The following is a 57,057-nucleotide window of genomic DNA, read 5'->3' as shown; positions in this document are numbered from 1 at the left end:
CTCCATCGAATAGTTCTCCATCGCGTAGAACGGCGAGCCCGCCACCACGTTCGCGTATTCGAAAACGCTTTGGGTCGCGAGCGCCATCACCTGGAATCCGTCGCTCAGCAGGTAGCCGATGCGGTGCATGTCCTACTCCCGTCGTTGCATGTCCTAAAACACGACCATATACGTCATTTGCGCCACGGTCAATCGCGGCCAGAATGCATTCACAGCAGCGCCAACTCGTACGTTACCTAACCACTCGCGCCGCTACACAAAGGAGTGCAATCATGACCCAGCCATCTCATCGCGGCACCGCGCTCGTCACCGGCGCCTCTTCCGGTATTGGCGCCGTGTACGCCGCAGAACTCGCCCGCCAGGGCTACGACCTCGTGCTCGTCGCGCGCAATCGCGACCGGCTCGCCGCGCTCGCCGAGCGCATCACGAGCGAAACCCAGCGCGACGTGGAAGTGCTCGCCGCCGATCTCAACGACCGCAACGACCTCGCCGCCGTGGAAGCGCGCCTGCGCGACGACGCGAGCCTCACGCTGCTCGTGAACAACGCGGGCATCGGCACGCACACGCCGCTCGTGGAGAGCGATGTCGATCACATGACGCGCATGATCGAGTTGAACGTCACCGCGCTCACGCGGCTCACGTATGCGGCCGTGCCGGGATTCGTCGCGCGCGGCACTGGCGCGATCATCAACATCGCCTCGATCGTGGGCATCGCGCCCGAGATCCTCAACGGCGTGTATGGCGGCACCAAGGCCTTCGTGCTCGCGTTCAGCCAGTCGCTGCATCACGAACTGGCGGCCAAGGGCGTTCGCGTGCAGGCGGTGCTGCCCGGCGCCACGGCTACGGAGTTCTGGGAGACGGGTGGACTGCCGCTCGAACATCTCGACAGTGCGATCGTGATGTCGGCGCAAGACATGGTGAGCGCCGCGCTCATCGGCTTCGAGCGCGGCGAAACCGTGACGATTCCTGCGTTGCACGACGTGGAGCAATGGAACACGTTCGAGACGGCTCGCCGCGCGATGTCCGCGCATCTGTCGAGCAACACGCCCGCGGCACGCTATCGCGTTGCGCAGTGACGTTCGCGTTCGAGTCAGGCGGGGGCTTGCCCCCGCAACTCACGCTTCCCGCTTGGTCCGCCCGTATAGCAGCAGCATCGCCGCAATCACCACGCCGTAGATGATCTGGCGTCCGGCCTCCGGCATCTGCGCGACCGAGAGGATCGATTGCAGCAGCGTGATGAGGATCGCACCGGCCACGGTGCCGAGGTACGAGCCCCGGCCACCCAGGATGGACGTGCCGCCCAGCACCACCGCCGCGATTGCGGGCAGCAGGTAAGCGTCGCCCATCGACTGCGCCGCCTTCGACGCATAACCCGCGAGCAGCACGCCGCCGAACGCCGCGAACGCACTGCACACGGCGAACGCAGCCACGGTCACGAGCCGCGTATCGATGCCGGAGAGGTAGGCGGCGCGCTCGGTGTTGCCGATCGCGTAGAGCGTGCGGCCGAAGGTCGTGCGCGAGAGCAGGAACATCGTCGCGGCCCCAATCACCACCCACAGCGCGACGGCATTCGGCACGCCGGGCACGAGCCAGCCCGCGGCGAGCCATCGCATGACTTGCGGCGCAGAATCCTGCGGCGACGATCCCCCCGTGTAGACGATCATGATGCCCTGCGCGACCGCATTGGTCGCGAGTGTCGCGATCATCGATGGAATGCGCAGGAGTGCGACGAGAATGCCGTTGACGATGCCGATCAGCACGCCACAACCAATGCCAACGGGAATCGCGAGAATTTGCCCGAGTTCGCCGTGCCCTGACACCGCGCACGCCATCATGGCGCCGACCGTGATCGTCCACGGCAGGGACAGGTCAATGTGGCCAAGCAGAATCACCATCATCAGCCCGGTCGCGATAATGCCGAGAAACGCGCCGACCTTCAGTTGCAACAGGATGTACTCCGGCGACGTGAAGTTGCGCGAAAACATCCCGCCCACGAGCAGCAGCGCAATGATGCAGCCGAACGCAATCACGATCGGCTTGTCGATCTTGCTCGTGAGCCTCGACACGAACGTGGTCCGCGTGCTTGCCGAAACGCCGCTCATTGGAACCACTCCAGACGGTTGCGCACGCTGAACAGCCCACACGCGCCAATCGCGACAGCCAGCAGAAGAATCACGCCCTGGAATAGCGGCTGCCACAGCGCGTCGACGTTGAACACGAACAGCAGGTCGCCGATCGAGCGAAACGCGAACGCACCGAAGATCGCGCCAATCGCACTGCCCTTGCCGCCGAGCAGCGACACGCCGCCGATCACCACGGCGGCAATCGAAAAGAGCGTGTATGAGTTGGCGCTGCCGAGGCTCGCTTCGCCGGTGTCGGTGAAGAAGGTCAGAAAAAGGCCGCCTATCGCGGCGAGCAGGCCGGCCAGCGTGTAGCTTGCGAACTTCGCGCGGCGGATCGGCATGCCGGAGAGGAAGGCCGCGGGTTCGGACGAACCGGTCGCATAGGCTGCCCGCCCCACTGCCGAGCGTTTGAAAGGAATCCAGACGATTGCCACCGCCGCAATGAGAATCAGCAGGCTCGTCGGCACAACGCCTGCAACCTTGCCGGTCAGAACGTCGGCGAGGTCCTCGTTGATCGTGCCGCCCGGCACGGGGCGCAGCAGCAGCGCGATGCCGTAGTAGACGGCGCCCGTCGCGATCGTCGTCACGATCGGCTGCAAGCGCCCGAAAATGATGATCACGCCATTGAGCGCGCCGCACAGCGCGCCTGCCGCGAGCACGCCCACAATGCCGAGCGCGCTGTGCAGCGCGTCGCCGGTGACGATCCACGAGCCAATGCAATTCGTCAGCACGAGCATCATGCCGATAGAGAGATCGATGCCGGCCGTGAGCACGACGAGCGCCTGGCCCATCGACACCAGTGCGAGCAGCACCGCCTTGTTCGCAGCGGTCTGAAACACGTTCGCCGACAAACTCGACGGATAGTTGAACAGATAAATCGCGAACATCAGCACGAACAGGCCGAACGCGAACGCCGTCCCGCGATTTTCCGCATACCAGTAACGCAGCCCGCTCATGGCGCGACTCCTGTGGAGGGCGTTGCTTGCGCGATTTGTCCAACCGGCAGGTCCAGCGCGCTGGCGATCAGGTTCTGCTCGGTGATCGCCGCCCCGACCAGTTCCTGCTTGATCCGGCCTTCGTACAGCACGAGCACGCGGTCGCAGCAGCCGATCAGTTCGTCATAGTCGGTCGAGTAAAAGAGAATCGCGGCGCCTTCGTCGGCAAGCCGCCTGAGCAACTGATAAAGCTCCTGCTTGGTGCCCACGTCGATGCCGCGCGTCGGGTCGCTGAGGAGCAGGATTCTGGGCTTGCGGATCAGCCACTTCGCGATGACCACCTTCTGCTGGTTGCCGCCCGAGAGCGACCCCACCGGCGCGTCGACGCCATGCGACTTGATCGCGAGGAGTTCCATCATTCGGTCTACGAACGACTGCTGACGCTCGCGATCGATGACACCCGCGGTGGACATGCGATCGAGTGCCGCAAACGAGAGATTTTCGCGCACCGACATCGGCAGCATCAGGCCTTCGGTCTTGCGGTCCTCCGGGATCAGCGCCATGCCGATTCCCCTGGCGCGCGCGGCAACCGGGCTGCCGATCGACACGGCCTTGCCGTCGATCTCGATCTTGCCCGCGCAACCGCGCAGCACGCCGAACAGCGCGAGCAGCAGTTCGCGCTGCCCCTGGCCGTCGAGGCCGCCCAGCCCGAGAATTTCGCCGCGCTTCAGCGAAAAGCTGATGCCTCGCAGCGTGTCGCTCCATGCAAGATCGTGACAGGCGAGAACCGGGGCGGCGGCGCTCGACGGCTCAGGCTTTTCGGCAGGCTTGTCCGGAAAAGCATGCTGGTACGTCCGGCCGATCATCATTTCGACGACCTCATTATCCGAACGCGTGCCCGCCTCGAAGCTCATCACATGACGGCCATTGCGGTAGACCGTGCATTCGTCCGCGAGCGCCTTCACCTCGTGCATGCGATGCGAAATGAAGAGAAGCGCGAGCCCCTCTTGCCGCAGGCGCTTGAGCACCTCGATCACGCGCGCGACGTCGGCCGCGGTGAGCGCGGACGTGGCCTCGTCGAGGATCAGAATGCGCGGCGCGTGAGCCAGCCCCTTGGCCAGCTCGACCATCTGCTGGCGCGACAGCGGCAGGTCGCGGACTTTCGCGAGCGGATTGATGTCGGCCGCGCCCGCTCGTGCGAGCGCTTCCTCGGCCTGGCGGCGCTGGGCCCGGCGGTCGATCATGCCAAAGCGGCGTGGCGGGTTCGAAGCGAAGATGTTGTCGGCCACGCTCAGGTCGGGAATCAGCGACAGCTCCTGATACACGCAGACAATGCCGGCCGCGTTCGCCTCGGCGGGCGACGCGAACGAGACCTCGCGGCCGTCGAGGTGCATCACGCCTTCGTCCGGCTGCACGACGCCGGACATCACCTTCAGCAGCGTGGACTTGCCCGCGCCGTTTTCGCCGAGGATCGCGTGAATGCGGCCCTTCCGCACCGCGAGGTCTGCGTGATCGAGCGCCACGGCGCCGCCATAGCTTTTCGACACGCCGGACATCTGAAAGAACGGCTGCCCTGCATCCTGCTGCATGCTTCGTCTCCCGTCACGTCGCCAGCCTTCACGCGTTCACTGGTTGCCCTGGCTCTGCTTCATGATCTCCTGCGCGGAGAAGTTGATGCCGCAAGTGGGAAACGAATTGCCGACGAAGAAGTTGTCCGACTCATTCGGGAAATAGTTGGCGCCCGCCTTCAGCTTCGAGTCGTCGGTCACGTCGAGCGGCAGCTTGATCGCCACAGGAATCGTCTGGCCATCGAGCGCCGCGAGCGCCGTCTTGATCGCCACGGCCACCTGCGCGGGACCGCTGCCCGCCGACGTGCACTTCAGCCCCTGGGCGCCGTACTGCGCGCAGAACTTGCGAAAGCCGTTTTCCGTCTCGCCGCCGAACGGCACGAACGGATGTTTCGCATCGATCATCGCGCGCACGACACCGGTGTCGCCGCCTTGCGCCGAGATGCCGTCGAAATGGCCTTGCACGGCAATCGCGTCGGCGGTGGCCTTCTGCGCGACGGCGTCGTCCCACTTGCCGTAGACCTGCACGACGTTCCACTTCTTGCCGCTCTCGTCCAGGGTCTTCGTGAAGCCATTGTGGCGGTCGGTGTCGACCGACGTGCCCGCCACGCCGCGCACTTCGAGCACCTTGCCGCCGCTCGGCAGATGGCCCGCGAGCCACTTGGCCCACAACACGCCCAGCCCGTACTGGTCGACGTCCACGTTGATCGCGTCTTCGCTGTCGAGCGTATTGTCGAACGCGACCAGCACGACGCCGGCTTTCTTCGCGCGGCGGATCGCGGGTCCGAACGAAGCGGGATTCTGCGCGTCGACGATGATCGCGTCGTAGCCGGCGTCGATGAAGTTGTTGACAGCCGAGATCTGCGCCGGAACGTCCTCGCCGGTCGAGACGACCTTGAACTCCTTGAGCTTGGCGGCGACGTCCGGTTGCGCCGTATAGGCCTTGGCCGTCTTGATCATCTGGATACGCCAGGTGTTCGCGATATAGCCGTTCACGAGCGCGACACGGTACGGGCCGCTCTTCTTCGGATACTTGATGAACTTCGTGTCGGTCTTCCAGGGGACCATGCATGTGGGGTCGCTGGACGGGCCGGAAACGATCGATGCCTGCGCGAATGCCGCGCTTGCGCACAGCGCCATTGCCGCGGTCGCCGCCGCTCGAAGCACGTGGATTCCTGAAAGCATGTTGTCTCCTTTTTGTCGGATAGAACTGACTGCTTATGGATAACCGGCGCACCTGGCTTGCCGAAAATGGCCGACACCGTGTGCGTAACGCGGGGAATCTTTCTGGATGTGCTGCAGCGGGACTGGACCGGACACGCCGAACCAGCGGAATGACATCTTCAAAGGCGTCCCCTCGAAGCAAAACGACGGGCATGCGTGAACGCCACCCCGTCTGACAGTACTGGCATACCAATCTGCGCGCGATAGTGGTTTACCACTGGATGCGGCGCGCGGGCCAACTGGCGGGAATCGGGCGAAAACCCGCACCACGCCTATGCGTGGCGGTGCGGCAACTGGTGTACCATTTTGCCGAACTTCAGCCGCCGCCCGGCGGCTTCGACGCTTTCGAGAATCTGGATGGCCGATCTTTCGCATACGCCAACCGGTCGCGCCGCCGATGCGGACGCGGCCGACCGCTCCTACGTCGGCCTCGCGAAACAGATCTACGAGCTGATCGCGGCGGGCGAACACGGGCGCGCGCCGGTAGGCCCGCGCGAGCGCCTGCCTTCCGAGCGCACGCTCGCCGAACGTTTCGGCGTGAGCCGTACGCAGGTGAGAGAGGCGATCATCGCGCTGGAAGTGCAAGGCGTGGTCGAGGTGCGCGTGGGCTCGGGCATCTATGTGGCCGAAGCGCCGGAGGCGCGCTCCATCGCGTTCGACCTGCCGCGCGGGCCGGGCCCGATCGAGACGCTGCGCGCGCGCGAAGTGATCGAAAGCGGCATCGCGGCGCTCGCCGCAACCGAACGCAAGGACTCGGACCTCGACCGCCTCTTCGCCGCGTTGCGCGCGATGCGCGAAAACATGGACGACAAGGCCGCGAACGAGGCCGCCGACCGCGAGTTCCATCTGGCGATTGCGGGCGCAACGGGGAACGACATGCTGCGCCAGGTGGTGAGCGCGATGTGGGACAACTCACGCGCCGACCCGCTGTGGCAGAAGATCGAGGAGCACTTCCATACGCCCGCGTTGCGCGCCGCGTCACAGAAAGACCACCAGCGCATTTTCTCGGCCATCATGGCGCGCGATGCCGATGCCGCGCGTGCGGCGATGCAGGCGCATCTCGCACGCGTGATCGGCGAATTCACCCAGGCGTGGCGTTAGCGCCTTATGCGGCCGCAGGCAGCGCGTGCGCGAGCAGCGCGCTTTCCTCGTGCGCAACAGCCAACGGTGCGTTGAACGGCGCCTCTTGCGGCATGTCCACCGTCTCGCTCACACGGAAGGTCGCCACGGCCTCGGCCATCTGGCTTGCCTGCTGTTCGAGCGATTCGGCGGCAGCCGCTGCCTCTTCCACGAGCGCCGCGTTCTGCTGCGTGACCTGATCCATCTGGCTGACCGCCGTCTCGACCTGCTCGATGCCGGCGCTCTGCTCCACGGTGGCCGAGGCGATCTCCTTCATGAGGCCCGACACCTTGTCCACCGACGCGACGATCTCGGCCATCGTCGCGCCCGCTTCGCCCACGAGCGAGCGGCCATTGCGCACGTCATGCACCGAGGCGTCGATCAGCGACTTGATCTCGCGCGCCGCAGCGGCGCTGCGCTGCGCGAGCATGCGCACTTCGCCCGCGACCACCGCAAAGCCGCGCCCCTGCTCGCCCGCGCGCGCGGCCTCGACCGAAGCGTTGAGCGCGAGAATATTGGTCTGAAATGCAATGCCGTCGATGATGCCCGTGATGTCCGCAATCTTGCCCGAGCTGCGGCTGATCTCCTCCATCGTTTCGATCACCTGTTCGACCACGCGTCCGCCGCGCTGTGCGACATCCGCCGCGCCTGTGGCGAGCGCGCTCGCGGCGTTCGCGTGCTGCGCATTCTGACGCACGCTCGACGTGAGTTGCTCCATGCTCGATGCCGTCTGCTCCAGCGACGCCGACTGCTGCTCCGTGCGGCTCGACAGATCGAGGTTGCCCGCCGCGATTTCGCGTGCGCCCGTATTGATGGCGTCGCAACTCGAGCGCACGCTGTGCACCGTGTGGCTCAGGCCGCCTTGCATGCGCCGCATGGCGCCGAGCAACTGGCCGATTTCGTTGCGCCCGGCACTTTCTATGTGGACCGAGAGATCGTTCGCGGCGATCTGGTTCAGCACTTCCACCGCCCCTTTGAGCGGCGCCGTCACGAGGCGGCGCAGCGCCATATGGGTTGCGACGACGAGCGCCAGCGCGCCTGTCAAGCCCACCGCCACCATCGCCATCACCCAGTCGTGCTCGCGCTCGCCCTGGTCGAGCGTCGCGCGCGTGGCGGCGTCCGCGTTCGCGCGCAACGCGCCCACGCTCGCCGAAAACTGCGTATTTGCGTTGGCGACGTCTCCGGCGGCGAGCGTGGCATATGTGGCCGTGTCGCCAGCATCGAGCGCCGTGGCCGCGCGCCGCAGCGTGTCCGCGAGCGCGCTCCACGTGGAGAGCAAGGCGTCGCGCTGCTGGGCCGCCGCGGCATTGAACGGTGTGCTCGTGCGCAGTGCGGCGCTATGCTTTGCGGCCTGATCGAAGAGATCGCTCGCGTCCTGCTGCGCCCGCTTTTGCGCTTGCTCGCGCGTTGCTGCGTCGCTCGTTTCCTTCGCCGCCTGGTACGCGCGCGCGAGTGCCGTTTGCGCAAGCGCCGCGTCCTCGCGCAAGGCGAGCGCGAGTGCGTCCTGGCGCGCGACTTCGTGAATGAAACGCGCCGAGTTGTCGGCGCGGCCGATCATCAGGACACCTACCGCAGCGCCCACCACCAGCATCGCCGCGAACGTGCAGAGCACGACCAGCAGCCCGGTTCGAATCGTCAGATTACGCATGGCTCTTTTCCCGGTTCAGGGCTTCGACGTGGTTGGGACAGCGTCGCTGCCCATGCGCGCCAGCAGCATGTTCGCCTGCTCGATCAGCGTGGCGCGGTATTCGCCGGGCAGCAGCACGTCGTCGGCCACGGCCATCGCTTCGCCGAGTTGCGCGCGAAACGCGAGGATCGTGCGCTCGATCTGCGCAGTCGACAATTGCGGCAACACCGCCTCCACGAACTTCGTCATCACCACCACGCTCGCGCCGAAGCGTGAGATGGCTTTGCCATGCGCGCTCACTAGCGCGGTCATCGATTTCAACAGCATCTCGTCACTGGTGCTCACGGAATTCTCCAGATACAACGGCCAAAGGGGGATTAGAAACGGCAGCCTTCAACCGGCCACGCACACTTCGAGCACGCGCGGCATCAATTCGGCGGGCGCGGGACGTGCAAGCAGATAACCTTGTGCGCGGTCGCAGCCAATCTCGCGCAGGAACTCGAGTTGCCGTGGCGTCTCGACGCCTTCTGCCACTACCGTGACGCCGAGCGAGCGCGCCATCGCGACAATTGCGCGCACGATCGAGCGGTCGCGCGCGGCGCTTTTCTTCACGCGTGGCGACATGTCCGGCTCCGGCTCGGCCATGTCCGCGAGGAACGAACGGTCCACCTTGAGCGTGTCGACCGGTAAGGATTGCAGATACTTGAAAGACGAATAGCCCGTGCCGAAATCGTCGATCGCGAGGCTGATGCCGCGGGCGGCGAGTTCCTGCAGCAACGCTTCGATGCCGCCCCGGCCCGACGTCATCGCCATGCTCTCCACGAGTTCGAGCTGCAGGCGCGTGGGCGGCAAGCCCGTTTCGCTGAGTATGGTCGTCAGCTGATGCAGGAAACCGTCGTGCAGGCATTGCCGCGCGGAGAGATTCACGCTGATGCGGCCGAAGTCGAAGCCTTCGTCCAGCCACTCGCGCGCCTGGCGGCAGGCTTCGCGCAACACCCACGCGCCGAGTGGCACAATCAATGAGGATTCCTCGGCAATCGGAATGAACTGATCGGGCGGCACGAGGCCGCGGCGCGGATGCTGCCAGCGCACGAGCGCCTCGATATTGACGAGTGCCCCGCTCGCCACATCGAATTCGGGCTGATAGTGGAGCACGAGTTCGCCGGCCTCCAGCGCATGGTGAAGCTCGCTTTCGAGCACGATGCGCTCCATGGCCGAAGACGTCATCGGCGCGGCGAAGAAGCGGAAGTTGTTCTTGCCCGCGTCCTTGGCCTCGTACATCGCGCGGTCGGCCTGCATGAGCAGTTGCCGCGGATCGCGCGCGTCGTCCGGATACATGCTGATGCCGATGCTCGGCGTGACGAACAGCAGTTGCTCGCCAATGTGCATCGCGGCGCCCACGCGCGCGAGCAGCCCCTGGGCGATCTGCCCGACGTGGCGAATGTCCTCGATGTCCTCGATCAGCAGCGTGAACTCATCGCCGCCAAGACGCGCCACCGTGTCGGTCTCGCGCACCGCTTCGCGCAGACGCGTGGCGATCACCGTGAGCGCCTCGTCGCCCACGCCGTGGCCCATCGTGTCGTTGATGAGCTTGAAGCGGTCGAGGTCGAGAAACATCACCGCGACGCGCTTGCCCGAACGGCGTGCGCGCGCAAGCGAGAGCGTAAGGCGCTCGGTGAACAGCGTGCGATTGGGCAGGCCCGTCAAGGCGTCGTGCGTCGCGAGGTAGCTCAGGCGCTCCTCGGTCTCGCGGCGCTGCGTGATGTCCGCGAAGATCGCGGCGTAATGCGTGCAGCGGCCCCCGGGGTCGCAGATGCTGGAAATCGTCAGGTATTCCAGGTAAAGCGCGCCGTCCTTGCGGCGGTTCCAGATTTCGCCTTTCCAGTGGCCGTTTTGCTGAAGGCTGCGCCACAATTCGCTGTAGAACGCCGCACCCTGGCGCCCCGAGTTGAGCAGGCTCGCGTTGCGGCCTAGCGCTTCGTGCTCCGTATAGCCCGTGAGCCGCGTAAAAGCGGGATTCACGCGTTCGATGGTGCCGTCGAGGTCGGTGATCATCACGCCGTCGAGCGTCGATTCCACCACCTGGTCGGCGAGGCGCAGATTCGCGCGCGAAGCGAGCAGCGCGTCGTCGCGCTCGCGCAGCGCGATCTGCAGTTCGCGCACGAAACCATCTTCGATATCGTGCAGGATATGCGAGAGGTCGAGCAGGCCAGCGAGACTGCCGTCTTCGCCGATCACCCCCACGTGGCGCATGCGGTGCTCGACGAGATACTGACGCGCAGCATAGAGGCTTTGCGAATGCGCGAGCGAGCGCAGCGGCCGGCTCGCGCGCGCGCCGACCGTGCCGTCGAGCGCGCCGGCGGCCGCGAAGCGCACCACGTCGCGCTCGGTCACGATGCCGTAGTCGCCTTCGGGATAGCTCACGACCAGAGCGCTCAAGCGCCGCGCACGCATGCGCTGCATGGCCTCGTGCATGGCCATGCGCGCGTCGACCACGAGCGGCATCGCGGCGTTGACCGACCCGACGGTCTTCAGCCGCAGGAAGCATTCGAGCCCCTGATTCATGACCAGGTCGGTTTGCGTGACGATGCCGAGCGAGCGGCCAGCCTGATCCACGACGAGACAATGGCGGATGCCCTCGCGCTTGAAGCGCAGCGCGGCGTCGCGCAGGCGCGTGTTCGCAGGCAGCGCGCGCACCGGATGGCTCATCGCGTGACGGATGGGCAGCGCCAGCGCGGCGGCGTCTTCGCCCAGCGCGAGCGCGTCGTGCTCGGTCCAGATGCCGACAGGCCGCCCCATTTCGGTAATCACGATGGCGCTATAGCGCCGCTCGCTCATCATGCGCGCCGCTTCGCGAATCGGCACGTCGGGCCCGCAGGCAAGCGGCGGCCCTGAAAGAAGCTGCCCGATTTCCAGGTCCAGCGTGTGGTGTTGCATGTAGCGCCCCGAACCGCACTGCGATGTCTTTGTGAGATAGCGGGAAGCTAACAGCGGGCAAGCGGGTTTCAGTTGACGAAAATCAAGGTTCTAACCATCCGAGATCACGCAAACGTTTGCGTATCCTATGGCACGAATATCAGGGTGGCATCATGTGTCGCGCGCTTGCGACAAACTTGATGCGCATAAACTTTTATATGTGGAGTCACATAATCTAGTTTACTGGACGTATAAATCCATTAAACTGGACGCCATGGATATCCACACCAACATCGCCCGCCGCCTGCGCGAACTACGCGACGCCAAAGGCTGGTCGCTCGAAGCGCTGGCCGAGCGCAGTTCGGTCAGCCGCTCGAACATTTCGCTCATCGAACGCGGCGAGAGCAGCCCCACGGCCGTCGTGCTCGACAAGCTCGCCACGGCACTTGGCGTCTCGCTGGCGTCGCTCTTCGAGGCGCCGGGCGACGAAGCACGACAGGTCCCCTCCCCGCATGCCGCGGCCCGCGATCAAACGGTTTGGACCGATCCCGAATCGGGCTACGTGCGGCGCAATCTGTCGCCGGCCGCGTGGTCGCCCATCCAGCTCGTGGAAGTGCACTTTCCGCCAGGCCAGCGCGTGGCCTACGACACAAGCCTGCGCGACGCGGAAATTTATCAGCAGGTTTGGGTCATGGAAGGCGCGATGGAGATGACGGTTGGCGAGCGCCTGTGGCGGCTCGAAACGGGCGACTGCCTCGCCATGCGCCTCGACTGCCCTATCGTCTATCGCAATCCCACGAGCGAACCGGCGCGCTACGTCGTCGCGCTATGCAGGATCACTAACTGACCGGGTTCGAATACACATGAGCGAAACCATCGAGATACGCCGCCTCACCGCCGAACAGGCGCACGCCGCCTCACCCGCGCTTGCGGATGTGCTCATCGACTGCGTGGAGGGTGGCGCCTCGGTGAGCTTCATGTGGCCCATTTCGCGCGATACGGCGCTTGCGTTCTGGCGCGAGGTCGCACAAGGCGTGGCGCGCGGCGAACGCATTCTGCTGGCGGCCGAAGACGCGCAGCAGCGCATCGTGGGCACGGCCCAGCTCGTGACGGCACAACCCGCGAACCAGCCGCATCGCGCCGATGTCGCCAAGGTGCTGGTGCATCGCGCCGCGCGCGGGAACGGCGTAGGGCTGCGCCTCATGCAGGCGATCGACGCGGCGGCGCGGGAAGCGGGCAAATCGGTGCTGGTGCTCGACACCGTCACAGGCGGCGTAGCCGAGCGGCTCTATGCGCGCGCAGGATGGCAGCGCGTAGGCGCCGTGCCGAACTACGCGCTGATGCCGGACGGCACCTTCTGCGGCACGACGTTCTACCACAAGCAACTGGCAAGCAGCTAACGTGGCAGGCTGCTAACGCGAAGCCGGTTCATCGTGCGTTCACCCAACCATGGGGCGACGGTACGAATGGAACCAGTACGAACGCGGGCACGGGCAGCACGCACTCATTTACCGTAATCGGCCACGTACCGGCGTGGCTCAATACGTGCCCGGTTTTAGAACATTGCCGATTGCCAACACCAAACCATCGGGATTGTCATAGGCCATCATATGCTCGGCGTTGGCTACGAGTTCGACGCTACAGCCCGCTCGCTCGAATCGGGCAATATCCTCGCGCGTTGCCGTATCCGGAAGAATTACCCCTTTTCTCGTATTCAGCCTGGCGAGGTCTTCGAGCCAGCTTCCCGAGTTGTCTTCCAATGCGGACTTTGCCCATTGGTATAGGGCATGAGGCGACGCAACGGCAAACGGGCCCAGCCAGGCGTCATTGCCGCCCTCGGCTCTCAATTGCGCCCGAAGCTGCGCAAACCCGCCATTGACGAACTCCGCTTCGGTCGTCGATGCCATTTCCGACAGCCTCGCAATACCGTAATCGGTGAGACCGGGCGCACACAAGATCAGCGTTTTGAGCTTGCCTGGCAGCCATTTCGCCAGCTTCAAGGCAATGAACGCGCCGGCACTGTGAGCGAAGAGATTCACCTGCGTGAACGGCTCGGCCGCAACGAATTTTTCCAGAACGGCTGCCTGTGCCGTGGAGGTATAGGTTCCGTCCTCTGGTTTGTCGCTAAACCCCGCGCCCATGAGATCGACGAGTATCGATCTGCATTTCGAATAAGACCTGGACGTCACGACCGGCGGATAGTCGCTACTCGAAGCACATCCCAAGCCGTGAATAAAGACGAGCGGATCGAATGTGCTCGTACCGCAATGCATATCGATGTAACGAAGAATGTTGCCTCTGTCGTCTACGGTGAACGTATTCACACACCTCTCCACGAAGCGATATCGAACTCACGATACCCCAACGTGGAATATCTATGGAAATTCACATGACCTGAAATACGCTTTGGGACAATGCAACGACACCGCAACGCGACTCGCATCGCTCACGCATGCTCCACCGCGCGCAACGCCTCCGATGGCCGCATGCCGAACATGCGCCGGTAGTCGGTGGCAAACTGGCTCAGATGCCAGAAGCCCCAGGCCGCTGCAACGTCCTGCACCGAGCCGGCCGCGCGTCCGCACAGATCGCGCCGGGCGCCGTTCAGGCGCAGCGCGCGCAGATAAGTGGCGGGCGCCATGCCGAGCACGTCCTGAAAACAGTACTGGAGCGTACGACGGCTCACGTGCAACTGCTCGCAAAGCTCCGGCACGCCAACAGGCCGCGCGCGATGCGCGAGCACATAGTCACGTGCCTGCGCGACGATCCAGCGGCGCCGCGAGGCGGGCTCGACAACCGCCTCGCCGCTAGTCGCGCAGGCATCGAACAGCGCGGCGAGCACTTCGGCCTGGACTTCATTGCGCTCGAACTCCGAAAGCGGGCCGTTTGGCGCGTGGGCATGCGCGTGTCCACCGTCGTCGAGACGCCTTGCGAGCAGCGAGCAAAGGCGCTCGATACGTGCGGCGCCAGCGTGCACGATGGGCGTGCCCGGCAGACGCTCGTCAAGCGACGCGCGCTCGACCGAAGCCGCATAGTGGCGCAGCACGTCGCCGCGCACGACCACGCCGTAGATCGAAAATTGCGCCGGCGTGAGCAGTTCGAATTCGACGTTGCCAGGGCGCAGCGCAAACGCGTTCGCGCCGATAGGCTGCGCGTCGATACGCGCATGACCTTCGCGCGCGACCGGAATGCCGAACCACCAGGCATCGCCGCGCACTTCGCACGCCTGCCGCAGCGTGTGGCTCGTGGTCTCGCGAAACACCTTCATGGTGTCGAGCGGCAACTCGGTGAGGGTGCCGACGAAGCGGCCCGCGGCGAGCTGGTCGTAGGTCTGACGCCACCCCACGAGATTGCGCGCCTGCTCGTCGGCGTCGTGCGCGACGCTGACCACCGCACGGCCTGCGGGCACCTCCGCGCCCAGCGCGTTGCGCCGCGTTTCCTCCGCCGTGGCTTCGGTCCGCTCAGCCAATTCGTTCATGGTTGCCTCCCAGCTCGCACTTGCATCTGTCGATTGTCGAATGATGCAAGAGTCGCGCCAGCCCGGGCAATATGCCGAAAGGCCAAACCGCGCGGCAAGCTGCTCCACGGCGGCGCAATGGCCTGTTACCGGAGTGCTCAATCACGGCACACGCGGCGACGCGCACCGCCGCGGTGCGTGAAGGGTCGCGCAAGGCTGCGGCGGGCCATATGGCATGCCTCACGCGGGCTCACGCCGAACCAAGCTGACTTGCCCCCGCATTGCCCGGCAACGTCGCGTCGCTATCGTCCTTGAGTCCGACGCCGGTCAGCCCGAGCCGCCGCGCGTGCGTGAGGAGGTAGTGCAGCTTGTGAGCGGCCGCCTCGTAGGACAGGCCTTCGGGCCGCACGTTCGAAATGCAGTTGCGCTGGGCGTCGTGGCAGCCCACTTTCGGCGCATAGGTGAGGTAAACGCCAAGGCTGTCGGGCGAGCTGAGTCCTGGCCGCTCGCCTATGAGCATTGCAACGAGCTTCGCGCCCAGCAGTTCGCCAATCTCGTCGCCAAGCGCAACGCGCGCCTGGCGCGCAACGACCACGGGACCGATGCGCCAGCCTGCAAGGCGCGCACGCACGGCGAGCAGCAACGGAACGGCCTGCTTCGCCGCAGCGAACGCCGAAAGGCCGTCGCCGATCACGAACACGACTTCGGGCGGTTCACCGTTCGAGCCGGCTGCGATGGAACCTGCCAACGCGGCCAACTCGGCCCGGCTCGCCTCCGACAAGCGCCGCCCCAGATCCGGCCTGCGCAAATAATGCTGCCGGTCGGGCGCCGCGCTCTCCACGCCGAGCGTTGCGAATCCCTCGGCTTCGAGCGTGCGCCGCAGGGCTTCGGCGTCCAGCGGCTGATGCACGGCGTCGCGCGCCTGCGCGTGCGAGAGATTGAACGCGAGCAGCGGCGCAGTGGGCAGGCCGTTGCCCGCACGCCCGAGCGCAATGCGCGCGTTCGTGAATGCCTTCAGTCCGCCCCAGGGGTTCTTTTCGACGGCGTCGCTCATGCGTCGATCCCCATCCATTCGTGCGCGCCCGCGAGCAACGGCACGCGCGCCGAGCCGGGCAGGAGCGCACCTTTGGAGTCGACGATTTCCATCGTCTCCAGCCACTCCTCGAATTCCGGAGCGCGGCGCAGGCCGAGCAGGTCGCGCACATAGAGCGCGTCGTGAAACGAGGTGCTCTGATAGTTGAGCATCACGTCGTCGGCGCCTGGAATGCCCATGATGAAGTTGATGCCCGCCGCGCCCAGCAGCGTGAGCAGCGCGTCCATGTCGTCCTGATCGGCTTCGGCGTGATTCGTGTAGCAGATGTCGCAGCCCATTGGCACGCCCAGCAGCTTGCCGCAAAAGTGATCTTCCAGACCCGCGCGAATGATCTGCTTTCCGTCGTACAAATACTCGGGGCCGATGAAGCCCACCACCGTGTTGACCAGAAACGGCTCGAACTTGCGCGCAACCGCATAGGCGCGCACCTCGCACGTTTGCTGGTCTACGCCGTAATGCGCATTCGCCGAAAGCGCGCTGCCCTGGCCCGTCTCGAAGTACATGAGGTTGTGGCCGACCGTGCCGCGCTTGAGCGACAGCGCAGCCTCGCGCGCCTCTTTCAGCAGCGCGAGCGAAATGCCGAAGCTCGCGTTTGCTTTTTCGGTACCCGCTATCGACTGAAACACGAGGTCGACCGGCGCGCCCTTTTCGATTGCCGCAATCGTGTTCGTGACGTGCGTGAGCACGCAGGACTGCGTAGGCACGCGGTAACGCTCGCGAAAACCGTCGATCATCGCGAGCAGCTTCACGATGGCCGCGAGGCTGTCCGTTGCGGGATTGATGCCGATCATCGCGTCGCCGCATCCGTACATCAGGCCGTCGAGCATCGAGGCGGCAATGCCCTTCACGTCGTCGGTGGGATGATTCGGCTGCAAGCGCACCGACATGCGGCCCGGCAATCCCACCGTGTTGCGAAAGCGCGTGACCACGGGGCGTTTTTTGGCCACCGCGATCAGGTCCTGATTGCGCATGAGTTTCGACACGGCGGCAACCATCTCGGGCGTGAGGCCCGGCGCCAGGCGCTCGAGCGTTTCGGTATTTGCTGCGCCGGAAAGCAGCCAGTCACGAAAGTCGCCAACGCTCAGGTGCGACACAGCGGCGAACGCCGCTGCGTCGTGATCGTCGACGATGAGGCGCGTGACCTCGTCGTTCTCGTAGGGGACCAGCGCCTCCGAAAGAAACGCCTTCAGCGGCACCGCGGCCAGCGCCATTTTCGCGGCCACGCGCTCCTCTTCGCTCGCCGCCGCCACGCCGGCCAGCTGGTCGCCGGAGCGCAGCGGGCTAGCCTTCGCGAGCAGCGTCTTGAGGTCCGCGAAGCGGTAGGTGCGCGCGCCGATCGTCTCCGTATATTGCATGTGATGGACTCCTGCAAATCTCGCGGCTCACTCCTCGAGCAGCGCTTCACCCGGCATGGCGTCGCGCTGGCTGCGCGTGGCGAGGAAATAGCCATATCCGAGCGCGAGAAACACCACGAACACTCCCGCGACCAGCGCATTGAAATACACCATCGTGCCGAGGCAAACGACTGCGGCCACGAGCGCAAACGCCGGAAAGTACGGGTAAAGCGGCGCGCGGAACGGCCGGTCCATGGCCGGCTGCATGCGGCGCAGCTTGAAGAGCGCCGCCATGCTGACAATGTACATCACGATCGCGCCGAATACCGACATCGTGACGATGTTGGCCGTGAGCGTCTGGCCGCCGAACTGGATCAGCTCGTCGCTGTAGATTGCGGCGATGCCCACCACGCCGCCCGCGAGAATCGCGCGATACGGCGTCTTGAAGCGCGGGTGGATCTTCGCGAGCCACGCGGGCAGATAACCTTCGCGGGCGAGCGCGAAGATCTGCCGCGAATAGCCGAGGATGATGCCGTGGAACGAGGCCACGAGACCGAAGAGGCCGAGCCAGACGAGCATGTGCATCCAGCCGCTATGCTCGCCCACGATGAACTTCATGGCTTGCGGCAGCGGGTCGTTGATGTTGGCAAGCTTGGTCCAGTCGCCCGCCCCGCCCGCGAACACCATCACGCCCACGGCCAGCGCGACGAGCGTGAGAATGCCGGCCACGTAGGCGATGGGAATCGAGCGGCGCGGGTTCTTCGCTTCCTCCGCAGCCATGGCGACGCCTTCGATCGCGAGGAAGAACCAGATGGCGAACGGAATCGCGGCGAACATGCCGTTGAACGACCCAAGCGAGAAGTGGTCGCTACCGGACCAGCCGCCCTTCATGAAGTTGCTCCACGCGAAACCCGGCGACACCACGCCCATGAACACGAGCAGCTCGAAAATGGCGAGCAGCGTGACGATCAACTCGAAGGTCGCGGCGATCTGCACGCCCACGATATTGAGCGCCATGAAGACGAGGTACGCGCCCATGGCCGCGTGCTTGGGTTCGAGCCCGGGGAACTGCACGTGCAGGTAGGCGCCGATCGCGAGCGCGATGGCGGGCGGCGCGAACACGAACTCCACGAGCGTGGCCGCGCCCGCCAGGTACCCGCCGGTCGGGCCGAACGCGCGGCGGGCATAGGCAAAAGGCCCGCCCGCGTGCGGAATGGAGGTGGTGAGTTCAGTGAAGCTGAAGATGAACGTGGTGTACATCGCCGCGACGAACAGTGCCGTGACGACGAAGCCGAGCGTGCCGGCGCTGGCCCAGCCGTAGCTCCAGCCAAAGTACTCGCCCGAAATCACGAGGCCGACTGCGATGCCCCACAACTGCCACGTGCCGAGCGTTTGATTCAGTGCCGGCGCGCCGGCCTTGCCGCCCGCTGCGGGGCGTGCGTTCGACTCGCGTTGCATGGTTCTCTCCCTGTGGATGGCCCGGGCGGCCAGCCCTGGCCGCCACGGATGCGTGAAACCATGCTATTGGGTCATTAATCGACGTGTTATCGAAAATCGGCAAATCGTGGCTGCGGCGCAGCACATGCGGCTGCGCGCTTCCTTGCGGCAACCTTTCGCGCGTTGCGCCTACAGCAACGGGTCCATCAGCGCGACCTGCTGCGCGAAGCGCTGCTTGTCCTCGCCCTGCAAGGGGTCACGATGCGGCAGGTCGACGGTGAGCGGATCCTGCGCGACCTGATCCACGTGCACCTCGTAGTGCAGATGCGGACCGGTCGCCCAGCCCGTCGCGCCCACATAGCCGATCACCTGCCCCTTGGTCACCGTCTGCCCGGCCTTCAAATGCTTCGCAAAGCGCGAGAGATGCGCGAAGGTCGTGGAGTAAGGGCCGAAGTTGTCGAGCTTCACGACCTTGCCGTAGCCCGTTTGCCAGCCGGCGAACATCACGGTGCCGCGCGCGGTCGCGTGAACCGGTGTGCCCACGGGCGCCGCGAGATCGACGCCTTCGTGCGGCTGGATGCGGTGCGTGACCGGATCGAGCCGTCGCAGCGAGAAATGTGAGGACACGCGCGTGAACGTCACGGGGTAGCGCAAGAACGACGGCATGGCCGCGTGGCCATCGGCGGAATAGTAAAACGCCTTGCCCGCGAGGTTCCGGTAGAGAAAAAGATCGTGCGAGACGTTGCCGTTCGAGATGCGGATCGCAACCGGCGTGTCGGGGGAAGACTGTGCGTCTTGTGTCGCGCCGGCATTCGAAGCGCTCACGCCGTTTGAATCTTTTGCGCCGTTTTCGTCGTTTGTGCCGTTCGCATCGTTGCGAAACACGAAGCGGATTTCGCTGCCGCGTTGCAGATCGCGCCGGAAATCGAGCCGGCCCGAAAATGCGCGCGCCAGCCGGGCCGTCGTCGCCGCGTCCAGGCCGAGACGCTGCGCCGCCTCCGAGAAGCTGTGCTCGACCACGGCGGTTTCCACACGAAACGCCGGCGCGCTTTCGCTCGCGGACGCCGCGCTCGCCGCCGCCTGCGACGCCGCATCATGCGCCGGCGCGGCGGACGTCACCGCCGCCGCACCGGATAGCGGATCGTCGGTCGCAACATCGGCGTGCCGATGTGCTAGCCACGCGGTGCTCGTCAAACCGATTGCGGACACAACGATGAGTTTCCCCGCGAAGCCCGGGGAGGCCGCTATTGCACGAAAAGCCATGAATCGAGTGACGGATTGCAGAGCAGAGAAACGCAAGCGAACGCCGCGCTTCTCAAGGTGAAATCGGAAGTGAGATCGATGACCGCTTCGTTCGATTAGCGAGCATCGATGATGCGAAGCGCTTCAAAATAAATGCCCTTTCTTAAACGAAACTTAAGACAGGTCAAAGAGCAGAACATTCTTCCGATTTGCTGAGCAATGGCTCCCGGGAACGCCGCTTGCTAGATGCCACGGCGCAGAAAATGCGTACCTGTACGCGAGTTTTCTGTCACTTTTATAAAACGGGAAATGCTACCGAAAACAGTTTATCTGGATACCTTATTAATTTCCCGAAATGACACGCCGAATGCAATCAAGCATGTTATCCGTTCAATCGCGATCGCTCCCCAAGGTAGACGCACCCAATCGAATGCTCTATACTGATCTCGTTTCGATCACAACGAAGTCGTTCTCGTGTGCATTGAGGCACATGGTCCACGCTAAAGGACCACTGTGTCGCAAGCGCCATTCAAACGGGCCTCCGGCCCTCGCGTAGCGGCTTAAAGCCCTCGCATCCATGCCGCCATCAGGCGGTTTCCTGCTTCAGCGCGCATCGATTTTCTCGACGCCGTTGAGCTGAACATGACAACCAGAAGAACGCGAATCGCGCGTTCACGCGACTGCCGCCACGTAGCCATCGTGCGCGGGCGGGCTGGCTTTCGTCCGCTTTTTTGTCCGCTTTTTTGTCCGTTGTTTTCGTCGGTTCCAATCGCGGCCATGCCGGGATCACGAACTTCCTTCGCGGCGCCCCCGTCATCTTCATGGGCGTCCCCGCTGCGCAGCGTTGCGCCGCGCGGCACAAGAACAAGGAGGCGTACCTTCATGACTCGACGCTCTGCCCTGCTCGCGGGCAGCCTGATCGCCCTTGCCGCCATTGCCTGGGCACTTTCGCGCGCCATTGGCGCCGATACATGGCACAGCCACGCAGGCGACCTCGCCTACTACACCGGGCGGCACCTGCTGCTCGTCGGCTATTCGATGGCGCTCGCCATCATGGTTGGCGTGCCCGCAGGCGTGCTGCTTAGTCGACCGCGCTTCGCGCGCCAGGCCGAACGCTTCATGCAGATCTTCAATGTGGGCAACACGATTCCGTCGCTCGCGGTACTGGCCATTGCGCTCGGCGTGTTCGGCATCGGCGACATTCCTGCGATCGTCGCCCTCTTTCTCGCGTCGCTCCTGCCCGTCACGCGCAATACTTACGAAGGCGTGAAAAACGTGCCGGGCGCGCTGCGCGAAGCCGCGCGCGGCATCGGCATGACGGGATGGCAATCGCTCACGCGCGTGGAGCTGCCCAATGCGCTGCCCATTATCGTGGGCGGCGTGCGCACCGCGCTCGCCATTAACGTGGGCACGGCGCCGCTTGCTTATCTGATTGGCGCGGACAGCCTCGGCTCGCTCATTTTCCCCGGCATCTATTTGAACGATCAGCCCTTGCTGCTGCTCGGCGCCGCGTTCACCGCCGCGCTCGCGCTCGTGCTCGACGGCGTGGTCGCCGCCAGCAGTCATCAGTGGCTCTCGCGTCACGGAGGGCTCGTATGATGCTCACGTCACCCTTCCAACGCCTGCGCCGCTTCGTTCAAGCCTGCTTGCTCGGCGCGACGCTCGTTGCTGTCAGCACGCCCGCTTTCGCGCAGCCGAAGCTCGTTTTGGGCGCGAAAAACTTCACCGAGCAATACGTGCTCGCCGAAGTCACGGCGCAATACCTGCGTTCGCGCGGCTACACCGTGGAAGTGCGATCGGGCCTCGGCAGCACGCTCATGCGCAGCGCACTGGAAAATGGCCAGTTCGACCTCGTATGGGACTACACAGGCACTGCGGCACTCGTCTACGACAAGCTAACGGAAAAGCTCTCGCCCGAAGCGATGTACGAACGCGTGAAGGCGCTCGACGCACCGCGCGGCCTCGTCTGGCTCAATGCCTCGCCGCTCAACGACACCTATGCATTAGGTCTGCCGAGCAAATTCGCCGGGGAAACGGGCATCACCACCGTCTCGCAGCTTGCGCAACGGCTGAAGACCGACCCAGAAGCCAGGCGCTACGTGTTCGGCATGGACGCCGAGTTCGCGAATCGCCCGGATGGCCTCAAGCCCCTGCTCGCCACCTACGGCATGAGCTTCCGCCGCTCTCAGATGAAGCAGATGGACCCTGGCCTCGTTTACACGGCGCTGCATAACAATCAGTTGAAGATCGGCCTCGTTTACACCACGGACGGGCGTGTGAAAGGCTTCGGCATCGTACCGCTCGAAGACGACAAGCATTTCTTCCCGCCCTACAACGCCACGCCCGTGGTGCGCAAGGACGTGCTGGAGCACAACCCGAAGCTGGCCGCGCAGCTCAATGCGCTTTCCGCCGCTCTCAACAACGACGTGATGCAGGACATGAACAAGGCCGTGGATCTGGACGGCAAATCCGCCCAGGAAGTGGCGGCGGATTTCCTGCGCACGCATTCGCTGCCTTGAAGGAGCCCGCATGAACGTATTCGACTATCTCGCTTCGAACTGGCCCGAACTGCTGCAACTCACGCTGCAGCACCTGTACCTCGTAGGCATTGCCGTGGGCTGCGCGATTGTTGCGGGCGTACCGCTCGGCGTGCTGATCAGCCGCCACGACTGGCTCGCCGCGCCGCTGCTGGGGCTCGCGACCATCATCCTCACGCTGCCCTCCATCGCGCTATTCGGCCTCATGATTCCCGTGTTCTCGCGCTTCGGGCAGGGTATTGGCGCGGTGCCCGCCATCACGGCCGTCTTCCTCTATTCGCTGCTGCCCATCATGCGCAATACGTACCTCGCGCTGCGCAACGTCGACGCTGGCATCAAGGAAGCCGGCACCGGCATTGGCATGACGTCGTGGCAGCGCCTGCGTCTCGTCGACTTGCCGCTGGCCGTGCCCGTGATTCTCGCGGGCGTGCGCACCGCGGTCGTCATGAACATTGGCGTGATGACCATTGCCGCCGTGATCGGCGCGGGCGGGCTCGGCACGCTGATCATCCGCGCCATTGGCCAGAGCAGCATGATGAAGCTGCTCGTGGGCGCGGTGCTCGTGAGCGTGCTCGCGATCGTCGCCGACCTGTTGTTGCAGATGCTGCAGCGCGCATTGACACCGAAAGGAGTACAGAAGACATGATCGAACTCGACCAACTCACGAAGACCTTCACGCAGAAAGACGGCCAGGCCGTGCGCGCCGTCGATTCGGTGAGCCTCTCGGTGGCCGAAGGCGAGATCTGTGTGTTCCTCGGCCCCTCGGGCTGCGGCAAGACCACCACGCTCAAGATGATCAACCGGCTGATCGAGCCGACCTCGGGCCGCGTGCTCATCAACGGCGAGGACACCACGGGCCTGAACGAAGTGGATCTGCGCCGCCGCATTGGGTACGTGATCCAGCAGATCGGCCTCTTTCCGAACATGACGATCGAAGAGAACATCACGGTCGTGCCGCGCCTGCTCGGCTGGGACAAGAAACGCTGCGCCGGGCGCGCGGCGGAACTGATGTCGATGGTCGCGCTCGACCCGAAGCTGTATTTGAAGCGCTATCCGCGTGAGCTTTCGGGCGGGCAACAACAACGCATCGGCGTGATACGCGCGCTGGCCGCCGACCCGCCCGTCCTGCTCATGGACGAGCCGTTCGGCGCGGTCGATCCGATCAATCGCGAAACCATCCAGAACGAGTTCTTTCAGATGCAGCGGCAACTGAAGAAGACCGTCATCATGGTGAGCCACGATATCGACGAGGCGATCAAGCTGGGCGACCGCATTGCCGTATTCCGGCGCGGCAAGCTCGTGCAATACGACCATCCCGACACCCTGCTCGCGCGCCCGCACGACGACTTCGTCGCACAGTTCGTGGGCCAGGACAGCACGCTCAAGCGCCTGCTGCTCGTGAAGGCCGGCGACGCGGCCACGCAACCGGAAACCGCACGCATGAACACGCCGCTCGCCCACGCGTTCGCCGTGATGGACGAGGCCGATTGCCGCTACCTCACCGTGCTCGACGACGCGCGGCATGCGCTCGGTTTCGTGGCGCGGCGTGCCGCGCGCGGCGCCGAAGGCGTGTGTGGCGAACGCATCACGCCGTTCCCGGCCACGGTTTCCGTCGACGACAACCTGCGCATCGTGCTCTCGAAGATGTACCAGTTCCGCGCCTCGTGGATGCCGGTGCTCGACGCCGAAGGCGCCTACGTTGGCGAGATCACGCAGGATTCGATCGCCGACTATCTGAGCTCGGGCCGCTCGCGGCAGCAGACCGGACAGCCGCCGGGCGCGGCGGTGCGGCCGGTGGCTGCCATCGCGTGAGCGGCGGGTCATGCCAAAACGCGCTAGAACGTGGTGCGCAATCCGACCATGACACTGCGCCCGCCCTCGGGCGCGATGTCGCGCACCACGGAACTCGCATAGCGCACGTCCTGATTCGTGAGATTGTCGCCGCGCACGTACGCAAGCCAGTTCGTTGCGCCCACATGGAACTTGTACGTGAGCGCCAGCGCAAGCGTGGTGTAGCCTGCCGTCGGCAAATCGTCTTCGGGCACGCGGTTTTGTGCCCATGCGTGCACGAGTTCGGCGTGCGCGCCGAACGGGCCGTAGCCGTAGTCGGCGTTCAGCGTCGCGCGCAACGGCGCAATGCGCGGCAGCGGCGCGCCCGTGTCCGCGTTGCGCGCGTGCGTATAGTCGGCGGTCAAGCCAACGTCGAGACGATGTGCGCCGCGCTCGAGCACCCGCCAGCGCCCTTCCAGTTCCACGCCATAGAACTCCGCGGGCACGCCGCGATAAACGGCCTCGTTGAGCGCATCCGCGGTGCCGGCGGGCACGGGCGTGTCGTCGTCGCTCACGAGGCGGCCCGTGTTGTACTCCGTGAGGTAATTGCGAAAACGGCTGTAGAACACGCCCGCGCTCGCCTTGTTCGCACCGCGCGCATAGCGCAGCGAGAGATCCGTGGAAATGGCCTTTTCCTTCTGCGCGTCGGGGTTGCCGATCAAATACTGGCCGGTCGCGTCGTGCGGGCCGTTGGCATAAAGCTCATAGAAAGTCGGCGCGCGCTCGGTGTACGCGACGTTGCCCACCACCGACCATACCGGCGTGAGCTTGTAGAGCGCGCCCGCCGAGAGGCTGCCCGCGTTGAAGTCGCGCGATTGCGCGCCCGCGAACTTCGTGCCGTCTTCGCCCGCCACCGGATCGAGCTTCACATGTTCGATGCGCCCGCCCAAACTCAGCTTGAGCGCCGGCGTCACATTCCACTCCTCCAGACCGAACAGCGCGACATTGGTGGTTTGCGTGGTCGGCACGAGCGCCTCATCGCCCAATGCCGAGAACGTGTTCTGGCTCACCTGCACGCCAAACGCGCCCTCCAGCGGCCCGAGCTTCGCGTGGCGTGCCTCGAGCCGCGCTTCGTAGCCGTGATTGCGGAACGTCGTGCTCGTTTCGCCGTTGTCGATCTCGCGATGTTCGTAGTCCGTATAACCGAAGTCGAACTTGAGCTGGCTGATCGGCCCCTGCAGGTTGCGCACTTCGGAGGCGAGCGCGACGTGGTCCTGATGCATGCGCAGGCGCACGTCGTCTTCGGCCACCGAGCCGTAGTTCGCGTCGAACCCGTTGTACGAGATGCCCGCGTAGCCGTCGGCCCAGGTGTACGACGAGCCGACCGCGCCGCCGTGCCAGCGGCCGTCGCTGTTCGGGATGCTGCCGTAGGGCTCGGCGGCATCGGGGCCGTCCAGCGCGCGTTGCTGCGCCGAGTGCGCGTAGCCGGGTATGCGCTGGTTGCTCGTGTCGCGGTCGAACGCGTCCACGTGGAAGGCGAAACCGCCGTTGCCGCCTTCCACCTGGGCTGCGCCTGCGCGCGCGTCGTTCGCCCCGCCGTAGCTCGCATCCACTGCGCCCGTCACGCCCGAAACCGGCTCGCGCGGAATACGGTTGTCGATCGTGTTCACCACCCCGCCAATCGCGTTGCCGCCGTACAGCAGCGCAGCCGGGCCGCGCACGATCTCGACACGCTCGATCGAAAGCGGGTCTTGCGGCACGGCGTGATCGTATGAGAGCGACGAGGCGTCGAATGCGGCCACGCCGTTTTGCAGCAGGCGAATGCGGTCGCCGTCCATACCGCGAATGATCGGCCGCCCGACCAGCGGGCCGTAGGTCGTCGTCGAAACGCCCGGCAGACCGTCGAGCGTTTCCCCGAGCGAGTTGGCGCGGCGCAGGACGAGCGCATCGCCGTAAAGCGCGGTGGATGGCGTGGTGAGGTCGGTGTTGCCGAGCGGGTTCGCGGTGACGAACACCGGCGCGAGTGTCGCGCCGCCCGTCTGCGTGTCGGCGGCGCTCGTTCCAGGCGATTGGGCATGCGCGAGCACACCGCAAAGCGCGAGCGGCAAGGGAGCGAGCGGCAGGACGCGCGCGAAGCGCAGCCCCGCCAGCAGCGCGGATAAGGACGTAAATGGGATGGTCGCCACGATGTTTTCTTGTTTGCGTCGTTGGAGTGATGGGCGGCGAATGTCCGGGGCCGAGGCGGACGTACGTCGCACAGGGTTGTGGCTGCAGCTCGACGCGAATGTTACGTTATAACATTACTCATTGTGAAGGAAATTTTAACGGAGAGCTTTCAAGCCAGCGCCGCAATGCAAGAGCGAAATATCAGCAAACGTCGCCCATTACCCCCCAAATCGCGTGAACTGCAGCGCTAATCGCAACGGACTTGCACGCGTCACCGCACGCGCGCATATTCCCCATACTGTCGGACGGACCCAACGGGGGCGCGCCATGGATCACTCGATGCGGCTCAAAAGCCTCTCCGCCGCCCTTTACGCGGTCGGCGCGATCGCCACCTTTGGCTTCTACCCACTGATGGTGCTCTGGCCGTCCGGCTGGGCCTGGCACTCGGGCCACTCGGACTACTCGCTGATGATCGTCGGCATCTACGCCACGCTGGGCGTGTTTCTCATGCGCGCGGCGCGGCGTCCGCTCGATCATTTGAGCCTGATCTGGTTCACGGTGTGGTCGAGCGTCGTGCACGGCGCGATCATGACGGTCCAGTCGTTCATGTCGCCCGGCCATCTCGGCCATTTGATCGGCGACGTGCCCGCGCTCTTCATCGTCGCCGCCGTGCTGGCCGCGCTCACGCCGCGCCGCGCGCAAGCGGGCGCGGGCGCCCCGCCCCAATCGAGCTTGCGGACGAATTGACGCGGCGCTCAACCTGGCGGCCTGTTCGCGGCACATGGCCGCGAACAAATGCCCTCCAAACGACCTGTTCGGTAATTATTACAAACCCCATGAATTCTGTAGTAACTTAAAAATATTCGGGTTCACCCTAAATCCAGGCCGCCAGCTGTCGATATGTAAGGTGACGCCCGTTGGCGGCAGCCTGCACCGATGGGCCGCCCCGCTTGCGTTGCCCTTGGTCAAAACGGTACAGACGCATGACACTCACCATTCGAGCGCGCATCGCCCTTACGTTCGCGCTTCTCGCCCTTCTGCTCACGGTTTCCGGCGTTCTTGGCTTCATCAGCACGGAAAAGGCCAATAGCGCCAACCGCGACACCTATCGCAACAAGCTCGCCGAATCCACGGCGATCGACAACGCGGAGATCTTCATCGCGCGCACGCGCCTCGTGCTCGACCGCGTGGCGCTGCACCCCGACGCGCCCTCGGTGCCCGACCAGTTGCAGCGCGCCGCCGGCTTCTTCCAGAACTCCGACGAGTGGTGGACGAAGTTCACGCAAATGCCGCACGAGAGCGACGAGTTGCCGCTGATCGCCGCGACCACCGAGCGGCGCACGGCCATGCGCAACGCGGTAACGGACTTCACGAAGGCACTCGAATCGGGCGACAAGGCCAGCGCCGACAACATCGCGATGACGCAGCTCTCCGACCTTTATAGCGCCATGAGCGCCGCAAATAACGAAGTCAAGCAGCACCTCTACAACAACGCGAAATTGCGTTATGAGGAGGCCGAAGCAAATTTCCATCTGTTCTCGGGCGTGAGCGCCGCGATGGTCGCGCTCGGCCTGCTCGGCGCGGGCCTTGGCTGGGTGATGCTGCGCCGCGCGATCATGGAGCCGCTCAATTACGCGCTCACGAGCCTCAATGAAATCTCCTCGGGCAATCTGAGCCATACCGTGCGCGCGCAGCGCCACGACGAAATGGGCCTGCTGCTCGAAAACATCGAAAAGACCCGCAAGGAGCTGGGCTCCGTAACGGGCGCGGTGCGCACGGGCAGCGAGTCGGTTTCGGTGGCCACGCGCCAGATCGCGGCGGGCATGATCGATCTTTCGGCGCGCACCGAAGAACAGGCCGCGTCGCTCCAGGAAACGGCCGCGAGCATGAACGAACTGACCTCGGCGGTGAAGCAGAACACCGACAATGCGCGCCAGGGCAGCACGCTCGCGCAAACGGCGGCGAACGTGGCGTCGCGCGGCAGCGACGTCGTGCAGGACGTGGTGAGCACGATGAGCGAGATCGAAGGCAGCTCGCACAAGATTTCGGAGATCACGGCCATCATCGAAGGCATTGCGTTTCAGACCAACATCCTCGCGCTCAATGCGGCGGTCGAGGCGGCGCGCGCGGGCGAGCAAGGGCGCGGCTTCGCCGTGGTCGCGAGCGAGGTGCGTTCGCTTGCGCAGCGCTCGGCCGCGGCGGCCAAGGAGATCAAGGACCTCATTGCGAATTCGGTGGCAACCGTTTCGCACGGCACGGAACTCGTTACCACGGCGGGCGCGACGATGGCCGAGTTGCACACGTCGGTGCAGCGCGTCACCGCCATCATGAACGAGATCGCCTCGGCCTCGGAGCAGCAGCAAAGCGGCATCGAGCAGGTCGATACCGCCGTCACGCAGATGGACGAAGTCACACAGCAAAACGCGGCGCTCGTCGAGCAGGTGACGGCTGCGGCCCAGGCGCTCGACACGCAGTCCACCAAGCTCGCCGGCACTGTGCAGGTGTTTCGCGTCGCCTGAGGCGCAAGCTGACGTACGTATGCGGCGCGAGCGCCTTCGCGGCCTCTTATAATCGGAAATCGAAGCTGCGGCGGGCAAGAATGAACACAGGGTTTGTCCCGCCGCCGCGCTTGATCGAGTTTTCGTACGCGAAGAGGAACGCCGCATGTATATCGCCATGAACCGCTTCAAGGTCGCACCGGGCTCCGAGGCCGCATTCGAGGAAGTCTGGGCCACGCGCGACACGCACTTGAAACAAGTGCCCGGCTTCATCGAATTTCATCTGCTCAAAGGCCCGCAACGCGAAGACCACGTGCTCTATGCGAGTCACACGATCTGGGCGAGCCACCAGCACTTCGAAGACTGGACGCGCTCCGAAGCTTTTCGCGCGGCGCACAGAAATGCGGGCAACGCGGGCGGCGCAAACCGTCCGGTCTACCTGAGCCACCCCGAATTCGAAGGCTTCGAAGTGGTGCAGACCGTGAAGTAAGCAGCGCACGCAAAGTCACGCAACCGTATCGGTAAATCCGTGCACGCGCTGTGCCAAAGCTACACGCTCGCAGCGCGCGCCGCCTCCTCGCGCGGCAACGCGCGGCACGATTCACGCGGCGATCGACGGCTGAAAAAAATGCCGCTGCGCCCCGCGCGTACCACGCCCCCCTCCTTGCCTTCCCCTGCAGCGCGTTGCTCAGCGCGCGCTTAGGCCCGAACCTTGCTTGATAGAAGCCCCTGCCCTTGCGCGCAACGGCGTTGGAAGCGCGCGCCACCGCGTCCCCCACCGACGAGCCCATGAAGAAAAAGACCGCTACCCGCATCGTAGAAGGACAGCCGTTTCCACTCGGCGCCACCTGGAACGGACGCGGCGTGAACTTCGCGCTCTTCTCCGCCAACGCGACAAAGGTCGAGTTATGTCTCTTCGACAAGAACGGCCTGCGCGAGCTCGAGCGCATCGAGTTACCGGAATACACCGACGAGGTGTGGCACGTGTATCTGCCCGACCTCGAACCGGGCGCCATCTATGGGTATCGCGTGCATGGCCCTTACGAACCGCAGGCGGGCCATCGCTTCAATCCGAACAAACTGCTGCTCGATCCCTATGCGAAGGCGCACGTGGGCGCGCTGCGCTGGCATCCGGCCGTGTTCGGCTACACCATCGGCAGCCCCGACGGCGATCTCTCGTTCGATACGCGCGACAGTGCGCGCTATGTGCCGCGCTGCCGCGTGGTCGATCAGGGCTTCATCTGGCACCACCCGATGCGCGAGCGCGTAGCGCGCGAGCGCACGATCATCTACGAAACGCATGTGCGCGGCTACACGATCCGCCATCCCGACGTGCCGCCCGAAGAGCGCGGCACCTTCGCGGGCCTCGCACAAACGCCGGTGCTCGAATATATCCGCGGACTTGGCGTGACATCCGTGGAGCTAATGCCCGTCCATACCTTCGTGAACGATTCGCACCTGCTCGAGCGGGGCCTCACGAACTACTGGGGCTACAACACCATCGGCTTCTTCGCGCCGGACCCGCGCTACTCTGTTGGCGCGCATGGCTCGATCGACGAATTCAAGAACATGGTGGACCGCCTGCACCAGGCGGGTCTCGAAGTGATACTCGACGTGGTGTACAACCACACGGCCGAAGGCAGCGAGCTCGGGCCCACGCTCTCGTTCAGAGGCATCGACAATGCTTCGTACTACCGGCTACCTGAAGACAGACGCTACTACATCAACGACACCGGCACGGGCAATACGCTCAACCTCTCGCACCCGCGCGTGCTGCAGATGGTCACGGACAGCCTGCGCTACTGGGTGCTCGAAATGGGCGTGGACGGTTTCCGCTTCGACCTCGCGACGATCCTCGGGCGCGAGCCCTACGGCTTCGACGAAGGCGGCGGCTTTCTCGACAGCTGCCGCCAGGACCCGATTCTCTCGAGCGTGAAGCTGATTGCCGAGCCATGGGACTGCGGGCCCGGCGGCTATCAGGTGGGCGGCTTCCCGCCTGGCTGGATGGAGTGGAACGACCGCTTTCGCGATACCACGCGTGCCTGGTGGAAAGGCGACGAAGGCATGGCCCCCGAACTCGCGACGCGCCTATGCGCCTCGGGCGACAGCTTCAACCGGCGCGGCCGGCGGCCTTGGTCCAGCGTGAACTTCGTCACGGCGCACGACGGCTTCACACTGAACGATCTGGTGTCGTACAACGAGCGCCACAACGAGGCCAACGGGGAGGAGAACCGCGACGGCCACGGCGACAATCTCTCATGGAACTGCGGCGTGGAAGGCCCGACCGATGACCCCGAAATCCGTGCGCTGCGCGAGCGCCAGAAGCGCAACTTCCTCGCCACGCTGCTGCTCTCGCAGGGCACGCCCATGCTGCTGGCGGGCGACGAGTTTGGCCGCACGCAGCGCGGCAACAACAATGCGTACTGCCAGGACAACGAGGTGAGCTGGGTGGACTGGGAGGGCATCGGCGACACGGGCCGCGCGCTCGCCGACTTCGTGCGCAAGCTCACCGCGCTGCGCCACGCGCTGCCGGTGCTGCGCCGCAACCGCTTTCTGATCGGCGAGCACAATGCCACGCTCGACGTCACCGACGTCGAATGGCTTTCGCCTGCGGGCGTGCCGCTCGCCCATGAGCAGTGGGACGATCCCGCCATGCATTGCTTCGGCATGCTGATCGATGGGCGCTCGCAAACGAGCGGCATCATGCGCCTCGCTTCAGACGCGACCATGCTCATCGTGTTCAACGCCTACCACGACGTGGTGGAATTCACGCTGCCTTCGGTGCCGGGCAATGATCAGTGGAACTGCCTCATCGACACGAACATGCCTGTGCGCGACGAGTTGCCCGAATTCGAAGCCGGCGATATTTACCAGGTCACGGGGCGTTCGCTGCTGTTGTTCGCGCTGCATGCACGCGGCGCGACGCAACGCGTGTTCGCCAGGCTGGAGGAAAATCTCACGGGATGAATGACAGGCTTTTTCGCGGACTGGCGGCAAAGCCGCCGGTCCGTTGGGCAACGTGTGGCGGGGCTGACAGTTAGTTGCGCTATGAGGCGAACGACAGTTGCCTCACCGCAAGACCGCTGACATCGCCGACAAGCTATTGAGCGTGCGCACGAGGTACTCGGCGGTTGGCGCCACAAACCGGATCACGCTGCCCGCCGCGCGCTCGACACTTGGCCACTGCGAAAAGAGATCCGCAAGCGCAGGGGTCTGTGTATGCAGTTCGCACGTGCGCACACGTGGCGCCGCGCAGGCGCGGTCCCACCACGCGCCGTCGCTCGCGATCTGCCCCACGGCTTCGCGTGCGGCGTCGCGAATCCGCTCGCGGCTCGCGGCAGGCGTCAGCAGATCGCCGCTCGCGTGGCCGCCGGCGTGCTTCACCACCACGAACTTCGCCTCGGGAAAAACGGGCCGCGTTTCGCGTTCGAACACATCGTCGCCGCTCAGGAGCGCCACCCGTGCGCCGTATTCCTGCGCAAGCGCGCCGTACAGCCCCGCCTCGCCCGTTTCGACGCCATCCACGAGCACGCGTGCGAACGCAAAACTGTTGATGGTATGCGCAAGCATGCCGCGGCTTTGCGCCATGGCGTGATAGCCAATCATGAAAACGAGCGCGGGCCGGTGCTCGAGCCCCGCCATCATGCCGAGCATGCGCGGCTTGCCGAGTATGACGCGTGCGCGCGCATCGATTTCGTCGGGCAGCAGGTTGTTGAAGCCGCCGTGCGAGTCGTTGACCCACACTTCGCTTGCACCGCCCGCGAACGCGCCTTCCACGGCCGCGTTCGCTTCGAGCGTCATCCAGCGGCGGGCGCGTTCATACTCGGGATTGCCGGCGCGCGTTTGCTGAACGTTGAACACACCGCCTATGCCTTCGATATCGACGGAAATCAGTACCTTCACGCTTGCGCCCCGCCTGAAAGCAGATCGGCGAGATCGGGCACGGCTTCGCGCAGAGCGAGACGCACGTGGCCATCGCGGCCCTGCACGGTGCTTGCGCTCCACAAGGCGTCGAGAATCGCTTGCTCGACGCAATCGGCGCTGGCCTGAAACAGCGCATCGAGTTGCGAGTCTGCGAGCAAGGGCGGCAACGCGTAGGTTGGCGCGTCGTGCGCCAGTGTGTATGCCGTGCTGAACGCCAGTGAGATATCGCCGCTGCCGTGTCCATACACGGAGCCCGTGCGCGCGAGGCCCGCTGCCGCGCGCATCGACACGCGCCGAAGCTGCCGCGAGTCGAGCGGCGCATCCGTGGCGATCAGCATGATGATTGACCCCTTCTCGGGCGCCTGTGCCGCGCGATTCGACGCCGCGCGCGCCGCAAGTTCGCGCCCCACAGGCACGCCATCGATCGTCAACATGGGCAGGCGGCCGAAGTTCGCCAGCACGAGCGCGCCCACCGTGTACTGCACGCCCGCGGTCATTACCACGCGCGACGCCGTGCCAATGCCGCCTTTCAGGTCGAAGCTCGACATGCCACGGCCCGCGCCGACACTGCCGCGCGTAAAGTCAGCGCTCATAGCAGAGCAGGCAGCGACATAGTGTGCCTCGGTCACCGCCAGCGCCTGAAGATCGTTCAGATAGCCGTCATTGCATTCGAACACGAGCGGATTGACGGTCGGCAGGCCGCGCCCGATCTGCGGGTTCGCCGCGACCGCCGCACGAATCTGCGCTTGTGCAAGCGCGCCCACGCCGAACGTATTGGTCAGCGCAATCGGCGTTTCGAGCACACCCAGCTCTTCGAGCTGCATGAGCCCGATGCTCTTGCCGAATCCGTTGATCACGCAAGCGCTCGCCGGCACCTTCTCGCGAAAGAGGTCGCGTGCGTGCGGCATCATCACGGTCACGCCCGTTTGCACATCGCCCGCGTCGAGCGTGCAGTGACCCACGCGCACGCCGCTCACATCGGCAATCGTTCCCGTCGCACCGCTCGCCAGTGTGCCGATATGCGGCGCGGCATCTCCGCGATTCTTGCTCATGCGCGGTCCAGTTTCGGGTCGAGCGCGTCGCGCAGGCCGTCACCCAGCAGATTGAATGCGAGCACGGTGAGGAAGATCGCGAGGCTCGGGAACAGCGCGATATGCGGCGACGTGACCATGTCCGCGCGCGCCTCGTTGAGCATGGCGCCCCACTCCGGCGTGGGCGGCTGCGCGCCGAGGCCGATGAACGACAGGCTCGCCGCCGTGATGATCGAGGTGCCGATACGCATGGTCAGATACACGACCACGGACGACACCGTGCCCGGCAGAATGTGCCGCATGATGATCGTCCAGTCCGACGCGCCAATGCTGCGCGCGGCCTCGACATACGTGAGGTGCTTGAGCATGAGTGTGTTGCCGCGCACGAGGCGTGCGAACGCCGGAATGCTGAACACGGCCACGGCGCACACCACGTTGATCATGCCGTTGCCGAGAATCGCCACCACGCCGATGGCGAGCAGGATGCCTGGGAATGCGAACAACACGTCGGCCACGCGCATGGTGATGCGGTCCCACCAGCCTTCGTAGTAGCCCGCCAGCAAGCCGAAGAACGTGCCGACCACGGCGCCGAGCGCCACCGAAAGAAAGCCCGCCGCGAGCGAGATACGCGTGCCCGCGAGAATGCGGCTGAAAATATCGCGGCCGAGCGCGTCCACGCCGAACCAGTGGGCCGCAGAGGGACCCGCATTGAGCGAGTCGTAGTCGAAGTAATTTTCCGGGTCGTAAGGCACGAGATGCGGCGCGAACACCGCGATCACCACCAGCAGCAGCACGAACGCGCCTGCGCCAAGCGCGACATGCTGCTTGCGGAACTTGCGCCAGAACTCGCGCCATGGCGTGCGGATCGCCTCGTCCTGGGCGCGTACGACAACGTTTTGAGTCGTGCTCATGGCGTGCTCACCTGAATCGAATGGTCGGATTGATGACCGCGTACAGCACGTCCACGATCAGATTGATGACGATGAACTCGAGCGAGAACAGCAGCACTTCGGCCTGAATCACAGGGTAGTCGCGCATCGCAACCGAATCGACGAGCAGCCGCCCGAGGCCCGGCCAGTTGAACACCACCTCCACGACGATCGAGCCGCCCAGCAGGAAGCCGAACTGCAGGCCCATCATCGTGACAACGGGAATCATCGCGTTGCGCAGGCAATGCTTGATCACCACCCATTGCTCGGCCACGCCCTTCGCGCGCGCCGTGCGCACGAAGTCTTCGTTGAGCACTTCGACGAACGATGCGCGCGTGAAGCGCGCCATCACGGCGGCCACGGCCGCGCCGAGCGTAATCGAAGGCAGCACGTAACTGCGCCACGAACCGTCGCTCACCACGGGCAGCCAGCCAAGGTGCACCGAGAACAGTTCCATGAGCGCCATGCCGAGCGCGAAAGCCGGAAACGAAATGCCCGACACCGCGAGCGCCATGCCGATGCGATCGGGCCAGCGATTGCGCCACACGGCCGAGACGATGCCGATGGCCATGCCGAACACCACGGCCCAGACCATGCTGGTGAGCGTGAGCAGCAGCGTGGGCATGAAACGCTCGCTAATTTCGGTGATGACCGGGCGCTTGCTGCGCATCGACACACCGAAGTCGCCGTGGGCGATGCGCACGAAGAAATGGAGAAACTGCTGCGGCAGCGACTGGTCGAGGCCGAGATCGGCGCGCACGAGCGCGACCGTGGCGTCGTCCGCCTCGGGACCGGCCGCGAGGCGCGCCGGGTCGCCCGGCAGCAGATGCACGAACAGGAACACCAGGATCGCGACGATCAGGAGCGTCGGCAGGAGACCCAGCGAGCGTTTGACAATGAAATTCAGCATGAGCGCGTTACTGCATCGGGGCGTGCGTGGCGCGCCAGACTCGAACGTTCCGGCGCGCCGCGCAACGCATTAGCGAATCGAGATCTCGTCGAAGTTGAACGAGCCGTCCGGCGCCACATACGCGCCGGCCAGGCGCTTGCTGCGGGCGTACACGACCTTTTCCTTCACGAGGAACACCCACGGCGCGTCGGCCCAGATGCGCTTTTGCGCGTCGGTGTACAGCGCCGTTTTTTGCGCGCGGTCCGTCGTTTCGAGCGCCTTCGCGAGATCCTCATCGACAGCGGGGTTCTTGTAGTACGCGGTGTTCATGAGCTTGGGCGGCCACGACGCCGAAGCGAGCAGCGGCGAGATGCCCCAGTCCGCTTCACCCGTGGACGACGACCAGCCGATGTAATACATGCGCACGCCCGCCGATGCCGCGTCTTGTGCGCTTTCCACGCGCGCCACCGCCGTGCCCGTTTCCAGCGCTTCGACGTTCGCCTTCACGCCCACTTGCGCGAGTTGCTGCTGCACGAACTGAATGGCCTTTTGCGCGGTCGAGTTGTTATACGCCGACCACAGCGTCGTTTCGAAACCGTTCGGGTAGCCCGCCTGCTTGAGCAGTTCGCGCGCCTTGGCCGGATCGTACGGCCACGGGCCGAGCTTGACCGAATAGTCCACGCCCTGGGGCAGCACGCCGTCCGAAGGCAGCGCGTAGCCCGCGAACGCGACCTTCGCGAGCGCGTCCTTGTTGATCGCATAGTTCAGCGCCTGACGCACGAGCGGGTTGTCGAACGGCTTCTTCGCGGTGTTCAGGCTGATATAGCGCTGGATGATCGAGGGCGTGGCGATCAGGTCGACCTTCGGGTTCGACTGGAATGCGCTCGCCTGCTCGAACGGAATGCGGAACGCGAAGTCGGCTTCGCCCGTGCGCATGAGCGCGGCGCGCGTGTTGTTGTCGGCCACCGGCTTCCAGTCGATCTCGTCGATCTTCGGGTAGCCCTTCTTCCAGTAGCCGTCGAACTTGTGCACGACGAGGTCGCCCGCCGGGTCCCACTTCACGAATGCGAACGGGCCCGTGCCTACCGGATGCAGGCCGATATCCTTGCCCCACTTCTTCATGGCCGCAGGCGAAATCATCACCGCCGACGGGTGCGCGAGCACGTTCACGAACGCCGAGAACGGCGCATTGAGCGTGACCTTCACCGTGTACGGGTCGACCACTTCGGTCTTCGCGATGCGGCGGAACATGTTGTAGCGCTTCAGGTGATTCGCCGGGTCCGTCACGCGGTCGAAGTTCGCCTTCACGGCCGCCGCATTGAAGTCGGTGCCGTCCTGGAACTTCACCCCCTGGCGCAGCTTGAACGTGTAGGTGAGGCCGTCGCCGCTCACTTCATAGCTCGTGGCCAGCACGTTGGTGAGCTTCAGGTCCTTGTCGAAACCGAACAGGCCCTGGTAGAACGACTTCGAAACCGCTTGCGAGAGCGTGTCGTTGGCGTCGTACGGGTCGAGCGTCGAGAACGTCGAATCGACGGCCATCACAGCGCGCTGCTCGGCGGCTTGCGCGGCCGTCGCGCCCGCGATCAGCGCGAGTGCGAGCGCGCTGCCCTTCATCCATGCTTTGACTTCATTCATCAATCAGGTCTCCATACCAATGAATCTTGTCGATTCAGCGAAATGATCCAGCTAAAATGCAAACGATTGCTTCGCACAATGGCGTATTCAGTAAGCACCGCCCACCCGATGCTTCGCAACGAAGTGACCGGGACCAACCGGCACGAGCGGCAACACTAGCGGCTCGTCGCCGGGGGCGCGAATCGGGCTCGGCAGTTCGTCGGCGGCAAGCACGCGCTTCGCGTGGCGGCGCGCCGGATCGGCGATCGGCACCGCACCCATGAGCTTCTTCGTATAGGCATGCTGCGGGTTTTCGAACACGGCGCGGCGCGGCCCGATCTCGACGATCTGCCCCAGATACATCACCGCGACGCGATGGCTCACGCGTTCCACCACGGCCATGTCGTGCGAGATGAAGAGGTACGCCACGCCCAGTTCCTGCTGCAGGTCGAGCATGAGGTTGACGATCTGCGCCTGCACGGAAACGTCGAGCGCCGACACCGACTCGTCGGCGACCACGACTTTCGGGTTCATCGACAGCGCGCGCGCAATGGCGATGCGCTGACGCTGGCCGCCCGAGAATTCGTGCGGATAGCGCCCCGCCGCCGATTTCGGCAAGCCCACGCGGTCGAGCAGCCATTCCACGCGCGCCTGCGCTTGCGCCCCCTTCGCGATACCGTGCACGAGCAGCGGCTCCATGATCGAGAAGCCCACCGTGAGGCGCGGGTTCAGCGAGGCGAACGGGTCCTGAAAAATGAACTGGATGTCGCGGCGCAAGGTTTGCAACGCAGGCCCGGTGAGGGTGCTGATGTTCTGGCCGCCGAACTCGATCGTGCCGCTCTGGCTCTCCACGAGGCGCAACAACGAGCGGCCCGTGGTCGATTTCCCGCAGCCGGATTCGCCCACCAGCGCGAGCGTTTCGCCCGCGTGAAGATCGAAGCTGACCTTTTCCACCGCGTGCACACGGCCGGTGACCTTGCCGAACAGACCGCTGCGCACGGGAAATCGCGTGACGAGGTCGCGCACGCGCAGAACTGGCGCAACGTCTGTTTTCGGCGCGTTCGCCTTGGGTTTTGAGCCGGCGGCCGGGCGTGCCGCTTCGTTCATCGAAAGCAGCGAAAACTTCTCCGGCAAGTCGGTGCCCTGCATCGCACCGAGCTTCGGCACGGCGGCGAGCAACGCCTGCGTGTAGCGATGCGAAGGCGCTGCAAAAAGCGTATCGGACGCGCCCTCTTCCACTTTCTCGCCGCGGTACATCACGAGAATGCGGTCCGCCACTTCGGCCACCACGCCCATGTCGTGCGTGATGAAGACAACGCCCATATCCATCTCGTCCTGCAGGCCGCGAATGAGCTGCAGGATCTGCGCCTGAATCGTCACGTCGAGCGCCGTGGTCGGTTCGTCGGCGATCAGGAGCGCGGGCTTGCACGAGAGCGCCATCGCGATCATCACGCGCTGGCGCATGCCGCCCGAAAGCTGATGCGGGTAGCGCTCCATCACGCGGCGCGCCTCGGGAATGCGCACGAGGTCGAGCAGGCGCAGCGTTTCGGCGCGCGCCTGCGTAGCGTTCATCTGCTGATGCAGCGCGATCGCTTCGCTGATCTGGTTGCCCACCGTGAACACGGGGTTCAGCGAAGTCATGGGCTCCTGGAAAATCATCGCAATGTCCGCGCCGCGCACCGAACGCATGGTCGACGCACTCGCACGCGTGAGATCGAGCACGCTGCCGTTGCGCCGGCGCAGTTCGATGCTGCCGCCCGCAATGCTGCCGCCGCCGTGCTCGACGAGCCGCATCAGCGAAAGCGACGTGACCGACTTGCCCGAACCCGATTCGCCGACGATGGCGAGCGTCTCGCCGCGATCGACGTGGAACGACAGATTGCGCACGGCTTCGAACGTGCTCGCGCCGCGCTTGAACGACACGCGCAGATCACGAACGTCGATCACGCGGTTCGGCGGCAACGCGGCCTTTTCTCCGGCCAGTACGGTATCAAGAGAGTGCGAGGACATCTGCACGATGAGGATTCCTTCGTTTGATGCGCAAAGCGATGCGCCGCTTAAGCGTAGATCGACGCAACGGGCGCTTCGCCCACGCGCGCGTAGCCGCGATACATGCCTTCGGTGTTGAACGGCAGGACCACATTACCTTGTGCGTCCACTGCGATCAGGCCGCCGCGGCCGTCAATGCGCGGCAATTGCTCCATCACGACATTCGTTGCTGCTTCGGAGAGCGAAACGCCACGATATTTCATTTGCGCCGCCACGTCGTAGGCCGCGACCATGCGCATGAACATTTCGCCCGAGCCCGTGGTGGACACCGCGCAGGTGGCGTCGTCGGCATAGCAGCCCGCGCCGATCAGCGGTGCGTCACCCACACGGCCCACCTGCTTGTTCGTGATGCCGCCCGTCGAGGTCGCCGCCGCGAGGTGGCCGTGCGCGTCGAGCGCTACCGCCCCCACCGTGCCGTACTTGCGGTTCGGGTCGATCGGCTCGTGCGGCAGGCTTTCTTCCGCTGCCTTTGCTGCGGCCTTCGCCTCAAGCGTTGCCCCGTCGTGATCGAGCATCGCGCGCGCTTCGCCGCGTGCGAGCTGCCACTGGCGGTAGCGCGCGTCGGTGTGGAAATAGCCGGGATCGACGAATTCGAGGCCCTGTGCCGCTGCAAACGCCTCCGCGCCTTCGCCCGTGAAGAGCACGTGCTCGCTCTTCTCCAGCACGCGGCGCGCCGCCAGCACCGGATTGCGCACGCGCTTCACGCAGCACACCGCGCCCGCTTCGAGCGTGCGGCCGTCCATGATCGAGGCGTCGAGTTCGTGCGTGCCGGCAGACGTGAACACCGCGCCATGGCCTGCGTTGAAAAACGGGCAGTCTTCGAGCAGGCGCACCGCTTCTTCGACTGCGTCGAGCGCGCTCCCGCCTTCGGCCAGGATGCGCTGGCCGGCCGCGAGAATGCGGCTGAGCGCTTCGAGATACTGGGCTTCGACTTCGGGCGCCATCGAGGCGCGCAGGATCGTGCCGGCGCCGCCGTGAATGGCAATGACTGCATTCGATTTCATGACTTCTTTTTCGTGGGGGAAGACGGGGCCGAAGGCGCGGGGCTCGCCTGCGCCGAGGTCGAGGAAAGCCACGGCAGCACCGATTCGGTGATGGCCGCAGCGGCAACGACGGAATCTTTCGCGCGCAACGCCACGGCGTCGCACAGCGCTTCGATGACAGCCAGCACCGCGGCTTCCGAGTTCGCCGCGAGGCGCCGTTCGGAGCGGATCAGCAGCATGAGATCGGCGAAGCGCGCGAGCGGCGAGTCGATGCTGTCGGTGAGCGCGAGCACGCGTGCGCCGAGCTTCGCGGCGTGGCGCGAGAGCTTGATCGTGTCGTCCACGTAGCGCGGAAACGCAATGCCGATCACGAGATCGTCCTTGTTCGCGCCGAGCAGCCGGCGCGCGGAATGCGTGGGACCGCCGACCGAGGAGAGCGCCTGCACGTTGTCCAGATAAGGCAGTAGCGCGTTCTCCATGATCCCGGCGAGAAACGCGCTCGTGCCCGAGCCGATCACGTACACGCGGCGCGCGCAAAGAATCGCGTCCACGGCTGCGGCGGCCGCTGCGCTGTCGATCGACTGGCGCGACAGGCGCAGGTTCGACTCGGCCTGCTCGAGCGACGCGCCGAACAGCTCCGCGCCGCTCGTGGGCGACTCCTGGGCGCTGCGCAACCGCTCGACCGGCGCGAGCGTGGCCTCGAAGCCTCGCACGAGCGCCTCGCGAAACTGCGGATAGCCGTCGAACCCGAGCGAGCGAGCAAAGCGGTTGGCCGTGGCCACCGAAGCGCCCACCGCGCCCGCGAGTTCGTCGATTCGCATCGTCGCGGCATGGAACAGGTTCGCGAGCACGTACTCAGCCATGCGCCGGTGGCCGGGCGTGAGAACGGGCATCGCGGCGGTGATGCGCGCGACGATCTCGGCTTCGGGCGTGTCGGGAATTGACGGTCGGGTTGGCATACGTGGGCCGGAGTGAGGACGGCGAGTCCGTAAATGAAATTACATGAACGGATCTTAGTGAAAATTAATTTTCATCGCGCCCCGGGTTTACCCTATCCGAGAGAATCTAAAAGGAAATTAGCTTGACCGGGCGCAACGAGGCGCAAATTTGCGCGCCTCGAGCACGTTGCATGATTTTGGAAGGAGAACCCGGCAGAAGCCGGAAAGACACGTCGCCCACTGGCGAGACTACGGGAAAATTTAGGGAGCCGCACTTGCCGCCGGCAGGGCGCCAGCGGCAATCGAATCAGTCACATGAAAACGGCGTGCGCCGCTTCACGCATTCAACGCCACCATTGCCTTGGCGCCCGGCGCCAACCGCCACGTATTACGCCCCGCGCGCTTGGCTTCATACATTGCGGCGTCGGCCAGACAAAGCGGATCGTCGGCGAGCGCCTTGTTCTCGGCCTCGACGGAAAGCACCGCATGGGTGGCGTCCACCCTGCCCGCCGCCCCAGCCGCGCCGGTCAGCACGACCCCCACGCTCGCGCTCGTTTCGATCACGCGCCCCGCAGCGACGAAGACCTTCGACACCTCGCGGCAAATGGCCGCCGCAATACGCTCGCCGGTGCGCGCGTCGCTCACGCCGCGGCTCGCCACCACGAATTCATCGCCGCCCAGGCGGCTCACCACGTCGCCCGTGCGCACGGTGGTGACGAGCCTGCGCGCGGTCTCCTTGAGCAAGGCGTCGCCCACGTCGTGGCCGTAGCGGTCGTTGATCGCCTTGAAGCCATCCATGTCGATGAAGAAGAGCGCGAACGGGCTGCCGCTCGCGCGCAGCTCGCACAGCGCCTCCTGCAACGCGCGCCGGTTCGCGAGGCCCGTGAGCGGGTCGATCAGCGCGCCCTCGCGCAGGCGCTGCTCGGTGCGGCGCTGCTCGGTCACGTCGTGCGCCATCACGTAGAAGCCGGTCACCTTGCCCTCGCGCCGGCACGGAATGTAGGTGGCCGACCATACGCGCTCGGAGTCGGCCCGGTAGCGCACCTCGTTGCAAGTCACGCGCTCGCCTGCGAGCGCGCGTGCGAAGAGCGGCTGCAACTGCGCGAAGACTTCGGGGCGCAGCGTTTCGCTCAGGCTGCGACCGCGCAGCGCGGCCGGCTCCGCGCCGAACACGCGCTTGAACGTCTCGTTGTTGAACTGGTAGCGAAGATCGCGATCGACCACGGCGATCAGCGCGGGCACGTTGTCGGTGATCGTCTGCAGCGCGTCGCGGCTGCGCCGCAGCTCCGCCGTGCGCTCACGCACGCGCGCTTCAAGCTCGACGTGATAGTTGCGCAGCGCCTCTTCGCTCTTCTTGCGGCCGGTGATCTCCTGCACGGCCGCGATGAAATGCAGCGGCGTGCCCGCCACGTCGCGCACGAGCGACACCGCGAGATTGACCCACACGGCCTGGCCGTCGGGCCGAAGGTAGCGCTTTTCGATCGCATACGTGGCCGCGCGTCCCGCGAGCAGTTCGGCCACTTGCGCGAGATCGGCGGCAATATCGGCCGGGTGCGTGACCGAAGCGAACGTGCGCCTACGCAGTTCGCTCTCGTCGTAGCCGATGATCTCGGAGAACTTCTGGTTCACGTCGAGAAAATGGCCGTCGAGACCGACCACGGCCTTGCCGATCGGCGTTTGCTCAAACACGGTCCGAAAGCGCGCCTCGCTGATGGCGAGCGAGCGGCGGTCACGCTCGTGCGCCGTGCGCGAGCGGTTCAACTGCCGGCGCAACTCCAGTTCGCGTTCGACCAGGTGCGCGAAGTCCGCGAGCTTCGCGCCCTGCGCTGCGTCGAACGTGCGCGGCTTTTCGTCGATGAGGCAAAGCGTGCCGACCACCTGGCCGTCGGCGAGACGCAGCGGCGAGCCCGCATAGAAGCGGATGTTCGGCGCGCCCGTGACGAGCGGGTTGTCCAGAAAGCGCTCGTCGTCCAGCGCGTCTTCCACCACGAGCATGCGCTTGCTCAGCACGGCGTGCGCGCAGAACGACACGTTGCGCGGCGTTTCGCACGCGGCCAGCCCATGGTGCGACTTGAACCACTGGCGGTCTTCGTCCACGAGCGAGATCAGCACGACCGGCATGTCGAACGCGAAAGCGGCGAGCCGCGAGATGCGGTCGAATGCCTCTTCGGGATCGGTGTCGAGTATGTCGAGTTGCCGCAGCGCCCGAAGGCGCACATCCTCATCCAGAGGAAGCGGAGCAGTGATCATCGTGGAGAGTCCCGGCTGGGCGGATACGGTTGGGTGGCGCGTTCCGCACCGGCGCGCCTCACTTCGGTTTACGGCCGGAACACGCAAAAACTGAAGCACGGCAATGTCCGAAGCACGCGCGCGGCGCGGCCCTCCGCGCCAGGCATTTCCCTTACGCAGAAGCCGGGAATTAAGCGCACGAACGTTCGGTATACGTGCAGTTGCGCAATCATCACTCCCTGCCGCCTTCATGCCCCTACCGCCCGCGCGGCCCGGCCCACGGCGCATCATGCCTCTCACCGCGCGGAAATCGTCACGCCACAATTGATTCGGCATCCGAATTACATGCCATTTTTAACCGGTTGGTTATCGTGTTGTGAAATCGATCAAGCCCTCAAAAAAAAGAGGTCTGGAGACTTCAGCAACGGTTTTTCATCGCCGTAAAAAGGGCAAAGCTCCACCCTTTCCGGTGTCACCATGAGAACCCTTGCGCAAACCCTGCGACTGAAACAGACCACTGGCATCGCCTCTGCGGCGCGCAATGCCGCTGGCCGCGGCACCAGTACCCGCATGAGCGCGGCGCCCCGTGCGCACCGTGCTCCGTTGCGCCGCGCTCATGTGCGTACCGGCACATCGCGTCACTACGCTGTGCGCCGCCTCGCGGCGCAGGCGCGCACGCGCAGAATCTAACGCCACACGGCCATCGAAGCATGAATCAGGAAACCGTGGCGGCCATGCCCGATCCCACCTCCGCACTCAAACCCCGGGCAGCGCTTCCCTGGATCGTCCGTACGCGCGCTACGCTGCGCGCCTCGATCCGCGCCCGCACGAAGTTCTTCATCGGACTGTTTTTTGCCTTGTTCGCCACGCAAACCACGCTGCTGGCAAGCCAGCTGATCGCGTTTGGCCACGCTTTCGAACGCATGGATACGACCTGGCACCACGAAAGCACTGCGCAGGAGACCGAAGCGCCGCACCGGCAAGCCGTTTCCGCTTCGCCTCGCGAGCTTACCGCCGAGCGGCTGCGCAGTCAGGTCCAGCACGGCATCCTGCGCGTGCATCACACGCTCGAAGCGGCCATTGCGATCGCGCTCGCCACGCTCGCCTTTGGCCTCGTGCTGCTGCACTACCTCGAACGCACGCTGCTGCGTCCGCTGCAGACCTTGACCGATTCGCTCGTGCGCCTCGCGCACGGCGAAGACATGCGCGCATTGCCCGACATGAACCGCACCGACGAGATTGGCGCGATGGCGCATGCCTTCGATACGTTGTGCGAAAAGTCTCGCGAGCTGCATATCGCCCATGAGGCCACGCGCGCCGCCGAGGCACACGCCCAGGCGCTCGCGCGCCACGATCCGCTCACGGGCCTGCCCAACCGGCGCCTGCTCGCGGCGGAAATGAGCGCGGCGCTCGAGCGCACGCAGCACCGCTCGCCCGATTACCTCGTGTTCGTGATCGACCTCGACCGCTTCAAGCCCGTGAACGACTTTCACGGCCACGCCGCGGGCGACACGGTGCTATGCGAGATCGCAGCGCGCCTGCGCCGCGTGGTGCGCGACGGCGACACGGTCGCGCGTCTGGGCGGCGACGAATTCGCCGTGCTCGCCCGCGTGCATCGCGACGACCACATCGAGGCCGCGAGCGAACTCGCGCAGCGCCTGCTCGCCGCCACGCGCGCGCCCATCGACATCGGCAAGCTGCGCATCAACGTGGACGCGAGCATTGGCATTGCGTGCTGCCCGCGCGACGGCGGCGACCCCGACGCGCTGTTGCGCGCCGCCGATATCGCCATGTATCGCGCCAAGTGCGAAGGCAAGGGCACCTACCGCTTCTTCGAGCAAAAGATGGACGACGAACTGCGCCTGCAGGCCTCGCTCGAATCGGACTTGCGCCGCGCGCTCGCGGGCGGCGATATTCGTCCGTTCTACCAACCGCTCGTGCGTCTCGCCGACGGCCAGACCACGGGCTTCGAGATTCTCGCGCGCTGGCACCACGAGCAGCGCGGCTGGATCTCGCCCGAGGTGTTCGTGCCGCTCATCGAGCAGATGGGCATTTCGCCCGCGTTCACCGCTTCGATCTTGCGGCGCGCGTGCCGCGACGCGCTGGGCTGGCCCTCGCGCTATCACCTCGCGCTCAATCTCTCGCCCGCGCAGTTCAAGGACACGCAACTCGCGGCGCTGCTACTCACGATCCTCGCCGACGAGGGCATGCCGCCCGAGCGCATGGAGATCGAGATTACCGAATCGGCGCTCATGTACGACTTCGACGCGGCGCGCGCCGTGCTCGCGGACTTCCGCAACGCGGGGCTGCGCATGTCGCTCGACGACTTCGGCACCGGCTATTCGAGCCTGCAGCACTTGCGCGAACTGAAGGTGGACAAGCTGAAGATCGACCGCTCCTTCGTGCTCTCCATGGCTTCGTGCAACGAGAGCGCCAAGATTGTCGACGCGATCATCGCGCTCTCCACGAACCTCGGCATGAGCACGGTGGCCGAGGGCGTGGAGACCGCGGAACTCGCGCGCACGCTCGCGGCCAAGGGCTGCGACTACGCGCAGGGCTATTTCTTCGGCAAAGCGATGGCGGCGCGTGAAATCGACGCTTTGCTGAACGTGGATCGTGCGGCGAACGAGGCGCATCTAAAGCGTGTTGTCGAGCCGGCCTGAATGGATTGATCCGTATTACTTTGAAAAAGAAAAGGTAGACATCATGTTTGTCGCAATTGGCTGGATAGTCGTGCTCGGATCGGTGATCGGGAGCTTCGTGGGCGTGGGGGGCCACCTGCCCGCGCTCGTTCAACCGTTCGAACTCCTGTGTATTTTCGGCGCGGCGCTGGGCGCGTTCGTGGTGAGCAATCCCACGGCCACGCTCGGCAAGACGCTCAAGGCGCTGCCCACCTGCTTCAAGGGCGGCGGCTACACGAAGGCGCAATACCTGGAGTTGATCGCCCTCCTCTACGAGCTGCTGCAAAAGGCGCGCAAGGAAGGCATGATGGCGCTCGAAGCCGACATCGAGGCGCCCGAGAACAGCCCGATTTTCCAGAAGTACGCGCGCGTGCTCTCCGACCATCATCTGCTCGACTTCATCGTCGACTATCTGCGCATGATGTCGAGCGGCAACGTGAACCCCATGGAAATGCAGGACCTCATGGACGAGGAACTCGACACGCACCACTCCGAAGTGTCGATCGCGCCCAACGCCATCCAGAAGATGGCCGACGGCCTGCCCGCCTTCGGCATCGTGGCGGCCGTGATGGGTGTGGTGCACACCATGGGGTCGGTCGGCAAGCCGCCCGCCGTGCTGGGCGAGATGATCGCAGGCGCGCTCGTCGGTACGTTCCTCGGCATTCTGCTCGCCTACGGCTTCGTCGGCCCGATTGCCGACCTGCTCAACGCCAAGGGTCGCGCCGCCAGCAAGCCGTTCCAGTGCGTGAAGGCCGTGCTGCTCGCCTCGCTCGCCGGCTACGCACCGCCCGTGGCCGTGGAGTTTGGCCGCAAGGTCCTCTTCACGTCGGACCGCCCGAGCTTCCAGGAACTCGACGAAGCGGTGCGCGCCACCAAAACGCCGAAGGCCGCTTAGGAGTCCCGATATGCCAGAACGCACTCCAGGCTCGCGCGCCGCGCGCGACACCGAAGGCAGCAAGGTCACCCTGGTGGTGCGCCGCGTGAAAAAAGGCGGCCACGAGGGCCATCACGGCGGGGCATGGAAGATTGCCTATGCCGACTTCGTGACCGCAATGATGGCGTTTTTCCTCTTGATGTGGCTGCTCGGCTCAACCTCGCAGTACGACCGCGACGGCATTGAGAAGTACTTCAACACGCCGCTTTCGGCCATGCTCGGCAGCACACCCGCTGCAGCGAATCCCAATCCGAGCGTGGTGCAAGGCGGTGGCCGCGACCTCTCCAGCAAGACGCCCGCCGTGGGCGGCTCGAACGCGCAGACCACGCTCTCGCACGCCGTGCCAGTGGAAGCGCTCGACAAGTCGCGTCTTTCGCAGCTGAAGGAAAAACTCTCGGCGCTCATCGAGCGCAAGCCGGAATTGCGCGCGTACCGCGACCAGATCCGCATGTCGATCACAGACGAAGGCCTGCGCATCGAGCTGGTCGACTCGCTCAAGCGCCCCATGTTCGCAACCGGCAGCGCGAAGCTCGAAGACTACGCGTACGAGATCCTCGTGCAGATCGGCAGCGCGCTCAACGACGTGGACAGCGGCGTGTCGATTGCGGGGCACACCGACTCGGTGCCCTACTCGGGGGGACTTGCGGGCTACTCGAACTGGGAGCTATCCAGCGAGCGCGCCAACGCCGCGCGCCGTGCGCTGGTGGCCGGCCGTCTGAGCGAGGAGAAATTGCTCCAGGTGCGCGGCCTCGCCGACGTTCTGCCGCTCGACCACGACACGGCGGACAGCCCGTTGAACCGCCGCATCAGCATTCTGGTGATGAGCAAGGCCGCAGAGCGGGCGTTCTTCGAACAGGCGAAACGCTACGGCGTCGAACCGCCGCAGAAGGGCGCCACGCCCGCCTCATAAGGCTTTGGCCTCCAAACAGGCAGGAACGCCCCCAATGCGCCTCGCCCCGGCGCATCGAATCGACGGGCACAGCGCGGTACGCCGCTTGCTGTATCTCCCAGCAAGCGGCCAGAACCGCCGCGGCATCGCCTGCCGCCTCACACGGGAATCGTCGGGAGTCTGGCCGGACTCAACGTTGTTCCCCTGATATCTGGAGACCATCATGCCCACCTTCATTCCTCCGCCCATGCCAACCGGTAATGGCGCGCGCATCGTCGGCAAGGGCCGCGTAAGCGCAGCGGGGCCCGGCCCCGACGTGATGGCCGCCAGCACGCTCGACAGCGACCGCGTGCTGAGTTCGGACGGCCAGGAAGTCGGCAAGATCAAGGAGATCATGCTCGACGTGCAGAGCGGCCGCGTGGCCTACGTGGTGATGTCGAGCGGCGGCTTTCTCGGCATTGGCGACAAGCTGCTCGCCATCCCCTGGAGCGCGCTCATGCTCGACACGAGCCGCAAGTGCTTCCTGCTCAACGTGTCGTCCGAGCGCGTGAAGGAAGCGCCGGGCTTCGACCGGGACAGCTGGCCCGCCATGGCCGACGCGACCTGGGGCAGCACGCTGCACGCGTATTACGGCGCCGAGCCGTACTGGGCAGCGGTCGAGCCGGTGACGCCGCGCCACTGAGCTTCCTGCCCGGCTCCGAACGGCAAGCAGGCGTTCGGAGCCGCACGCGGTCGTTCAGCGCCGCGATGTCCCGGCGTTCTCCGCCATTTGCTCCGCCTCGGCAGCGCCGGCGGCCTCCAGTGCCCACGTGTTCACCGTGCGCCGCATCGGGCAAGCAATCACCGTGGCCACGCGGCTCGCCTGCTCCGCCTCGGGCACATTGCACCCGCCCTCCGCCAGCGCCCGCACGCGTTGTCTGAACGCGATCTGCAAGGCATCCGATTTCACCGACACCTCGCTCTGCCAGCTCTCGGGCACGCGAACCGGCCGGATACGCCGGAGCACGGCGTGGTCTTCCTCGAAAATGCGCAGATTGCGCGCGCGAAAACGCCCGTCGAAAAGCGGATTGCGCAGAAAGCTGCGGCCCATCATCCAGAACGTCTGCGTGCGCCCCGCATCCACCGGCACATGCGCCGACGCGATATGGATGCGCCAGCCATTGGCCAACGTCAGTTCGAGCGTCGCGCACGGGCCGCTCAGGTGAAAACCCGTTTGCGTGACCACGTCGACATGTTCGCCCGTAGGCGTGCGGCGCAGCCAGCCCTTGCGCACGGGCCGCCGCATCACGAGCCGCGCGTGGCCGCTCCAGGCGTTGGCGCTCACGTTGACTGCGTCGATTTCGGGGCGGTCGGGCGCGCCGAACGAACTGCCGTGCACGAACGGCGCGTGCGCGAAATCGAGTCCGTTCTCGATCACGCGTTCCCAGTTCGCCTCCCACGCGTAAGTGCCGTATACGACGCGCACATTCGGGTCGTCGGCCCAGGCGAGATCGGGCAGCGGCGGCCGCTCCTCTTCGGGCAGGTCGCCCACGAACGCCCAGATCCAGCCGTGACGCTCGACCACGGGGTAGCGGTCCACGCGCGCTCGCGCTGGAATGCGCGCCTGCGGCTGCGCGGGAATGTGCGTGCACACGCCGTCGCCGCCATAGCGCCAGCCGTGGTACGGGCACTGGACCTCGCCGTTCACGCGGCGGCCGGCCGCGAGCGAAGCGCCGCGATGCACGCAAATATCGGAGAGCAATTGCGCGCTGCCCTGTGCGTCGCGAAACGCGACGTAGCGGTGACCGAGCAGCGTGACCGGCAGCAACTGCTCGCGCAAATCCGCGGCGGCGGCCACGACGTACCAGAGGTTTTTCAGCATGTCAGATCGAAGCAGAGAATCGAATGCGCCAATTGGACCAGATTTGGGGTCCCGATGGCGACAGGCGCACAATACGTGCCGTTACGACGCGGCTTCGATGCCGCCATCGCCTGACAACTCCGGGCAACCCTACAGGTAACCGCTAACCATGACCCAGTTCTTCAGCGAAGCCGCCTCCGCCGAGGCCGTCAATGCGCGTATTGGCGAAAACGCCGACGAGCGTCTGCGCGAGGTGATGAGCGCGCTCGTGCGTCACCTGCATGCGTTCGCGAAAGAAGTGCAGCTGACCCAGCCGGAATGGGAAACCGCCATCGACTTCCTGACCACGGCCGGCCAGCTTTGCAGCGCCGAGCGCCAGGAGTTCATCCTGCTCTCGGACACGCTAGGGTTTTCCATGCTCGTCGATGCCATCAACAACCGGCGCCCGAGCACCGCCACCGAAAACACGGTGTTCGGCCCATTCCACGTGGCCGGCGCGCCCGAGCGCGAGATGGGCGCGTGCATCACCGCCGACGGCAAGGGCGAGCCCTGCCTGTTCGAGGGCCGAGTGCTCGATCTCGAAGGCCGCCCGGTGGAGGGCGCGCGCATCGACGTGTGGTCCGACAACGCCGACGGCTACTACGACGTGCAGCAGCCCGGCGTACAGCCCAAATGGAACAACCGCGGCATCTTCACGACCGGCGCGGACGGCGCGTACCGCTTCGTCGGCATCAAGCCGGTCTCGTACCCGATCCCGCACGACGGCCCGGTGGGCAAGATGCTAGCAAGCCTCGGCCGGCACCCGTACCGGCCCGCGCACATGCATTTCCTCATCACCGCGCCGGGCTTCCAGAAGGTGGTCACGCATACCTTCGTGGGCGACGATCCATACCTGCAGTCGGACGCCGTGTTCGGCGTGAAGGCGTCGCTCGTCGCGCCGTATGAGCGCGTGGCGGACAGCGTCACGCCCTGGCGCTCAACGTTCGATTTCGTGCTGATGCCGCTCGCGCCGCACGCCTGATTCAGCAATGCCGCGAACTGGACGCAATATCGCGCCCTGCTCGCCGCATTGTCCGCCGCGCCCAGGTCATAGACTGATCCTGCAGTCGAACGAACAACCGGGAACACCTTGGGGGCGGCGATGCGGGTCACGAACTGGATTCTGGTGCTGGAATGCGCGTATATGGAGTTTTCCAGCTGGCGCGGCAAGAACGTGTATCGCCGCACGGTGGCGTACGACAGCGTGGTTTGGTGCTAGCGCTAAACCATAAGCCATCGACGCAACGGCAATCCTCCACTACAGTCGAAGATTTTGAAGGCGCGCTAGAGACGCCCGCCTCCCGTCATCGTTGCTGGAATCGAGGATCCGACCATGCTGTTCCCCGCCGTTGCCACCGTCGCCCTGCTGATCGTGGTGTATGTCCACGCGAACATTCCGCGCTTCACCGAGCGAGGGCCGAAGCGCATCGTCGCCCACGCCACGCTGTTGCTGGGGGGCCTGTGCTTCGGCGTGATCGGCGGCATGATGGCCGGAACGTTCGCGCCGCCGTGGGCGGTGATCGCTTGCGGCATGGGCGTCGTGCATCTGCCGGCCCTGTGCATGGTCGTGCTCAAGCGCTTCAAGCACTCCGGGCGCAGCTAATACGGCGTTCGCCAGCCGCGCCCACCGTCCTCAAACGCGATTCAACGCCGGCCGCCCGTCGAGCACCGCGGCCACATTATCGAGCGCGGTAAAGCCCATCTGGTCGCGCGTTTGCACCGTGGCGCTCGCCATGTGCGGCGTGAGAAAAACGTTGTCGAGGCTGGCAAAGCGCTGGTCGACATTGGGCTCGTTGCGGTACACATCGAGGCCCGCGCCGAACAGGTGTCCCGAGGTCAGGGCGTCGTAAAGCGCATCTTCATCCACGAGGCCGCCGCGCGCCGCGTTGACGAATACCGCGCCCTTCGGCAAGCGCCCAAATTCCCTTTTCGTCATCAGGGGCGCGCCGCCGCCCGGCACGTGCAGCGTGAGCACTTCGCAATGCGGCAGCATCTCCTCGAAGCTCGCGTAATAGGTCGCACCGTTTTCCACGGAAGGCGCAGCACGATTGATATCGGTGTAGATCACGCGCATGCCGAAGCCGAGCGCGCGCTTCGCCACCGCCCGGCCAATACGGCCAAAACCCACAATGCCCAGCGTCTTGCCATTCACGCGCGTGCCCAGCATGTCGGTCATGCCGAACGACTTGCCCCAGCCGCTGCGCATGATCCGTTCGTACTCCGATGCACGCCGGCATGCTGCCAGCATGAGCAGCATGGAAAAGTCGGCGGTGCATTCGGTCAAGGCGTCGGGCGCGTTCGTCACCACTATGCCGCGATCGCGGGCAGCGGCCACATCGAGGTGATCGACGCCCGCACTCGCGTTGGCGATGATTTTCACGCAAGCAGGCAGCGCGGCAATGTGTTCGGCCTGCAAGCCCGACTTCTTGCCGATCAGCACAGCCGGCACCTCGTGCTGCTTGCAGAAGCCGACCACAGACCACGCGTCCATATCGGCGTCGGTCACGAAGGCATGGAATTCGGCCACAGCGCGTTGCGCCACAGCGGCGGGCACTTTTCGCGCGATCAGGAGCCTCACGCGTTGATTTTCCGGCATGGTGTTTTCCCCTTTGGGTATGAACAGACGTCGAGAGACTACGAAAGCACCTGCCGGCCGGTCAATGTTGATTCGGCGAATCAAGTTCTGGCGGGCGCTGTGGCCCTGTATTCGCTTCAGCGCGTGTGTACGCGGCGCTTTACGCGATCCGCGCATCAGGAAAACCCTGATCCGGCGCCCAGATATCAAGGCCCCAGATGTTGATTCAACGAATCAAGATTGCTGCGCGCCTCACGCGAATGCAATTCTTTTCCCGTGTTCAATGGAATCGGGAAGAGGACGCGAAATGTCTGCATCGAAAAAGTTCGCCGCCGTGACGGGCGCTGGCTCCGGCATCGGCCGCGCCACCGCCGTGGCGCTCGCCAACGCCGGGTTCGCCGTTGCGCTAATCGGCCGCCGCGTCGAACCGCTGCTGGAGACGAAGGAACGGATCGGCAACGGAGGGGCAGACGCCCACGTGTTTTCCGCAGATGTGACCCAGGCGGAATCGGTCGAGCACGCGTTCGCGCAAATCGCGCAGACCTTCGGCCGTCTCGACGTGCTGTTCAACAATGCAGGCCGCAACGCGGGCGCCGTGCCGCTGGAAGACTACGAAACCGACTTCTGGAACGATGTGGTCGCAACCAATCTCACCGGCGTATTTCTGTGCGCGCGCGCCGCGTACCGGCTCATGAAAGCGCAGTCGCCGCAAGGTGGGCGCATCATCAACAACGGCTCGATCTCCGCGCATTCGCCGCGCCCGCACACCATCGCCTACTCGGCCACGAAGCACGCCGTAACGGGCATCACCAAATCGATCGCGCTGGACGGCCGCGCGTACAACATCGCGTGCAGCCAGATCGACATCGGCAACGCAGCCACGTCGCTCACCGAGCGCATGAACAAAGGCGTGCTGCAGGCCGACGGACGTCTCGCGCCCGAAGCGCGCATGGACGTCGAGCACGTCGCAAATGCGGTCGTGCATATGGCGAGCCTGCCGCTCGAAGCCAACGTGCTCAACATGACGATCATGGCGAGCGCCATGCCGTTTGTCGGCCGGGGATAGCGCAGCGCCTCGCCCGATTTGAACGCCCAACATAAAAAAGCAGGCGTCAGAACTGATATTGGAGACACCGATGAAAGTCGCAGAGGAACAGGTTTTACCCGCCCAAGCTCCGGCCTGCGCGAATAGTGCAAAGCGGTCCCGGGTACGGTACTTCGTGCTCTCGATGCTGCTCGTGGCGACCGTGCTCAACTTCGTCGACCGCTCGGCATTGGGCATCGTGGCACCCGGCCTTTCGAAAGATCTCGCGCTCAACAAGATGCAGATGGGCGAACTGTTCGCGGCGTTCGGCCTCGCCTACTCGATCGCGCTCCTGCCAGGCGGCATTCTCACCGACGTGCTCGGCTCGCGCGTGGCCTATGCGCTCTCGCTCGTGGGCTGGTCAATCGCCACGCTCACGCAGGGTTTTGCGAGCGGCTATCACATGCTGCTCGGCTCGCGCCTCACCATGGGCGCGCTCGAAGCCCCGGCGTTCCCCTCGAACACGCGCGCCGTCACGTTGTGGTTTCCCGTGCAGGAACGCGGCTTCGCCACGAGCGTGTACGTGATGGGGCAATACGTGGGCACACCGCTCTTCACCGGCCTGCTGCTGTGGATTTCTGCGGCCTATGGCTGGCGCACCGTGTTCTTCGTGACGGGCGGCTTCGGCATTCTCTTCAGCATGGTCTGGTATCGCATGTATCGCGATCCGCACAAGCACGGCTCGGTCAATGCCGCGGAGCTTCAATACATCAACGAGGGTGCGGCGCCCGCCACGCGCAAACCGCGCGAGAAGTTCGACTGGCGCATGGCGCTCAAGCTGCTCAGCTACCGCCAGATTCTCGCCATTTGCCTCGGCAAGTTCTGCAACAACACGCTGCTTGTTTTCTTCACGACGTGGTTCATGACGTACCTGATCGAAGCGCGTCATATGTCGATGATCAAGGTGGGCATTTTTCAGGCCATGCCGTTCATTGGCGCGACGATTGGCATTCTCTCGGCGGGCTTCCTCTCGGACTTCTTTATCCGGCGCGGCGTGTCGATCTCGGCTGCGCGCAAGGCGCCGCTCATCATCGGCACGATGCTCGGCGCTTCGATCGTGCTCGTGAATTTCGTCGAGTCGAACGAAATCGTGATCGCCATTCTCACCGTGGCCTTCTTCGCGCAGGGCATTGGCTCCATGTCGTGGGCCGCCGTTTCCGAAATCGCGCCGCGTCAATACGTGGGCCTCACGAGCAGTATTACGAGTCTTGCCGCGAACATTGCGGGTGTCACCACGCCGCTCATGATCGGCTACATCACGCAACACACCGGGCACTTCTACTGGGCGCTCAACCTCATGGGCGCGATCTGCCTGCTTGGCACACTCTCGTATTCGCTGCTGCTCGGCAAGCTCTCGCGCATCGAACTCTGACACTCGCACACACACGGGGCGAAAAACGCATGATCGAATTCAAGTGGGACCATCTTCAGCTCTGCTCGGCCAATGCGGAGGCCACCGCCGCGTGGTTCGAACGTTGCCTGAATGCCGAAATCGTACGCAGGCCGGGCCGCGTGGATCTGCGCATCGGCGAGATCAATCTGTTCATCACGCAATTGACAGGCGAGCGCGCTGCGCAACGAACGCGTGAGGCACGCTCGCAAGGCATCGATCATTTCGGCGTGTTGGTGGACGATCTCGATGCGGCCTTCGCGCATCTCACGCGTCATGAAGCGGAAATCGTCGAACCGGTGAAGCCCATTCGCCCGGGCGTGCGCGCCTGCTTCGTGCGCGCGCCGGGCGAGATTCTCATCGAAGTGCTCGAGCGGCGGCCCGCAGAGATGACTTTTCGCTGAAAAACCGTCAATATTGCCGCTGAATAGCCGCACTGCCCCGTCTGCCCTGCCATGCCAAACTGGATCACCCTGACTGAAGCCGCCCGTCAACTCGGCGTACAGGCGCAGACCGTCTATGCCTACGCAAGCCGCGGCAATATCGCGGTCATGCCCGATCCGCACGACCCGCGCAAGAGCCTCTACCGCGCCGAAGACGTCGCCAGCCTGTGCCGCAAGAAGCAGGTGGGCCGCAAGCGCGAGGCGCTCGCCGCGGGCACGATCTTCGGCGCGGAGCCGTGCATCTACAGCAGCATCACCACGTTCTCGAAGGGCCGCCCGTATTACCGGGGGCGCGACAGCATCGCCATGGCGCAAACGGCCAAGCTCGAAGACGTGGCCACCCTCCTCTGGAACGCGCGCGCGGACGTGACATTCGAAGCCGCCGACATGCGCCTGCACGGCGAGGAGCGCGGCCGCGAATGCGCGTTCACATCGCTTGCGGCCATCGCGGCGCGCGGCCACTCCACGCTTGGGCGTACCGACACGGCCCTGCACGCGGAAGCCGGCCGGCTCGTGGCGGTCATTGCTCATGCGTTCGGCGCACGCTGCGAGGCATCGGCAAACGCCGCCCCGCCGCCAGTTCACGAGCGCCTCGCGCTAGGCTGGGGCCAAGGCAGTGAGGGCGCGGAGTTGATCCGCCGCGCCATGGTGCTCGTGGCTGACCACGAGATCACCAGTTCGGCATTCGCCGCACGCATTACGGCGTCCACCGGCGCGTCGTTGCCGGGCTGCCTGCTCACAGGACTCGCCACGCTCTCCGGTCCGCTGCACGGCGACGCATCGGGCCGCGTGCGCGCGGTGTTCGACGACGTGGGGCGGCTCGGCGCGGAGCATGTCGTTGCCCATCATTTACAGTCGGCCATTCCCATTCCGGGGTTTGGACACCATCTCTATCCCGACGGCGACCCGCGCGCGGACGCCTTGCTGGAAGTGCTGGACGCACCCGCGGAGATCGCCTCCTTCATCGAGAAGGTCGTGGCGCTAACAGGCCTCAAGCCGAATATCGACGTGGCGCTCGCCACGCTCGCTGCGCAACTCAAGCTGCCGCGCGACGCCTCGTTCGCGCTCTTCGCCACCGCGCGCAGCGTGGGGCTGCTCGCGCATTGCATCGAGCAGCTCAGGGTGGGCAAGGTCATCCGCCCGCGCGGACGCTACACCGGGCCCGCGCTCGAAGATGCCAACACCGCAGCGAGCGCAGACGAGAACGCCAAAACGCCCGACGCAGCGACGCTCGAAAAGAACCGCCTCTTCAAGTCCGTGGCGCGCTGAGGAACGCGCAAGGCGACTCATCGTCCTTCACGCGCTCATCTCTTTACGCTTCTGATATTCAGCCATCCAAAGCAATATTACGCTTAAGCGTACCCGATAAATCGCTGCCTGGCGTTGGACGAAAGTGCGTTTCGCTTGCACAATTTTTTGTGCGCACGACGCGGGCGAAATAATGCCTGACGCTGGCTCGCAACGCGTCGCGAGCTGCTGTATGCTCTGCGCGCATCTTCGACCAGAAAGAATTAACGCGCCCATGGCCCAGACATTCCCGCAGTCATCTC

At 65.0% G+C, this 57,057-nt stretch carries 50 protein-coding genes (1 of these 50 only partly in view); 22 read left to right on the top strand and 28 right to left on the bottom strand.

What is annotated here, in order from left to right; genetic code table 11:
* Positions 1-129, bottom strand: partial view of a GlxA family transcriptional regulator gene (locus tag U5A52_RS36335; RefSeq protein WP_321915034.1) — the start only. Its footprint begins 825 nt before the window's first position; only the first 129 of its 954 coding nucleotides appear in the window; it begins with the start codon at positions 127-129; its stop codon lies beyond the left edge, outside the window.
* A gap of 143 nt (positions 130-272) precedes the next feature.
* Here U5A52_RS36335 and U5A52_RS36330 point away from each other — a divergent pair, with 143 nt between their 5' ends.
* Positions 273-1,076 (top strand): SDR family oxidoreductase, encoded by an 804-nt coding sequence (locus U5A52_RS36330; RefSeq protein WP_321938885.1) that lies wholly within the window; start codon positions 273-275, stop codon positions 1,074-1,076.
* A gap of 39 nt (positions 1,077-1,115) precedes the next feature.
* Here U5A52_RS36330 and U5A52_RS36325 read toward each other — a convergent pair whose 3' ends face one another.
* From U5A52_RS36325 to U5A52_RS36310, 4 genes are read right to left on the bottom strand one after another with little or no spacing between them, the layout of a single operon-like run.
* Positions 1,116-2,102 carry an ABC transporter permease gene (locus U5A52_RS36325; RefSeq protein WP_321938883.1) on the bottom strand — a complete coding sequence of 329 codons (987 nt, stop codon included), beginning with the start codon at positions 2,100-2,102 and terminating at the stop codon, positions 1,116-1,118.
* A complete protein-coding gene (locus U5A52_RS36320; RefSeq protein ID WP_321938881.1) occupies positions 2,099-3,079 on the bottom strand; it encodes an ABC transporter permease in 981 nt (326 codons plus the stop codon). Before U5A52_RS36320 ends, U5A52_RS36325 begins: the two co-directional genes overlap by 4 nt.
* On the bottom strand, positions 3,076-4,647 hold the full coding sequence (locus U5A52_RS36315) for a sugar ABC transporter ATP-binding protein (RefSeq protein ID WP_321938879.1): 1,572 nt from the start codon (positions 4,645-4,647) through the stop codon (positions 3,076-3,078). Before U5A52_RS36315 ends, U5A52_RS36320 begins: the two co-directional genes overlap by 4 nt.
* Before the next feature lie 36 nt (positions 4,648-4,683).
* A complete protein-coding gene (locus tag U5A52_RS36310) occupies positions 4,684-5,811 on the bottom strand; it encodes a sugar ABC transporter substrate-binding protein (RefSeq protein WP_321938877.1) in 1,128 nt (375 codons plus the stop codon).
* Between the two features lie 396 nt (positions 5,812-6,207).
* Here U5A52_RS36310 and U5A52_RS36305 point away from each other — a divergent pair, with 396 nt between their 5' ends.
* Complete coding sequence (locus U5A52_RS36305) at positions 6,208-6,951, top strand: FadR/GntR family transcriptional regulator (protein WP_321915040.1); 744 nt, start codon at positions 6,208-6,210, stop codon at positions 6,949-6,951.
* A 4-nt stretch (positions 6,952-6,955) separates the two neighbouring features.
* Here the strand turns inward: U5A52_RS36305 and U5A52_RS36300 are convergent, their stop codons facing one another.
* Genes U5A52_RS36300 through U5A52_RS36290 form a run of 3 tightly spaced genes read right to left on the bottom strand, consistent with a single transcriptional unit; the run spans position 6,956 to position 11,533 of the window.
* Positions 6,956-8,617 (bottom strand): methyl-accepting chemotaxis protein, encoded by a 1,662-nt coding sequence (locus tag U5A52_RS36300; protein WP_321938876.1) that lies wholly within the window; start codon positions 8,615-8,617, stop codon positions 6,956-6,958.
* 15 nt (positions 8,618-8,632) lie between these two features.
* On the bottom strand, positions 8,633-8,941 hold the full coding sequence (locus U5A52_RS36295; RefSeq protein ID WP_321938874.1) for a hypothetical protein: 309 nt from the start codon (positions 8,939-8,941) through the stop codon (positions 8,633-8,635).
* A gap of 48 nt (positions 8,942-8,989) precedes the next feature.
* Entirely contained in the window at positions 8,990-11,533 is a 2,544-nt protein-coding gene (locus U5A52_RS36290) for an EAL domain-containing protein (protein WP_321938872.1), read from the bottom strand.
* A gap of 253 nt (positions 11,534-11,786) precedes the next feature.
* On the opposite strand from U5A52_RS36290, the gene U5A52_RS36285 reads away from it, so the two are divergent.
* Positions 11,787-12,359 carry an XRE family transcriptional regulator gene (locus U5A52_RS36285; RefSeq protein WP_321938870.1) on the top strand — a complete coding sequence of 191 codons (573 nt, stop codon included), beginning with the start codon at positions 11,787-11,789 and terminating at the stop codon, positions 12,357-12,359.
* Between the two features lie 16 nt (positions 12,360-12,375).
* Complete coding sequence (locus U5A52_RS36280) at positions 12,376-12,912, top strand: GNAT family N-acetyltransferase (protein WP_321915045.1); 537 nt, start codon at positions 12,376-12,378, stop codon at positions 12,910-12,912.
* 138 nt (positions 12,913-13,050) lie between these two features.
* Here U5A52_RS36280 and U5A52_RS36275 read toward each other — a convergent pair whose 3' ends face one another.
* The 7 genes from U5A52_RS36275 to U5A52_RS36245 form a co-directional block, all read right to left on the bottom strand.
* Positions 13,051-13,836 carry an alpha/beta fold hydrolase gene (locus U5A52_RS36275; protein WP_321938868.1) on the bottom strand — a complete coding sequence of 262 codons (786 nt, stop codon included), beginning with the start codon at positions 13,834-13,836 and terminating at the stop codon, positions 13,051-13,053.
* 122 nt (positions 13,837-13,958) lie between these two features.
* Entirely contained in the window at positions 13,959-14,990 is a 1,032-nt protein-coding gene (locus U5A52_RS36270) for a helix-turn-helix domain-containing protein (RefSeq protein WP_321938866.1), read from the bottom strand.
* A 229-nt stretch (positions 14,991-15,219) separates the two neighbouring features.
* Positions 15,220-16,023 (bottom strand): ethanolamine ammonia-lyase subunit EutC, encoded by an 804-nt coding sequence (gene eutC / locus U5A52_RS36265; RefSeq protein WP_321938864.1) that lies wholly within the window; start codon positions 16,021-16,023, stop codon positions 15,220-15,222.
* On the bottom strand, positions 16,020-17,417 hold the full coding sequence (locus U5A52_RS36260) for an ethanolamine ammonia-lyase subunit EutB (RefSeq protein ID WP_321938862.1): 1,398 nt from the start codon (positions 17,415-17,417) through the stop codon (positions 16,020-16,022). The genes eutC and U5A52_RS36260 overlap by 4 nt, the downstream gene beginning before the upstream one ends.
* Before the next feature lie 27 nt (positions 17,418-17,444).
* Positions 17,445-18,854 carry an ethanolamine permease gene (gene eat / locus U5A52_RS36255; RefSeq protein WP_321915050.1) on the bottom strand — a complete coding sequence of 470 codons (1,410 nt, stop codon included), beginning with the start codon at positions 18,852-18,854 and terminating at the stop codon, positions 17,445-17,447.
* Between the two features lie 168 nt (positions 18,855-19,022).
* A complete protein-coding gene (locus tag U5A52_RS36250; RefSeq protein WP_321938861.1) occupies positions 19,023-20,042 on the bottom strand; it encodes a M23 family metallopeptidase in 1,020 nt (339 codons plus the stop codon).
* Between the two features lie 593 nt (positions 20,043-20,635).
* Positions 20,636-20,959 carry a hypothetical protein gene (locus U5A52_RS36245; protein ID WP_321938859.1) on the bottom strand — a complete coding sequence of 108 codons (324 nt, stop codon included), beginning with the start codon at positions 20,957-20,959 and terminating at the stop codon, positions 20,636-20,638.
* Here U5A52_RS36245 and U5A52_RS36240 point away from each other — a divergent pair.
* Genes U5A52_RS36240 through U5A52_RS36225 form a run of 4 tightly spaced genes read left to right on the top strand, consistent with a single transcriptional unit; the run spans position 20,958 to position 24,424 of the window.
* Positions 20,958-21,674, top strand: a complete 717-nt coding sequence (locus U5A52_RS36240) for an ABC transporter permease (protein ID WP_321915055.1) — start codon at positions 20,958-20,960, stop codon at positions 21,672-21,674. The genes U5A52_RS36245 and U5A52_RS36240 overlap by 2 nt on opposite strands.
* A complete protein-coding gene (locus tag U5A52_RS36235; RefSeq protein WP_415774107.1) occupies positions 21,671-22,594 on the top strand; it encodes a glycine betaine ABC transporter substrate-binding protein in 924 nt (307 codons plus the stop codon). Before U5A52_RS36240 ends, U5A52_RS36235 begins: the two co-directional genes overlap by 4 nt.
* A gap of 10 nt (positions 22,595-22,604) precedes the next feature.
* Positions 22,605-23,258, top strand: coding sequence for an ABC transporter permease (locus U5A52_RS36230; RefSeq protein ID WP_321915056.1), 654 nt, complete (start codon positions 22,605-22,607; stop codon positions 23,256-23,258).
* Positions 23,255-24,424, top strand: a complete 1,170-nt coding sequence (locus U5A52_RS36225) for an ABC transporter ATP-binding protein (protein ID WP_321938857.1) — start codon at positions 23,255-23,257, stop codon at positions 24,422-24,424. Before U5A52_RS36230 ends, U5A52_RS36225 begins: the two co-directional genes overlap by 4 nt.
* Positions 24,425-24,447: 23 nt before the next feature.
* On the opposite strand, the gene U5A52_RS36220 is transcribed toward U5A52_RS36225, so the two are convergent.
* A complete protein-coding gene (locus tag U5A52_RS36220) occupies positions 24,448-26,532 on the bottom strand; it encodes a TonB-dependent receptor (RefSeq protein WP_415774108.1) in 2,085 nt (694 codons plus the stop codon).
* Between the two features lie 343 nt (positions 26,533-26,875).
* Here U5A52_RS36220 and U5A52_RS36215 point away from each other — a divergent pair, with 343 nt between their 5' ends.
* From U5A52_RS36215 to glgX, 4 genes are all read left to right on the top strand, one after another.
* Positions 26,876-27,295: a DUF6632 domain-containing protein gene (locus U5A52_RS36215; protein WP_321938855.1), complete on the top strand. Its 420-nt coding sequence runs from the start codon at positions 26,876-26,878 to the stop codon at positions 27,293-27,295.
* 236 nt (positions 27,296-27,531) lie between these two features.
* Positions 27,532-29,067: a methyl-accepting chemotaxis protein gene (locus U5A52_RS36210; RefSeq protein WP_321938853.1), complete on the top strand. Its 1,536-nt coding sequence runs from the start codon at positions 27,532-27,534 to the stop codon at positions 29,065-29,067.
* Positions 29,068-29,212: 145 nt separating this feature from the next.
* The gene (locus U5A52_RS36205) at positions 29,213-29,536 is read left to right on the top strand and encodes an antibiotic biosynthesis monooxygenase (RefSeq protein ID WP_321915061.1); all 324 of its coding nucleotides are present in this window, start codon (positions 29,213-29,215) and stop codon (positions 29,534-29,536) included.
* A gap of 299 nt (positions 29,537-29,835) precedes the next feature.
* Positions 29,836-32,013, top strand: coding sequence for a glycogen debranching protein GlgX (gene glgX / locus U5A52_RS36200; protein ID WP_321938851.1), 2,178 nt, complete (start codon positions 29,836-29,838; stop codon positions 32,011-32,013).
* Positions 32,014-32,115: 102 nt separating this feature from the next.
* On the opposite strand, the gene U5A52_RS36195 is transcribed toward glgX, so the two are convergent.
* From U5A52_RS36195 to U5A52_RS36155, 9 genes are all read right to left on the bottom strand, one after another.
* Positions 32,116-32,949: a M55 family metallopeptidase gene (locus U5A52_RS36195; protein ID WP_321938849.1), complete on the bottom strand. Its 834-nt coding sequence runs from the start codon at positions 32,947-32,949 to the stop codon at positions 32,116-32,118.
* Positions 32,946-34,022: a P1 family peptidase gene (locus tag U5A52_RS36190; protein ID WP_321938847.1), complete on the bottom strand. Its 1,077-nt coding sequence runs from the start codon at positions 34,020-34,022 to the stop codon at positions 32,946-32,948. The genes U5A52_RS36195 and U5A52_RS36190 overlap by 4 nt, the downstream gene beginning before the upstream one ends.
* On the bottom strand, positions 34,019-34,912 hold the full coding sequence (gene gsiD / locus U5A52_RS36185; protein ID WP_321938846.1) for a glutathione ABC transporter permease GsiD: 894 nt from the start codon (positions 34,910-34,912) through the stop codon (positions 34,019-34,021). The genes U5A52_RS36190 and gsiD overlap by 4 nt, the downstream gene beginning before the upstream one ends.
* Before the next feature lie 7 nt (positions 34,913-34,919).
* Positions 34,920-35,840: a glutathione ABC transporter permease GsiC gene (gsiC, locus tag U5A52_RS36180; RefSeq protein WP_321938844.1), complete on the bottom strand. Its 921-nt coding sequence runs from the start codon at positions 35,838-35,840 to the stop codon at positions 34,920-34,922.
* A 69-nt stretch (positions 35,841-35,909) separates the two neighbouring features.
* Positions 35,910-37,433 carry a glutathione ABC transporter substrate-binding protein GsiB gene (gene gsiB / locus U5A52_RS36175; RefSeq protein ID WP_321915094.1) on the bottom strand — a complete coding sequence of 508 codons (1,524 nt, stop codon included), beginning with the start codon at positions 37,431-37,433 and terminating at the stop codon, positions 35,910-35,912.
* Positions 37,434-37,541: 108 nt separating this feature from the next.
* Entirely contained in the window at positions 37,542-39,443 is a 1,902-nt protein-coding gene (locus tag U5A52_RS36170; RefSeq protein WP_321938842.1) for a dipeptide ABC transporter ATP-binding protein, read from the bottom strand.
* A 47-nt stretch (positions 39,444-39,490) separates the two neighbouring features.
* Positions 39,491-40,486: an isoaspartyl peptidase/L-asparaginase gene (locus U5A52_RS36165; protein ID WP_321915068.1), complete on the bottom strand. Its 996-nt coding sequence runs from the start codon at positions 40,484-40,486 to the stop codon at positions 39,491-39,493.
* Entirely contained in the window at positions 40,483-41,424 is a 942-nt protein-coding gene (locus U5A52_RS36160; RefSeq protein WP_321915070.1) for a MurR/RpiR family transcriptional regulator, read from the bottom strand. Before U5A52_RS36160 ends, U5A52_RS36165 begins: the two co-directional genes overlap by 4 nt.
* Before the next feature lie 315 nt (positions 41,425-41,739).
* Positions 41,740-43,653 (bottom strand): PAS domain S-box protein, encoded by a 1,914-nt coding sequence (locus tag U5A52_RS36155; RefSeq protein WP_321915071.1) that lies wholly within the window; start codon positions 43,651-43,653, stop codon positions 41,740-41,742.
* Positions 43,654-44,342: 689 nt separating this feature from the next.
* On the opposite strand from U5A52_RS36155, the gene U5A52_RS36150 reads away from it, so the two are divergent.
* The 4 genes from U5A52_RS36150 (at position 44,343) to U5A52_RS36135 (ending at position 48,818) form a co-directional block, all read left to right on the top strand.
* A complete protein-coding gene (locus U5A52_RS36150; RefSeq protein ID WP_321938840.1) occupies positions 44,343-46,295 on the top strand; it encodes a putative bifunctional diguanylate cyclase/phosphodiesterase in 1,953 nt (650 codons plus the stop codon).
* Positions 46,296-46,338: 43 nt separating this feature from the next.
* Entirely contained in the window at positions 46,339-47,208 is an 870-nt protein-coding gene (motA, locus tag U5A52_RS36145) for a flagellar motor stator protein MotA (RefSeq protein WP_321915073.1), read from the top strand.
* Positions 47,209-47,218: 10 nt separating this feature from the next.
* Positions 47,219-48,157, top strand: a complete 939-nt coding sequence (gene motB, locus U5A52_RS36140) for a flagellar motor protein MotB (protein ID WP_321938838.1) — start codon at positions 47,219-47,221, stop codon at positions 48,155-48,157.
* A 202-nt stretch (positions 48,158-48,359) separates the two neighbouring features.
* Entirely contained in the window at positions 48,360-48,818 is a 459-nt protein-coding gene (locus tag U5A52_RS36135; protein ID WP_321938836.1) for a PRC-barrel domain-containing protein, read from the top strand.
* A gap of 54 nt (positions 48,819-48,872) precedes the next feature.
* Here the strand turns inward: U5A52_RS36135 and U5A52_RS36130 are convergent, their stop codons facing one another.
* Positions 48,873-49,997 carry an aromatic ring-hydroxylating dioxygenase subunit alpha gene (locus U5A52_RS36130; RefSeq protein WP_321938834.1) on the bottom strand — a complete coding sequence of 375 codons (1,125 nt, stop codon included), beginning with the start codon at positions 49,995-49,997 and terminating at the stop codon, positions 48,873-48,875.
* Between the two features lie 148 nt (positions 49,998-50,145).
* Here U5A52_RS36130 and U5A52_RS36125 point away from each other — a divergent pair, with 148 nt between their 5' ends.
* Together U5A52_RS36125 and U5A52_RS36120 are read left to right on the top strand one after the other, a co-directional pair.
* Positions 50,146-50,997 carry an intradiol ring-cleavage dioxygenase gene (locus tag U5A52_RS36125; protein ID WP_321938832.1) on the top strand — a complete coding sequence of 284 codons (852 nt, stop codon included), beginning with the start codon at positions 50,146-50,148 and terminating at the stop codon, positions 50,995-50,997.
* Between the two features lie 351 nt (positions 50,998-51,348).
* Positions 51,349-51,618, top strand: coding sequence for a hypothetical protein (locus U5A52_RS36120; RefSeq protein WP_321915079.1), 270 nt, complete (start codon positions 51,349-51,351; stop codon positions 51,616-51,618).
* 30 nt (positions 51,619-51,648) lie between these two features.
* Here the strand turns inward: U5A52_RS36120 and U5A52_RS36115 are convergent, their stop codons facing one another.
* Complete coding sequence (locus U5A52_RS36115) at positions 51,649-52,611, bottom strand: D-glycerate dehydrogenase (protein WP_321938830.1); 963 nt, start codon at positions 52,609-52,611, stop codon at positions 51,649-51,651.
* A 286-nt stretch (positions 52,612-52,897) separates the two neighbouring features.
* On the opposite strand from U5A52_RS36115, the gene U5A52_RS36110 reads away from it, so the two are divergent.
* From U5A52_RS36110 to U5A52_RS36095, 4 genes are all read left to right on the top strand, one after another.
* The gene (locus tag U5A52_RS36110) at positions 52,898-53,656 is read left to right on the top strand and encodes an SDR family oxidoreductase (RefSeq protein ID WP_321938828.1); all 759 of its coding nucleotides are present in this window, start codon (positions 52,898-52,900) and stop codon (positions 53,654-53,656) included.
* Positions 53,657-53,726: 70 nt separating this feature from the next.
* A complete protein-coding gene (locus tag U5A52_RS36105; protein WP_321938826.1) occupies positions 53,727-55,046 on the top strand; it encodes an MFS transporter in 1,320 nt (439 codons plus the stop codon).
* A 29-nt stretch (positions 55,047-55,075) separates the two neighbouring features.
* On the top strand, positions 55,076-55,468 hold the full coding sequence (locus U5A52_RS36100) for a VOC family protein (RefSeq protein ID WP_321915084.1): 393 nt from the start codon (positions 55,076-55,078) through the stop codon (positions 55,466-55,468).
* A 51-nt stretch (positions 55,469-55,519) separates the two neighbouring features.
* On the top strand, positions 55,520-56,776 hold the full coding sequence (locus U5A52_RS36095; RefSeq protein ID WP_321938825.1) for a citrate synthase: 1,257 nt from the start codon (positions 55,520-55,522) through the stop codon (positions 56,774-56,776).
* Positions 56,777-56,803: 27 nt separating this feature from the next.
* Here U5A52_RS36095 and U5A52_RS36090 read toward each other — a convergent pair.
* The coding region (locus U5A52_RS36090) for a hypothetical protein (protein WP_321938824.1) at positions 56,804-57,057 on the bottom strand (254 nt) is incomplete at its 5' end.

The organism is Paraburkholderia sp. J8-2 (assembly GCF_905220195.1).
Classification (GTDB): Bacteria; Pseudomonadota; Gammaproteobacteria; order Burkholderiales; family Burkholderiaceae; genus Paraburkholderia.
The sequence above is the reverse complement of the archived record's forward strand: the minus strand, read 5'-3'. Positions and strand labels throughout refer to the sequence as shown.

Excerpts from the sequence above, each read along its gene's own strand:
- U5A52_RS36330 (WP_321938885.1), top strand. The coding sequence starts at position 273 with ATGACCCAGCCATCTCATCGCGGCACCGCGCTCGTCACCGGCGCCTCT.
- U5A52_RS36325 (WP_321938883.1), bottom strand. The coding sequence starts at position 2,102 with ATGAGCGGCGTTTCGGCAAGCACGCGGACCACGTTCGTGTCGAGGCTC.
- U5A52_RS36320 (WP_321938881.1), bottom strand. The coding sequence starts at position 3,079 with ATGAGCGGGCTGCGTTACTGGTATGCGGAAAATCGCGGGACGGCGTTC.
- U5A52_RS36315 (WP_321938879.1), bottom strand. The coding sequence starts at position 4,647 with ATGCAGCAGGATGCAGGGCAGCCGTTCTTTCAGATGTCCGGCGTGTCG.
- U5A52_RS36310 (WP_321938877.1), bottom strand. The coding sequence starts at position 5,811 with ATGCTTTCAGGAATCCACGTGCTTCGAGCGGCGGCGACCGCGGCAATG.
- U5A52_RS36305 (WP_321915040.1), top strand. The coding sequence starts at position 6,208 with ATGGCCGATCTTTCGCATACGCCAACCGGTCGCGCCGCCGATGCGGAC.
- U5A52_RS36300 (WP_321938876.1), bottom strand. The coding sequence starts at position 8,617 with ATGCGTAATCTGACGATTCGAACCGGGCTGCTGGTCGTGCTCTGCACG.
- U5A52_RS36290 (WP_321938872.1), bottom strand. The coding sequence starts at position 11,533 with ATGCAACACCACACGCTGGACCTGGAAATCGGGCAGCTTCTTTCAGGG.
- U5A52_RS36285 (WP_321938870.1), top strand. The coding sequence starts at position 11,787 with ATGGATATCCACACCAACATCGCCCGCCGCCTGCGCGAACTACGCGAC.
- U5A52_RS36280 (WP_321915045.1), top strand. The coding sequence starts at position 12,376 with ATGAGCGAAACCATCGAGATACGCCGCCTCACCGCCGAACAGGCGCAC.
- U5A52_RS36270 (WP_321938866.1), bottom strand. The coding sequence starts at position 14,990 with ATGAACGAATTGGCTGAGCGGACCGAAGCCACGGCGGAGGAAACGCGG.
- eutC (WP_321938864.1), bottom strand. The coding sequence starts at position 16,023 with ATGAGCGACGCCGTCGAAAAGAACCCCTGGGGCGGACTGAAGGCATTC.
- U5A52_RS36260 (WP_321938862.1), bottom strand. The coding sequence starts at position 17,417 with ATGCAATATACGGAGACGATCGGCGCGCGCACCTACCGCTTCGCGGAC.
- eat (WP_321915050.1), bottom strand. The coding sequence starts at position 18,854 with ATGCAACGCGAGTCGAACGCACGCCCCGCAGCGGGCGGCAAGGCCGGC.
- U5A52_RS36240 (WP_321915055.1), top strand. The coding sequence starts at position 20,958 with ATGACTCGACGCTCTGCCCTGCTCGCGGGCAGCCTGATCGCCCTTGCC.
- U5A52_RS36245 (WP_321938859.1), bottom strand. The coding sequence starts at position 20,959 with ATGAAGGTACGCCTCCTTGTTCTTGTGCCGCGCGGCGCAACGCTGCGC.
- U5A52_RS36235 (WP_415774107.1), top strand. The coding sequence starts at position 21,671 with ATGATGCTCACGTCACCCTTCCAACGCCTGCGCCGCTTCGTTCAAGCC.
- U5A52_RS36230 (WP_321915056.1), top strand. The coding sequence starts at position 22,605 with ATGAACGTATTCGACTATCTCGCTTCGAACTGGCCCGAACTGCTGCAA.
- U5A52_RS36225 (WP_321938857.1), top strand. The coding sequence starts at position 23,255 with ATGATCGAACTCGACCAACTCACGAAGACCTTCACGCAGAAAGACGGC.
- U5A52_RS36215 (WP_321938855.1), top strand. The coding sequence starts at position 26,876 with ATGGATCACTCGATGCGGCTCAAAAGCCTCTCCGCCGCCCTTTACGCG.
- U5A52_RS36210 (WP_321938853.1), top strand. The coding sequence starts at position 27,532 with ATGACACTCACCATTCGAGCGCGCATCGCCCTTACGTTCGCGCTTCTC.
- U5A52_RS36205 (WP_321915061.1), top strand. The coding sequence starts at position 29,213 with ATGTATATCGCCATGAACCGCTTCAAGGTCGCACCGGGCTCCGAGGCC.
- glgX (WP_321938851.1), top strand. The coding sequence starts at position 29,836 with ATGAAGAAAAAGACCGCTACCCGCATCGTAGAAGGACAGCCGTTTCCA.
- U5A52_RS36190 (WP_321938847.1), bottom strand. The coding sequence starts at position 34,022 with ATGAGCAAGAATCGCGGAGATGCCGCGCCGCATATCGGCACACTGGCG.
- gsiD (WP_321938846.1), bottom strand. The coding sequence starts at position 34,912 with ATGAGCACGACTCAAAACGTTGTCGTACGCGCCCAGGACGAGGCGATC.
- gsiC (WP_321938844.1), bottom strand. The coding sequence starts at position 35,840 with ATGCTGAATTTCATTGTCAAACGCTCGCTGGGTCTCCTGCCGACGCTC.
- gsiB (WP_321915094.1), bottom strand. The coding sequence starts at position 37,433 with ATGAAGGGCAGCGCGCTCGCACTCGCGCTGATCGCGGGCGCGACGGCC.
- U5A52_RS36170 (WP_321938842.1), bottom strand. The coding sequence starts at position 39,443 with ATGTCCTCGCACTCTCTTGATACCGTACTGGCCGGAGAAAAGGCCGCG.
- U5A52_RS36165 (WP_321915068.1), bottom strand. The coding sequence starts at position 40,486 with ATGAAATCGAATGCAGTCATTGCCATTCACGGCGGCGCCGGCACGATC.
- U5A52_RS36160 (WP_321915070.1), bottom strand. The coding sequence starts at position 41,424 with ATGCCAACCCGACCGTCAATTCCCGACACGCCCGAAGCCGAGATCGTC.
- U5A52_RS36155 (WP_321915071.1), bottom strand. The coding sequence starts at position 43,653 with ATGATCACTGCTCCGCTTCCTCTGGATGAGGATGTGCGCCTTCGGGCG.
- U5A52_RS36150 (WP_321938840.1), top strand. The coding sequence starts at position 44,343 with ATGAATCAGGAAACCGTGGCGGCCATGCCCGATCCCACCTCCGCACTC.
- motA (WP_321915073.1), top strand. The coding sequence starts at position 46,339 with ATGTTTGTCGCAATTGGCTGGATAGTCGTGCTCGGATCGGTGATCGGG.
- motB (WP_321938838.1), top strand. The coding sequence starts at position 47,219 with ATGCCAGAACGCACTCCAGGCTCGCGCGCCGCGCGCGACACCGAAGGC.
- U5A52_RS36135 (WP_321938836.1), top strand. The coding sequence starts at position 48,360 with ATGCCCACCTTCATTCCTCCGCCCATGCCAACCGGTAATGGCGCGCGC.
- U5A52_RS36130 (WP_321938834.1), bottom strand. The coding sequence starts at position 49,997 with ATGCTGAAAAACCTCTGGTACGTCGTGGCCGCCGCCGCGGATTTGCGC.
- U5A52_RS36125 (WP_321938832.1), top strand. The coding sequence starts at position 50,146 with ATGACCCAGTTCTTCAGCGAAGCCGCCTCCGCCGAGGCCGTCAATGCG.
- U5A52_RS36120 (WP_321915079.1), top strand. The coding sequence starts at position 51,349 with ATGCTGTTCCCCGCCGTTGCCACCGTCGCCCTGCTGATCGTGGTGTAT.
- U5A52_RS36115 (WP_321938830.1), bottom strand. The coding sequence starts at position 52,611 with ATGCCGGAAAATCAACGCGTGAGGCTCCTGATCGCGCGAAAAGTGCCC.
- U5A52_RS36110 (WP_321938828.1), top strand. The coding sequence starts at position 52,898 with ATGTCTGCATCGAAAAAGTTCGCCGCCGTGACGGGCGCTGGCTCCGGC.
- U5A52_RS36105 (WP_321938826.1), top strand. The coding sequence starts at position 53,727 with ATGAAAGTCGCAGAGGAACAGGTTTTACCCGCCCAAGCTCCGGCCTGC.
- U5A52_RS36100 (WP_321915084.1), top strand. The coding sequence starts at position 55,076 with ATGATCGAATTCAAGTGGGACCATCTTCAGCTCTGCTCGGCCAATGCG.
- U5A52_RS36095 (WP_321938825.1), top strand. The coding sequence starts at position 55,520 with ATGCCAAACTGGATCACCCTGACTGAAGCCGCCCGTCAACTCGGCGTA.